At 64.7% G+C, this 56,843-nt stretch carries 49 protein-coding genes and 2 tRNA genes (2 of these 51 only partly in view); 35 read left to right on the top strand and 16 right to left on the bottom strand.

Annotated features, from left to right (window positions below; all coding sequences use genetic code 11):
• The 3 genes from clpB to EFAMC2_RS01255 form a co-directional block, all read left to right on the top strand.
• Positions 1-2,000, top strand: the 3' portion of a protein-coding gene (gene clpB / locus EFAMC2_RS01265) for an ATP-dependent chaperone ClpB (protein WP_154026197.1). It extends 676 nt beyond the left edge of the window; only the last 2,000 of its 2,676 coding nucleotides appear in the window; the start codon falls outside the window, past its left edge; the stop codon is at positions 1,998-2,000.
• Between the two features lie 286 nt (positions 2,001-2,286).
• Entirely contained in the window at positions 2,287-4,056 is a 1,770-nt protein-coding gene (locus EFAMC2_RS01260; RefSeq protein ID WP_154026195.1) for a PASTA domain-containing protein, read from the top strand.
• An 11-nt stretch (positions 4,057-4,067) separates the two neighbouring features.
• On the top strand, positions 4,068-4,427 hold the full coding sequence (locus tag EFAMC2_RS01255) for a hypothetical protein (RefSeq protein ID WP_154026193.1): 360 nt from the start codon (positions 4,068-4,070) through the stop codon (positions 4,425-4,427).
• 229 nt (positions 4,428-4,656) lie between these two features.
• Here the strand turns inward: EFAMC2_RS01255 and EFAMC2_RS01250 are convergent, their stop codons facing one another.
• The gene (locus tag EFAMC2_RS01250) at positions 4,657-5,211 is read right to left on the bottom strand and encodes a hypothetical protein (protein WP_154026191.1); all 555 of its coding nucleotides are present in this window, start codon (positions 5,209-5,211) and stop codon (positions 4,657-4,659) included.
• A gap of 630 nt (positions 5,212-5,841) precedes the next feature.
• Here EFAMC2_RS01250 and EFAMC2_RS01245 point away from each other — a divergent pair.
• Both EFAMC2_RS01245 and EFAMC2_RS01240 read left to right on the top strand, forming a co-directional pair.
• On the top strand, positions 5,842-6,264 hold the full coding sequence (locus tag EFAMC2_RS01245; protein WP_154026189.1) for an Hsp20/alpha crystallin family protein: 423 nt from the start codon (positions 5,842-5,844) through the stop codon (positions 6,262-6,264).
• A gap of 95 nt (positions 6,265-6,359) precedes the next feature.
• Positions 6,360-6,890: a hypothetical protein gene (locus EFAMC2_RS01240; protein ID WP_187325071.1), complete on the top strand. Its 531-nt coding sequence runs from the start codon at positions 6,360-6,362 to the stop codon at positions 6,888-6,890.
• A gap of 204 nt (positions 6,891-7,094) precedes the next feature.
• Here the strand turns inward: EFAMC2_RS01240 and EFAMC2_RS01235 are convergent, their stop codons facing one another.
• Positions 7,095-7,634: a hypothetical protein gene (locus EFAMC2_RS01235; RefSeq protein ID WP_154026185.1), complete on the bottom strand. Its 540-nt coding sequence runs from the start codon at positions 7,632-7,634 to the stop codon at positions 7,095-7,097.
• Between the two features lie 78 nt (positions 7,635-7,712).
• Positions 7,713-7,803 (bottom strand) — tRNA-Ser (locus tag EFAMC2_RS01230).
• Positions 7,804-7,987: 184 nt separating this feature from the next.
• Here EFAMC2_RS01230 and EFAMC2_RS01225 point away from each other — a divergent pair.
• Positions 7,988-8,064, top strand: a tRNA-Arg gene (locus tag EFAMC2_RS01225).
• A gap of 249 nt (positions 8,065-8,313) precedes the next feature.
• Here EFAMC2_RS01225 and gluQRS read toward each other — a convergent pair.
• On the bottom strand, positions 8,314-9,300 hold the full coding sequence (gluQRS, locus tag EFAMC2_RS01220) for a tRNA glutamyl-Q(34) synthetase GluQRS (protein ID WP_154026183.1): 987 nt from the start codon (positions 9,298-9,300) through the stop codon (positions 8,314-8,316).
• An 85-nt stretch (positions 9,301-9,385) separates the two neighbouring features.
• Complete coding sequence (locus EFAMC2_RS01215; protein ID WP_154026181.1) at positions 9,386-9,904, bottom strand: ferritin; 519 nt, start codon at positions 9,902-9,904, stop codon at positions 9,386-9,388.
• A gap of 270 nt (positions 9,905-10,174) precedes the next feature.
• Here EFAMC2_RS01215 and EFAMC2_RS01210 point away from each other — a divergent pair, with 270 nt between their 5' ends.
• Both EFAMC2_RS01210 and purH read left to right on the top strand, forming a co-directional pair.
• Complete coding sequence (locus EFAMC2_RS01210) at positions 10,175-12,121, top strand: DUF2207 domain-containing protein (protein ID WP_187325070.1); 1,947 nt, start codon at positions 10,175-10,177, stop codon at positions 12,119-12,121.
• A 353-nt stretch (positions 12,122-12,474) separates the two neighbouring features.
• Positions 12,475-14,100, top strand: coding sequence for a bifunctional phosphoribosylaminoimidazolecarboxamide formyltransferase/IMP cyclohydrolase (gene purH / locus EFAMC2_RS01205; protein ID WP_154026179.1), 1,626 nt, complete (start codon positions 12,475-12,477; stop codon positions 14,098-14,100).
• Positions 14,101-14,224: 124 nt separating this feature from the next.
• Here purH and EFAMC2_RS01200 read toward each other — a convergent pair whose 3' ends face one another.
• The gene (locus EFAMC2_RS01200) at positions 14,225-15,550 is read right to left on the bottom strand and encodes a DUF4143 domain-containing protein (protein ID WP_154026177.1); all 1,326 of its coding nucleotides are present in this window, start codon (positions 15,548-15,550) and stop codon (positions 14,225-14,227) included.
• A gap of 452 nt (positions 15,551-16,002) precedes the next feature.
• Between EFAMC2_RS01200 and EFAMC2_RS01195 the strand changes: the two genes are divergently transcribed.
• The 10 genes from EFAMC2_RS01195 to EFAMC2_RS01150 all read left to right on the top strand — a co-directional run bounded on the left by EFAMC2_RS01195 (position 16,003) and on the right by EFAMC2_RS01150 (position 25,494).
• Positions 16,003-16,404 carry a PTS sugar transporter subunit IIA gene (locus EFAMC2_RS01195; RefSeq protein ID WP_154026175.1) on the top strand — a complete coding sequence of 134 codons (402 nt, stop codon included), beginning with the start codon at positions 16,003-16,005 and terminating at the stop codon, positions 16,402-16,404.
• A gap of 136 nt (positions 16,405-16,540) precedes the next feature.
• Entirely contained in the window at positions 16,541-17,032 is a 492-nt protein-coding gene (locus EFAMC2_RS01190; protein ID WP_154026173.1) for a PTS sugar transporter subunit IIB, read from the top strand.
• 141 nt (positions 17,033-17,173) lie between these two features.
• Positions 17,174-18,772: a PTS system mannose/fructose/sorbose family transporter subunit IID gene (locus EFAMC2_RS01185; protein ID WP_222838493.1), complete on the top strand. Its 1,599-nt coding sequence runs from the start codon at positions 17,174-17,176 to the stop codon at positions 18,770-18,772.
• 128 nt (positions 18,773-18,900) lie between these two features.
• On the top strand, positions 18,901-19,473 hold the full coding sequence (locus EFAMC2_RS01180; RefSeq protein ID WP_154026171.1) for an L-2-amino-thiazoline-4-carboxylic acid hydrolase: 573 nt from the start codon (positions 18,901-18,903) through the stop codon (positions 19,471-19,473).
• Between the two features lie 2 nt (positions 19,474-19,475).
• Positions 19,476-20,912: a Sapep family Mn(2+)-dependent dipeptidase gene (locus EFAMC2_RS01175; RefSeq protein ID WP_154026169.1), complete on the top strand. Its 1,437-nt coding sequence runs from the start codon at positions 19,476-19,478 to the stop codon at positions 20,910-20,912.
• A 117-nt stretch (positions 20,913-21,029) separates the two neighbouring features.
• Positions 21,030-22,310 (top strand): serine dehydratase subunit alpha family protein, encoded by a 1,281-nt coding sequence (locus tag EFAMC2_RS01170; RefSeq protein ID WP_154026167.1) that lies wholly within the window; start codon positions 21,030-21,032, stop codon positions 22,308-22,310.
• Between the two features lie 4 nt (positions 22,311-22,314).
• Positions 22,315-23,058 carry an HAD family hydrolase gene (locus tag EFAMC2_RS01165; protein WP_187325069.1) on the top strand — a complete coding sequence of 248 codons (744 nt, stop codon included), beginning with the start codon at positions 22,315-22,317 and terminating at the stop codon, positions 23,056-23,058.
• Positions 23,059-23,363: 305 nt separating this feature from the next.
• Positions 23,364-24,035, top strand: a complete 672-nt coding sequence (locus EFAMC2_RS01160; protein ID WP_154026163.1) for a response regulator transcription factor — start codon at positions 23,364-23,366, stop codon at positions 24,033-24,035.
• A 3-nt stretch (positions 24,036-24,038) separates the two neighbouring features.
• Positions 24,039-25,106 carry a sensor histidine kinase gene (locus tag EFAMC2_RS01155; RefSeq protein ID WP_154026161.1) on the top strand — a complete coding sequence of 356 codons (1,068 nt, stop codon included), beginning with the start codon at positions 24,039-24,041 and terminating at the stop codon, positions 25,104-25,106.
• Between the two features lie 175 nt (positions 25,107-25,281).
• The gene (locus EFAMC2_RS01150; protein ID WP_154026159.1) at positions 25,282-25,494 is read left to right on the top strand and encodes a hypothetical protein; all 213 of its coding nucleotides are present in this window, start codon (positions 25,282-25,284) and stop codon (positions 25,492-25,494) included.
• 164 nt (positions 25,495-25,658) lie between these two features.
• On the opposite strand, the gene EFAMC2_RS01145 is transcribed toward EFAMC2_RS01150, so the two are convergent.
• From EFAMC2_RS01145 to EFAMC2_RS01125, 5 genes are all read right to left on the bottom strand, one after another.
• Positions 25,659-26,438 (bottom strand): amino acid ABC transporter ATP-binding protein, encoded by a 780-nt coding sequence (locus EFAMC2_RS01145; protein ID WP_293819377.1) that lies wholly within the window; start codon positions 26,436-26,438, stop codon positions 25,659-25,661.
• A 2-nt stretch (positions 26,439-26,440) separates the two neighbouring features.
• On the bottom strand, positions 26,441-27,607 hold the full coding sequence (locus EFAMC2_RS01140) for an amino acid ABC transporter permease (RefSeq protein ID WP_187325068.1): 1,167 nt from the start codon (positions 27,605-27,607) through the stop codon (positions 26,441-26,443).
• A gap of 87 nt (positions 27,608-27,694) precedes the next feature.
• Positions 27,695-28,609, bottom strand: coding sequence for a transporter substrate-binding domain-containing protein (locus EFAMC2_RS01135; protein WP_261979964.1), 915 nt, complete (start codon positions 28,607-28,609; stop codon positions 27,695-27,697).
• Positions 28,610-28,798: 189 nt separating this feature from the next.
• Positions 28,799-30,952 carry an FtsX-like permease family protein gene (locus EFAMC2_RS01130; RefSeq protein ID WP_154026157.1) on the bottom strand — a complete coding sequence of 718 codons (2,154 nt, stop codon included), beginning with the start codon at positions 30,950-30,952 and terminating at the stop codon, positions 28,799-28,801.
• A complete protein-coding gene (locus EFAMC2_RS01125) occupies positions 30,939-31,814 on the bottom strand; it encodes an ABC transporter ATP-binding protein (protein WP_154026155.1) in 876 nt (291 codons plus the stop codon). Before EFAMC2_RS01125 ends, EFAMC2_RS01130 begins: the two co-directional genes overlap by 14 nt.
• A 175-nt stretch (positions 31,815-31,989) precedes the next feature.
• Here EFAMC2_RS01125 and EFAMC2_RS01120 point away from each other — a divergent pair, with 175 nt between their 5' ends.
• From EFAMC2_RS01120 to EFAMC2_RS01090, 7 genes are all read left to right on the top strand, one after another.
• Positions 31,990-32,682: a hypothetical protein gene (locus EFAMC2_RS01120; RefSeq protein ID WP_154026153.1), complete on the top strand. Its 693-nt coding sequence runs from the start codon at positions 31,990-31,992 to the stop codon at positions 32,680-32,682.
• 229 nt (positions 32,683-32,911) lie between these two features.
• Entirely contained in the window at positions 32,912-36,448 is a 3,537-nt protein-coding gene (gene nifJ, locus EFAMC2_RS01115) for a pyruvate:ferredoxin (flavodoxin) oxidoreductase (RefSeq protein WP_154026151.1), read from the top strand.
• 406 nt (positions 36,449-36,854) lie between these two features.
• Complete coding sequence (locus tag EFAMC2_RS01110) at positions 36,855-37,478, top strand: QueT transporter family protein (RefSeq protein WP_154026149.1); 624 nt, start codon at positions 36,855-36,857, stop codon at positions 37,476-37,478.
• Between the two features lie 14 nt (positions 37,479-37,492).
• Positions 37,493-39,097, top strand: a complete 1,605-nt coding sequence (locus tag EFAMC2_RS01105; protein ID WP_154026147.1) for a glycosyltransferase family 2 protein — start codon at positions 37,493-37,495, stop codon at positions 39,095-39,097.
• Between the two features lie 32 nt (positions 39,098-39,129).
• Entirely contained in the window at positions 39,130-40,296 is a 1,167-nt protein-coding gene (locus tag EFAMC2_RS01100; protein WP_154026274.1) for a histidine kinase, read from the top strand.
• 16 nt (positions 40,297-40,312) lie between these two features.
• Positions 40,313-41,032, top strand: coding sequence for a LytR/AlgR family response regulator transcription factor (locus EFAMC2_RS01095; protein WP_187325067.1), 720 nt, complete (start codon positions 40,313-40,315; stop codon positions 41,030-41,032).
• A gap of 187 nt (positions 41,033-41,219) precedes the next feature.
• On the top strand, positions 41,220-41,735 hold the full coding sequence (locus EFAMC2_RS01090) for a metallophosphoesterase family protein (RefSeq protein WP_154026145.1): 516 nt from the start codon (positions 41,220-41,222) through the stop codon (positions 41,733-41,735).
• 202 nt (positions 41,736-41,937) lie between these two features.
• Here the strand turns inward: EFAMC2_RS01090 and trxA are convergent, their stop codons facing one another.
• Entirely contained in the window at positions 41,938-42,258 is a 321-nt protein-coding gene (gene trxA, locus EFAMC2_RS01085; protein WP_154026143.1) for a thioredoxin, read from the bottom strand.
• Between the two features lie 161 nt (positions 42,259-42,419).
• Here trxA and EFAMC2_RS01080 point away from each other — a divergent pair, with 161 nt between their 5' ends.
• The 5 genes from EFAMC2_RS01080 (at position 42,420) to EFAMC2_RS01060 (ending at position 47,799) form a co-directional block, all read left to right on the top strand.
• Positions 42,420-42,950 (top strand): hypothetical protein, encoded by a 531-nt coding sequence (locus EFAMC2_RS01080; protein ID WP_154026141.1) that lies wholly within the window; start codon positions 42,420-42,422, stop codon positions 42,948-42,950.
• A 179-nt stretch (positions 42,951-43,129) separates the two neighbouring features.
• On the top strand, positions 43,130-44,824 hold the full coding sequence (gene pgi, locus EFAMC2_RS01075; RefSeq protein WP_154026139.1) for a glucose-6-phosphate isomerase: 1,695 nt from the start codon (positions 43,130-43,132) through the stop codon (positions 44,822-44,824).
• Positions 44,825-45,020: 196 nt separating this feature from the next.
• The gene (locus tag EFAMC2_RS01070; protein ID WP_154026137.1) at positions 45,021-45,692 is read left to right on the top strand and encodes an HAD family hydrolase; all 672 of its coding nucleotides are present in this window, start codon (positions 45,021-45,023) and stop codon (positions 45,690-45,692) included.
• Positions 45,693-45,746: 54 nt separating this feature from the next.
• Positions 45,747-46,748, top strand: a complete 1,002-nt coding sequence (locus EFAMC2_RS01065; protein WP_154026135.1) for a ribokinase — start codon at positions 45,747-45,749, stop codon at positions 46,746-46,748.
• A complete protein-coding gene (locus tag EFAMC2_RS01060; protein ID WP_154026133.1) occupies positions 46,705-47,799 on the top strand; it encodes a nucleoside hydrolase in 1,095 nt (364 codons plus the stop codon). Before EFAMC2_RS01065 ends, EFAMC2_RS01060 begins: the two co-directional genes overlap by 44 nt.
• Before the next feature lie 175 nt (positions 47,800-47,974).
• Here the strand turns inward: EFAMC2_RS01060 and EFAMC2_RS01055 are convergent, their stop codons facing one another.
• The 3 genes from EFAMC2_RS01055 to EFAMC2_RS01045 form a co-directional block, all read right to left on the bottom strand.
• Positions 47,975-48,589 carry a YcxB family protein gene (locus EFAMC2_RS01055; RefSeq protein ID WP_154026131.1) on the bottom strand — a complete coding sequence of 205 codons (615 nt, stop codon included), beginning with the start codon at positions 48,587-48,589 and terminating at the stop codon, positions 47,975-47,977.
• Position 48,590: 1 nt separating this feature from the next.
• Complete coding sequence (locus tag EFAMC2_RS01050) at positions 48,591-49,163, bottom strand: YcxB family protein (RefSeq protein WP_154026129.1); 573 nt, start codon at positions 49,161-49,163, stop codon at positions 48,591-48,593.
• Between the two features lie 235 nt (positions 49,164-49,398).
• On the bottom strand, positions 49,399-51,327 hold the full coding sequence (locus EFAMC2_RS01045; protein WP_154026127.1) for a DEAD/DEAH box helicase: 1,929 nt from the start codon (positions 51,325-51,327) through the stop codon (positions 49,399-49,401).
• A 260-nt stretch (positions 51,328-51,587) separates the two neighbouring features.
• Between EFAMC2_RS01045 and EFAMC2_RS01040 the strand changes: the two genes are divergently transcribed.
• Positions 51,588-52,052 (top strand): hypothetical protein, encoded by a 465-nt coding sequence (locus EFAMC2_RS01040; RefSeq protein ID WP_187325066.1) that lies wholly within the window; start codon positions 51,588-51,590, stop codon positions 52,050-52,052.
• Between the two features lie 100 nt (positions 52,053-52,152).
• On the opposite strand, the gene EFAMC2_RS01035 is transcribed toward EFAMC2_RS01040, so the two are convergent.
• Positions 52,153-53,454: a YitT family protein gene (locus EFAMC2_RS01035; protein ID WP_261979963.1), complete on the bottom strand. Its 1,302-nt coding sequence runs from the start codon at positions 53,452-53,454 to the stop codon at positions 52,153-52,155.
• Positions 53,455-53,556: 102 nt separating this feature from the next.
• On the opposite strand from EFAMC2_RS01035, the gene EFAMC2_RS01030 reads away from it, so the two are divergent.
• The 4 genes from EFAMC2_RS01030 to EFAMC2_RS01015 all read left to right on the top strand — a co-directional run.
• A complete protein-coding gene (locus EFAMC2_RS01030; protein ID WP_154026121.1) occupies positions 53,557-54,726 on the top strand; it encodes a pyridoxal phosphate-dependent aminotransferase in 1,170 nt (389 codons plus the stop codon).
• 492 nt (positions 54,727-55,218) lie between these two features.
• Positions 55,219-55,803 carry a hypothetical protein gene (locus tag EFAMC2_RS01025; RefSeq protein ID WP_154026119.1) on the top strand — a complete coding sequence of 195 codons (585 nt, stop codon included), beginning with the start codon at positions 55,219-55,221 and terminating at the stop codon, positions 55,801-55,803.
• A gap of 146 nt (positions 55,804-55,949) precedes the next feature.
• A complete protein-coding gene (locus EFAMC2_RS01020) occupies positions 55,950-56,519 on the top strand; it encodes a hypothetical protein (protein WP_154026117.1) in 570 nt (189 codons plus the stop codon).
• 198 nt (positions 56,520-56,717) lie between these two features.
• Positions 56,718-56,843, top strand: the 5' portion of a protein-coding gene (locus tag EFAMC2_RS01015; protein WP_261979962.1) for an ABC transporter ATP-binding protein. 1,725 nt of this gene lie beyond the right edge of the window; the window shows 126 of its 1,851 coding nt (coding positions 1-126); it begins with the start codon at positions 56,718-56,720; the stop codon falls past the right edge of the window.

Below are 56,843 nucleotides of genomic sequence, written 5' to 3'. Positions count from 1 at the left end.
GCGACGTGCCTTCAACGTTGAAGGACAAGGAGCTCGTCGAGCTTGACATGAGCTCGCTCGTGGCCGGCGCCAAGTACCGTGGCGAGTTTGAGGACCGTCTCAAGAGCGTGCTCAAAGAGGTCGAGAAGTCCAACGGCCGCATCATCTTGTTCATCGACGAGCTTCACACCATCGTGGGCGCTGGTGCCACCGAGGGCTCCATGGACGCCGGCAACATCCTGAAGCCGGCCCTCGCCCGCGGCGAGCTGCATGCCATTGGTGCCACCACGCTCGACGAGTACCGCAAGTACATCGAGAAGGATGCCGCGCTGGCCCGTCGTTTCCAGACGGTGCTGGTCTCCGAGCCCTCCGTTGAGGACACGATTTCCATCCTTCGTGGCCTCAAGGAGAAGTATGAGGAGCATCATGGCGTGCGCATCGCTGATGCCGCACTGGTCTCGGCCGCAGACCTCTCCAACCGCTACATCGCCGACCGCTTCCTGCCCGACAAGGCCATCGACCTGGTGGACGAAGCGGCAAGTCGCCTGCGCATGGAGCTCGACAGCATGCCGAGCGACATCGACGCGGTGAACCGTCAGCTCACGCAGATGCAGATCGAGGAACAGGCGCTTAAGAAGGAGGACGACCAGGCCTCCAGTGAGCGCCTCGAGACCCTGCGCAAGAAGATTGCCACCACGCAGGAGAAGCTCGACGGTATGAAGGCCAAGTGGCAGAACGAGAAGCATGCCATCGACCAGGTTCAGGATCTCAAGAAGCAGGTCGCTGACGCCAAGGGCGAGGAGGAGCGCGCCACGCGTGCCGGCGACCTTGCCCGTGCCTCCGAGCTGCGCTACTCCACGATTCCGACCCTGCAGAGGCAGTACGAGCAGGCTGAAGCCGCCCTCAACGCCAAGCAGGAGGATTCTGGCCTGCTCAAGGAGGAAGTCACCAGCGAGGACATTGCCGAGGTCGTGAGCAACTGGACCGGCGTGCCCGTCTCCAAGATGATGCAGGGTGAGATTGAGAAGCTCCAGCACCTAGAGGAGGAGCTGCACAAGCGCGTCGTGGGCCAGAACGAGGCCGTGAACGCCGTGGCCGCCGCCGTGCGCCGCAGCCGCGCCGGCCTCTCGGACCCCAATCGCCCCATCGGCAGCTTCTTCTTCCTTGGCCCCACCGGCGTGGGTAAGACCGAGCTCGCCAAGGCGCTTGCGGACTACCTGTTCGATGACGAGCGTGCCCTGGTGCGTATCGACATGTCCGAGTACATGGAGAAGTTCTCGGTCCAGCGCCTCATCGGTGCGCCTCCTGGATACGTGGGCTACGACGAAGGCGGCCAGCTCACCGAGGCCGTGCGTCGTCGTCCGTACAGCGTCATTCTCATGGACGAGATGGAGAAGGCTCACCCAGATGTCTTCAACATCCTGCTCCAGGTGCTCGATGATGGCCGCCTGACGGACGGCCAGGGCCGCGTGGTCAGCTTCAAGAACACGATCATCATCATGACCTCCAACGTGGGCTCCCAGGTGATTGCGAACGCGGAGCAGAAGGGCGAGAGCAAGGAGGAGATGCACGGGCAGGTCAACGATGCCCTGCGCGCCACCTTCAAGCCGGAGTTCCTCAACCGTATCGACGACATCGTGGTGTTTCACCCGCTGGGACTCGACGACATCGAGAAGATCGTGGACATCCAGCTCAAGGGCGTGCGCGAGCGTTTGGCAAAGGAGCGCATCACGCTCGAGCTCACGCCGGCGGCCATCCAGGCGCTGGCACTCGACGGCCTCGACCCGGTCTATGGCGCGCGTCCGCTCAAGCGCCTGATCCAGCGCCAGGTTGTGGACAACGTGGCGAACCTGATCATCGCGGGCAAGCTGCACGAGAACGATGTGGTGCGCGTGGACGTGCGCGGCGATAACGAGTTCTTTGCCGAGCGAGACGCCGAGACGAGCGCCAAGAACGCAGCCAAGGCGCAGGGGGTTGGCGAGGATGATGGCGAGCCGGTCGAGCCGGACGCCGTGGAGTAGCCGGTCTGGCAGCGGGGCCTCGAGCGCGCCAGGCTGAGCCTGCGGCCCGGGCGTGACGTTCGGGCTGCGGGCGGCGCGTGGGGTCGTGGCGAGACCTCGCGGGCGCCGAGCCAAGCCGGCCGCGGCCTGGTTCGAAGCCCAGGCCCCGCGTGCGGCTCAATCCGCCGTTGCGGTACCCTATCGCATAACGGGACGGGCCCGGGGCTCTGTGCCTCGGGCCCGTTTATTTGTCTGCAAGTGAGGGCGGCTGCCGGGCGCGGGGCGCCGTGAGGCCTGGGGGACGGTCATGGACGAGCGCGAGATTCAGAAGACGGTGCTTGCCCCCGGCGGCGGTAAGCCGGCGGAGGAGCGGGGCTCTGGCGAGGCTGGCTCACGCGAGGCCGCCAAGGGCCCGAGCGGCACGCTTCCTATGCCCAAGCCCGGCATGCGTCCGGATGAGGCCACGCACAAGCTCGACGCCGCCCCCGGAACTGTGGCGATGATGGGGAGCGATGCGAGCGCTGGGCCTGCCTCCGAAGCCGGGGCTGCCGTTGGTACCGCGGAGGATTCCGATTCTGCGCCCGCGGCCGTGCCCGCGGCTGCCTCCGAGACCGAGGACAAGCTCGACGCCGCTCCCGGTGCCGAGGCGGGCGTCAGGCCCGTGTCGGAGGCGACCTCCGAGGCCGCCGGTCTCTCGAGCATGCCGCCCGAGTACGAGGTTCCCGGTCTTAGGGGCACCACCTCGCGCGATGCCTTTGCAGCTCCGGACGCCCCCGGAAGGGCGGCTCGCCGTCGAATCCTCACGCCCCATCGCATCGTTTGCGCGGCGCTTGCTCTGGCCCTGCTCGCCGTCATCCTCGTGGGAACGTATACCGCAGAGCTTTGGGGCGGCAAGACCGTCCCCAACGTCGACGGGCTCACCGCTGCCGAGGCGCAGCGGCGCCTGGAGGGCGCGGGCTTTTCCGTCGAGCGTACCGACGAGCCGGCGGATGAGGGTGTCGGTACCGTGCTTGCCACCGAGCCCGACCATGGCGTGCGCGTCGATGTGGGGTCGATGGTCAAGATGAGCGTGGGCGTTCCGCGCATCGTGCCAGACGTTGTGGGCAAGAGCGCGGACGACGCCAAGAAGGCCCTGGCAGATGCCGGTGTCTCGAACATCAGAATCGAGCACAAGAACTCCGACGAGGCAGAGGGCGCGGTTCTTTCGGTCTCGCCGTCCAGGGGAACCGTCGTGTCCGAGGACGATGAGGTGACCTTGCGGGTTGCCCAGGCCTACAGCGTTCCGGATGTGGTGGGACTCTCCCAGGACGAGGCCACCAAGAAGATTGCGGAGGCAGGCCTCGAGTCCAAGATTGAGTGGCAGGAGTCTGAGGGAGACGCGCTGAGTGTGCTCTCCACCTCGCCTGCTTCGGGCGAGAGGGTGGGCTCTGGGGCGACGGTGACCGTGACGGTCGTGGCGCCTGGCGCTCGCAATGAAACCTACCTGGCCGACTACCTTGGCGATAACCCGCGGGACGTCTCCTCCTACCTCTCCTGGAAGGGTTGGACGTTCCGCTACGGCAAGACGGTGAAGGGGCAGGGCGACTTCTCCGGCACCGATTGCGCCGAGACGGGCTGGACCAAGCCTGGCGTGGGCACGCTCATCGTGACGCCCACGCCCGAGTCGTCGAAGCACGGGAGCTTCCTGGGAGAGCTGCTCACAAGCGACGTGCTCGCGGATGGCGCCTCGGTGGGCGGCATCCGATTTGAGCCGGAGGAGTCTGGCGACAACGCGAACCCCACGGTGGACTCCGCCACCGTGAACTCTTGGGCCTCGCGTTGCGGGTTGAGCGGCATCCAAGCGGCGCTCTCGGCAGACCAGATTGCCCGGGAGACGGTAACTTCGTCTGGCAATGTGCCCGATATGCTCGTGGGATATGGCGAGATGGACGATGCCGTCTGGTCTGTTTCCGTCGAGAAGGGCAAGGGCGTGACGGTGGTTGTGGCGCCAAAGAGCCTGTATTCCGGCGTTGACCTTTTGGGCTACGATAACTCGTTGGGGCTGTATCTGGCGTGGCACGCGGCGTTTGGCAAGTAGGGGGGGCAAGCATGGAGAGCAAGGCGATAAGGTCGGGCGCTGGCGGTCGTGAGGGCTCGCAAGCGGCTGCCGAGGCCGGCGGTGGATATCGGGACGCGCGGGTGGGCGCAAAGGCCGTGGAAGAGCGTCTGGATGCGCAGGTGGTGGAGAAGGCAATGGAAACGCGCCGGGATGCGCAGGAAGCTGCCAAGACCGCGGAGGAACGGCTGGCAGAGCTCATCGGCCACAAGCAAGCCGAGCTTGCGGCAAAGATAGCTAAGCCCAAGGACCCATTCGTGAGGGCCGAGAGCGAGGACGACGACGGGTACGATCCATACTCCGACCGCCGCCCGCAGGCGGAGCCCCTCTTCGAGCGAGACCCCTGGAGCTAGCACAGGCGCAGCGAGCCAGCCCGCCATCCGTGAGTCGGCCCGCCGCCCAGTTTTGAGTCAGCCTGCCGTCTACTTTGACTCATTTTTCAAACAGAATCGGCATGAGCCGGCCTGCCATTCCGAGTCAGTCCGCCACCCGATTGGCTTCCCAAGTGGGTCAAATCGGGCGGCGGGCTGATTGGTTTGTCTGCGTCGCGAGGGTTGGCGCCGTAAATTCGTCTATTGGGGCCTAGTGCTGCAGGAACACCACGATGAAGATGATGATGGCAACCGCGGCGACGGCAACGCCTACGGCAATCATCTGCTTGCGGTGGATACGGTCATGCGAGCTGAAGATCTCGCGGCTGCCCTTGGGTACGGAGAGGTACTGGCCGTAGCGAAGCGTCTTCTTGGCGCGCTTCATGTCTGAGCGAGAGCGGCGATACGTATGGCTGTGACCGCCGACGGGGCCGCGCTTGGAGAAGGTGTACGAGGACTCGTAGGAGAAGTCCTGCTGAATTGCATCGTCTGCCTGCACGTCATTGACGGGCGGCTGGGTGTGATGCGGCCTGCGCTGGCGCACGAAGGGCTGGTCGCCCTCGGGCCTTGCCTGCGGGCGAGGGGCGTCGCCTTGGTCCTCGAACGTGCGGGGCTGCTCCTCAAAGGCGGCGTGGGCCTCGAAAGAGTCCTGCTCCTCTGGCTGCTGGGACGGGGCAGTCTCGTAGTCTGGCTGTGCGCCGAGCGCCTCTCCCCGTAGTGGGGCGGGGTTCTCCGGAATTGCTCTCGTTTCCCTGTCGTCAGCCATGAGGGCTCCTTGCCAGCACTGGAAAATACCCTGTCACTATACCCTGCTTGCGGCTTGCATGCCTGTAAACAAGCTGCATATGAGGGTTGTGTGCGGAGTGAGGGCTCGAGGTACCCAAGAAAGCCAAAAAATGGGGAGTTGGGCAACTTGGTGCGGGTTGAACTTGGTTTTGGCGCGCGCGGGGTGTTCCCGCTCCCCTCGTCCATCAGGTTGGGCTGAACTTGGTTCTGGCATGCGCGCGGGGTGCTGCGACACCTCTCTCGGGGCGAGCCGCGCGTCGCGACGTCACGGCGCCCCTCGTGCAATGGGCTGCGCGTCGCTTCGCCTCGAGTGCCCCATTGCGTCCAAATGAGCACTGCGACGCCGTGAGAACTCGGGCGCGTTCGACTGCGCGCCGCACATCTGCGCGCGTCTCTTGCCTCCGGGCGTGCGATGCGGCAACTCCCGATTCCGTTGCGGCCCGCCTTACGGCCTTCTCATAATCTAAATAGAATGACTTAGATTATCTTCTTAAATTCGCTAAAGAATCTTGCGTACCCGTGTATAAAGAAGACCCGCTGGGGAACAAACAACAACGACAAAGGGGCGCAGGGTTCACGGGGCGCCCGCAAGCCAAAGGAGCTGGTAACTATGGCAAGCATGATTCCGTATGACCGTTACAATCGTCTCGCTCGCTCGTTCTTCCCGTTCGATGACGTGTTTGGCGATGTCCTCGCGCCGGTGACCAATCAGGCAGACTTTAAGATGGACGTTGAGGATGCCGGCGACAAGTACGTTGTCACCGCGCACGTCCCCGGCGTGAAGCGCGACCAGATTGACGTCGAGTTGAACGAAGGCCGTCTGTCCGTCAGCGTGGACAAGAAGGACTCTGACGAGGAGAAGGCCAAGAACTACCTGCAGCGTGAGACCGGCGAGTACAGCTGCACGCGTGGCGTCTTCCTGAAGGACGCTGCCACGACAGGCCTGAGCGCCAAGCTCGCCGATGGTATTCTGACCGTCAACGTGCCCAAGCAGGACGAGAAGGCCAACGTCACGAAGGTCTCCATCGACTAGCTGAGTTTGCTCGGCTGATGAGCTTGCGCGAGGCGGTTGCCTCGCAATTTCCTAGACGGTAGGACGGGTCGTCGCGAAAGCGGCGGCCCGCTTTTTTGTACCGCAAGATATTCGCGCGGTGCGATTACCTCGATGTTTTGAAGCGCAATACCAAACACAAGTTCGGTATAATGTCCGCAAGCCCAGGTATCCTCTTGGCAGAAGAAGGACGAGAGAGGGGAGAGGTCATGGAGCTTGTGGACGTACTGGGTAATGGAGGCGCTCTGCTGGTAAGGCGCGGGGACTCGCGCGAAGTACTCGAGATTGCCGCGGTTCATCGTGCCGGCGGGCTGCTCGTCTACGCCAAGACAGAGGGCGAGCTGACTTGCGAGGCCTTCGGCTCGCCATGGCATGTGGGATGTGCGGTGCTGAATGGCGAGGCGGCGGAGAGCCTGGCCTATGGACTCGGGGACCCTCTTGAGCAGGGCGTGGAATCTCCCATTGCCGCACTCGCGAGGTTCTTTTTGGACGAGGACCTGCAGCTGGCCGACCTGCTTGACTTCCTCGATGCTCAGGGGATTCCCTACGAGTACCGCTCGTTTGATACCTATGCCGAGCTTTTCAGGAGCGGGGAGCTGGCGGCGTAGCTTTTACCTATTGCCGGAGGTAAGCCTGCGCTGCCCGCCTTACGTTCCGGGGCGGGATTCGCGCACGAAGCGCGCGTGGTCGCGGCCACAGCTGCCCGCCTTGCGTTCCGGGGCGGGATGCTCCCGTCCGATCCACCCCTCAGGTGAGAGGCGGACTGCCGTCCGCTTGCGGAGAGGAGGGCTGCCGCCCGTTTGCCTCGCTCCTTAGGCAAGCGGTAGGCCGCCGAGCCAGCCCCAGCGCGGCTCGGCGGCAATGCCGTAGGTGCTAAGCCATAGGTCGAGGGGAGCGCGCCTAACGCTGCCTTGTGCGCAGTCGAGGACCTCGCCGTCTCCGATGTAGAGGCCAACGTGGCCATAGCCGGCTCCGCCGAGGCCATAAGGGTGCACCGAGGTTGCCACAATCATCCCAACCAGGAGCTGGGAGGTGTCAGTGAAGGGGCAGAACCGCTCGTAGAGCGTCGATGCCGAATCGCCCACGAGGTCGATGCCAAGGAAGGCGAACACGTTCTCGACCCAAAGTGCGCACTTGTCAGGCCCGGTTGCGGGTGTGGCGAAGGCGCAGGTCACCAGATGGTTTTGGGTGTTGTTGGCGTCTTGGAGTGCCTGTGGCTTGTGGCTGGGTGGCACCTCGCGCCATGCCGGGAGTCCGTAGATGGTCGTTTCGCCGTCTGGGAGGAGGAGCTTACGCCGCGCGAGCAATGACAGGAACCGGGCGTGCAGATCCTGGCGGTCATCGGGCTGCATGGGGCTCCAATCGATGCTGTCGGGAGCGGCAAAACAAAAAGGACCCCCGAGTTACTACTCAGAGGTCCCTGCGCGTTCTGGCGGAGAGCTGGGGATTCGAACCCCAGATACCCTTAGGGGGTATACTCGCTTAGCAGGCGAGCACCTTCGGCCTCTCGGTCAGCTCTCCGGAAAAGGTGCTGAAGTATCATACCGCACCTCTCGGCAAGTTCAAAGGGAAAACAAGAAAGATTGTGCAATGCGCTTGAGGGCTCTCGTGTACGCGTAAATCCTTCCCTAAAGAAGCCGTTTCAAAATTTCTCAAATTTCTTGTTGACAGCCCCTTGGGGCGATGGCATTATATTTCTTGCGCTGCGGCATTAGCTCAGCTGGATAGAGCGTTTGACTACGAATCAAAAGGTCATAGGTTCGAATCCTATATGCCGCACCACTGATAAGACGAGCCCGGGAGCTGAGAGGCCCCGGGCTCTTTTCTGTTTTGGCTCCGATGGCAGTCGGTTGCAATCAGGGCATGCCTGGGTACCAACGGGCGATGCATCGCAATTGGTGGGCGCCTTGGCTTGCGCCTCAACAATGGGGCATTCAACTGGGGCCTTTGACGTGGGTGGGTTTTTGGCTGTGCGCGCTTTAGCCGGCCACGCCCTCGAAAAGAGGTGGCTAAGGTGCCACCCGTGAAGCCTTAGGGAAGAAAGTCGTCATCCACGACGATGTTGTCACGGTGGGCGGCGACGACGCTCCATGAGAAGCGACCTACCAACGTTTCGGCAGATACCGGCTCGCCGGCCTCGCAGAGCCCCAACCGGTTTGCGATGGCGCCGAGGATGGGCTCTGGCCCCCTGTAGCGCTCGCGAAGCGCGCCCAGGTCAAGGTCGTGCTCTCGCTTGGAGAGCCTGCGGCCGTCGGGGGCAACCAGGAGGGGCACGTGTCCGTACTCCGGCTCCGCGCAGCCAAGTAGCCGCTGCAGGTACATCTGGCGAGGACAGGACCCCAAAAGGTCACAGCCCCGAACGACCTGGGTGACGCCCATCTCGCCGTCATCGACCACCACGGCAAGCTGATAGGCAACGACGCCGTCGCTGCGGCGCACGAGGAAGTCCCCACACTCCGTTGCGAGCGTCTCCCGGACATGTCCGTAGACAAGGTCATCGAATGCGACGGTACCCGCCGGGTCATCGACGTCTGGCACGCGGAGGCGCGTCGCCGGGGCCCGCGTCGCAGACCGCCGCGCCACCTCCTCCGTCGAGAGGTTGCGGCACGTGCCCGCATACACGTAGGTGCCGTCGCTCGCGTGTGGGGCGCTGGCGGCATGCAGCTCGCTGCGCGTGCAGAAGCAGGGGTAGGTGAGGCCCAGCTTGCCCAGTCGCGAGATGGCGTCAACGTAGAGCTCGGTGCGGTCGCTCTGGTAATAGGGGCCCTCGTCCCAGTCGAGCCCAAGCCAGTGGAGGTCACCCATGATGAGGCGGGCGTGCTCGCGGCTCTGCGCGCGAGGGTCAAGGTCCTCGATGCGCAGTACCATGCGGCCGCCGGCGGAACGCGCCCCCAGCCATGCCACGAGGCACGAGGCAACATTGCCCAGATGCATCCGCCCGCTCGGCGTAGGCGCAAACCGCCCCACCACAGGGCGGGGCTCGCGCTTCTCTTGTGCGGGGGCAAAGTCAGTAATCATGTCCGCCAGTATGGCACGAAAAAGCCCCCAGCCCAAAACGGGCCGGGGGCAGAACCGAGCTACGAAAGGTAGCGCCGGGAGCTGGTTACATCGGCAGCGTGGTCTGAGCGACATACGTACGCGTCCGATACTCGCGGTCGAGGTCGTACAGGCCCTTGGGGTCGGCGCCGAACAGCTTCATGTTCTGAATCATGTCGCGGGCGTTCGTCTCCTCCTCGCCCTGCTCGCCAACGAACCAGTCGAGCATCTTCTGGGCGCGGATGTCGTGAGCCTCCTGGGCAACCTCGTAGCAGCGGTGGATGGAAGCGGTGATGTACTCCTCGTGGGCGAGGCCGGCCTCAAGCGGCTCGAGGTCGTTGCTGAAGGTCTTGTCCGGCTTGGCGATGGCCTCCATCGTGGGCTTGTAGTCGTTGTCGAGCAGGTAGCGACGCAGCGCCTTGGCGTGGTCAACCTCCTCCTGGACCTGGATCTGGTACCAGTTGGCGAAGCCCTTCAGGCCGCGCTCCTCGTAATAGTCGGCAAACGTGAGGTAGAGATAGGCGGAGTAGAGCTCCTTGTTGATCTGCTCGTTGAGAACCTCGGCAACCTTCTGATTCATGGCCATGGTGGCAACTCCTTCCCTGGGGCGCTGACGCGCGTCCCGGTCTGAATGCGTCGAATGGGCGCGTCTCGTTCGACCGCCAACCAGCATACCCAGTTGAGTCGTCGGCAAGCACGAGACTTGCTAGCGGCGCACTTAGATTTTGTACGTGGAGCTCGACGGCTTGCGGGCTCGCGCTTGTGACGGTCGCCGATAAGAGGTCGGGGCGCGCCGAGGGCGTCCGGCATGTCGCGTACCATGTGGAGCAACTGAGAAGCTGCTCGAGGGGGTCCCATGAACGACCGTTTCTCGCCCTACCGCGCCACACGCCTGGCGCCGCACGTCCTGATGCTTCTGCTTGGCATGGTCATCTGCCTTGCGGCTATCCCGCGCCATGCGTTTGCGCGCGAGTATTCCGTCGACGGGGTCAACATTGGCCTCACGGTGAACGCCGACGCGTCGATCAGCGTGGTTGAGGAGCGCACCTTCGACTTCAGCGGCTCCTACAACGGCGTGTACTGGGATATCGCCTATGGCGCCCCGGATGCAACCACCAACACGGAAGGCCCGCAGCTCGCAGTTACGTCCGTCGAGGACCTTACGGCCGGCGGCGCCTTAAGCGAGTCTGGTGCGGAGCGTACGGGAACGTACCAGCTTAGCGACCTGGGCGGAGACGTCACGCGTCTTAAGATCTACGCGGCCCATGAGGACGAGAGCGCCACCATTCGAATCGCCTATACCGTCACGAATGTGGTAAACGCCTGGCGCGACGCGGGCGAGCTGTACTGGAAGTTTGTTTCGGACGGCTGGGACGTGCCCTCGGACAACGTGACCTGTCGCGTGCACCTGCCGGTGCCAGCAGGCCAGTCCGTGACGGCGGGCGATAACGTGAAGGCCTGGGGCCACGGACCGCTTGACGCGAGCCTTGCCTTTGATGGCAATGACGTTGTCTACACCGTGCCTGGCGTTGGCACGAGCGAGTTTGCAGAAGCCCGCATCGTGTTCCCGGTGGCGTGGCTTACGGGCGCAACCGTCTCTGGCACCGACCATCTCTCCACCATCGAGGGCGAGGAACAGGCGTGGGCAGACGCCGCAAATGCCGAGCGCGAGCAGGCGCGTGCGTGGATGGGCGCCGCGACGGGCGTGACCTTTGCGCTTCCGGTGGTGGCGGTGGTGTTCACGCTTCTGAGGTTTCGCCGTTACAGGGCGGCGCATGTCCCGCAGTTCCAGGACGAGTACTTCCGTGACGTTCCCTCGCCGGCTCACCCGGCCGTGCTCGGCTGCCTCTACAACGGCGGGTCGGTTTCCAACGAGCTGCTCACCGCAACGCTCATGCGCCTAACGGACGGCAAGGCCATCACGCTCGATGTGGTTAAGGATTCGAGCGGGCGCGAGAAGGACTATGTCATTCGTCGTGGAGGCGACAGGCCCACGCATGGCGTCGACCGTGCCGCGATGCGGCTGTTGTTTGACGTGGTTGCGCCAAACGCGCGCGGTGGCTTCGTGAAGCCTGGCTTTTCGGCGGGCGATGCGATTGCGTTTTCCGACATCAAGAGGGCCGCAAAGGAGGCGCCGCAGAAGTATGCCGACGGCATCGAGGCCTGGTCGAGTGAGGTCAAGGCGGCGTGCGAGGGCAAGGGCTACTTTGCGGACGCGACAAAGGTGGGGCGCGCCCTCAGCGCCGTGGTGTTCGTGCTGCTGAACCTGGTTGCCGCAGCTGCCGCCATTGTGCTGTTTGCCCTGGGCGGAATTGTCCTGGGCTGCCTTGGCCTTGTGCTGGTGGCTGCGTCTTGCGTGGTCTGCGGCGTCACCGTGGCCAAGATGAAACCCCTTTCGACCAAGGGCGTGGAGCTTACGGCCAAGCTCAGGGCGCTCAGGCGCTGGCTCACGGACTTCACCCTGCTCAAGGAGGCCGTGCCGCGTGACGTTATCCTGTGGAACAGGCTGCTGGTCATGGCGGTGGTCCTGGGTGTGGCCGAGCGCGTCATCGCGCAGCTGCGGGTGGTTGCGCCCGAGATTCTGGAGAGCCCGGGCTTCTATGACAGCTACTGGTGGTGTCATCGTCACGGGAATCTCGGCCGCCCCACGGATGCGTTTGGCCGCGCATGCGAGTCTGCTCATAGCGTGAGCGCCTCCGCGCTTGCGAGCTCCTCGAACAGCTCCGGCAGCGGCTTTGGCGGCGGCTTCTCCGGTGGTGGCGGAGGGGGCGGCGGTGGCGGAGGTGGCGGCGGAGCCTTCTAGTCAGGGCGGGCCACCTCGCGAATGGGGTGACCCGCCCTAGTCGTTTGGGGGCAATTGACGTGCGGCGAGTTATGGTTGGCGCCTGCTAGGCGCGGCCCGAGTAGACGTAGTGGCGCTCGGGCGCGCCTCTTCGCGGTACGGCGGCTGTATCCGCTGTGGTCACGCTCGCATGCGACATGCTGAGTCCGCCCCTTTGCGGCACAATAGGAGATTAGGAGTTCAAACCGGAATCTTGCCGCGCTGGTATCGTACGGCCCTGCGGCTTGCATTGCCTCACGGCCGGCGATATGGCGCAGTCTCGTGCCGATTCCGGAGGCTGCTCCCAAAGGTAGAGGCTTCAACGAGGAGGTTCCATGGCAGACTGTCCCATCAAGCGCGCGCTCGTTTCGGTCACGGACAAGACCGGCGTCGTCGAGTTCGTGAAGGCGCTGGAAGACGAGTTTGGCGTCGAGGTCATCTCGACCGGCGGCACGGCCCGCGTGCTGGCCGAGGCCGGCGTGAAGGTGGTGCCCATCGAGCAGTACACGGGCTTCCCCGAGATGATGGACGGCCGCGTCAAGACGCTGCACCCCAAGGTGCACGGCGGCCTGCTCGCCCGCCGTGACGACCCCAAGCATATGGCCGAGGCGGCCGAGCACGGCATCGGCATGATCGACCTCGTAGTCGTCAACCTCTATGAGTTCGAGAAGACCGTTGCCAAGCCCGACGTCACGTACGCGGACGCCATCGAGAACATCGACATCGGTGGCCCCTCCATGCTGCGCTCCGCCGCCAAGAACGCCGCGAGCGTGACCGTGGTGGTTGACCCGGAGGACTACGACGGCATCCTCGACGAGATGCGTTCCCACAATGGCGCCACCACGCTCGCCACCCGTCGTGAGCTGCAGCTCAAGGTCTACGAGACCACCGCGCTCTACGACACTGCCATCGCCACCTGGCTTGCGGACCAGCTCGATGCCGAGGAGGGCGACGCCGAGGCCGAGAGCGGCCTTCCCGACGAGCTTGGCGTGTGGCTCGAGAAGGCCGACGACCTGCGCTACGGCGAGAATCCGCAGCAGGCGGCCGCCGTCTACTGCTTCGCCGACGAGTTTGCCGAGCTTGGCAGCTCCGAGCATCCGCTCGTGGGCGCCGAGCAGATTCAGGGCAAGCCGCTTTCGTACAACAACTACCTGGACGCGGATGCCGCCTGGAACCTCGTGCGCGAGTTCGACGAGCCGGCGTGCGTGATTCTCAAGCACCAGAACCCCTGCGGCTCCGCCGTGGCCGAGGACATCACCTCCGCCTACGACCGCGCCTTCGCCTGCGATCCCAAGAGTGCCTTCGGCGGCATCATCGCCTGCAACCGCGAGGTGCCCTACGAGCTCGTCGAGCACTTTGCCGACGAGAACAAGCAGTTCGTGGAGGTCATCATCGCGCCGGGCTTCTCCGAGGACGCCAAGGCCCGCATGGCCAAGCGCCCCAACCTGCGCGTGCTTGCCACGGGTGGCGTGGGCAAGACACCCGAGCTTGAGATGCGCTCCATCGACGGCGGCGTGCTCGTGCAGCACGTGGACCGCGTCGAGGAGGATCCCGCAACCTTTGCTGTGCCCACCAAGCGCAAGCCCACGGACGACGAGATAGCCGAGCTGCTCTTTGCCTGGAAGGTCTGCAAGGGCGTGAAGTCCAACGCCATTCTGATCAGCCGCGGCAAGGCCGGCATTGGCATGGGTCCCGGTCAGCCCAACCGCGTGGACTCGGCACTCCTCGCCTGCGAGCGCGCCGAGGACTACTGCGAGCGCGAGGGCGTGGAGAGGGGCAACTTCGCCTGCGCGAGCGACGCCTTCTTCCCGTTCCGCGACAACGTGGACGTGCTGGCCGAGCACGGCGTGACCTGCATCATCCAGCCCGGCGGCTCCAAGCGCGACGACGAGTCCATCGAGGCCTGCGACGAGCACGGCATTGCGATGGTGTTCACGGGCGCGAGGCACTTCAGGCACTAAGTCTTGCTACTTCTGAGCGGCGGCCTTGCTAGGGATGGCAAGGCCGCCGCTTTTTGAGCACTGGAGTTTCGGGCTACTGGGCAGGCCGAGGGAGGACTGTTTCTTCGGCCCGGATTTGGCACGGCTAGGCGCCAAGGGCGGAGATGGGCGCGACGACGGTGCTGGTGCGCCCATCGCGCCAGGCCGTGCCTCCGGGCGTGACGACGAGGCGGAACACCGGATCTCCCATTCCCGATTCTCCGGATACGACCTTCCTTGTGAGACGTCCCAGTTGCTTGATTGCGGCTGGGACGTCTCCCTCTTTTGTGGCAATGACGATAGCCGCCCAGTCGTTCCCAAACGTCAACACGATATCGGCCGAGGTCCCGTCTGCGTCCGCGTAGTAGCTTGCACTCGCCCTAAGTCTCGCAGGCAAGGCCTCCGCATAAGCTAGGAGGTCGTGCAGGACCAACGCTTTGAATCCGGCCTCGAGCCATTTGGGGTTATCTCTGAGATCGGGCACGCCAAGACCCGTTGCCGTAATTCCGAGGGAGGGGTCTGCGAGAACGAGTCTTGGCTTGGTCTTTACGCGAGACGACGATCGAATGGGCGCCTTCCAGCCCGGCAGCTCCTCCACGAGGTAGAGCTGGTGGAAGGTGCGCGCGTATGCGGTGAGTGTGTTTCGCGAGGGAAAGGCGAGCCCAGCCGAGGCGGCATGGGCGGCGAGCGCTGCGTAGGAGGTATCGCCGCCGGTTGCGAGTTCGATGCTGCCAAGTATGGCTCGCGCTACGGACTCCTTACGTCCCTGCCTGCGAACGTCACCCGCGAGCAGCGAGCTCGCCTGATTTGCGGAGATAACAAGAGCGTCTGCATGCGAGCGGCTCGCTGCCGCGCTCCAGCCACCTTCGCATATGGGGAGGGCAAGCTCGTGGAGCTCTTGGCCATCATCATGCGCTCCTGTGACCCCGGACCCGTCCCGTTGGGGGAGCGCGGATTCGGTGCCATTGCTTGTGACGAGGTCTTCGAGCGACACGGTGGCCGTAGAGATACCGCGTTCTGCCAATGTGAGCGTCCTCATGTGTATCTGCGCCACCCTCGGGCGTGTCGAGCGCTGGTCTTCGCGGACACGAGGTGGCTCCGATGAGCTCAACAACATGAACGACCCGGGTTCATTGGAGGCACGGAGCGCCTGGTTTCGCAGCTCGGGGAATGAGCTCCACTCGTCCACGGCGTGCGGACGCGGCCCTGTGAGTGCGATGCGCGCATCCATTTGGATTAGTGGCATCGCGACGGTTTCGTCATCCGCACTTACGATGCTCTTGGCATGGGAAAGGCCGCACCACGTCTTCCCGCAGCCCCGTATGCCGTGGAGATCTATAACTGTGGAGATAGTGAGGAGCTTCTCAATCTTTTTGTCCAAGATGCGCGAGCGGTACGTATCTGGCCTGAGCGGGTGGTTTCGGTCTTTCATATAACCTCCTCGAATGCGCGCAAAACCAGTATATGTGCAATTTCGAGGGAAAGGAAGAGGCTTCGAAATTGCATAAAAAATAAAGCTATGCCATTTCGAAAAATAATCCTGAAACAAAGACGTTGTTATTCAGAAGCAAAAGCGCGAGTCCGAAACTCTTAATTCTATACCCAAGATTCTGCATTACAAGGAACTATTCGGATCAGCGGAGAAATGCGCCGTTCAGCCGGGAGCGTTGACGAATGGGTCAAGCCGGCTAACAATGCGCCCAATCCTGCAGTGCACGGCAGGTTTATCGGGCCACGCTCCTCCGGAATGTGGTTCCGGCACGTCTAATCACCAGAAACAAGATGCATGCGAAGGGTCGGGGTTCGGCCTGCGAGGAGCGTCCTTTTGGCGTCCCGGGACCAGCTTTGCCGCGCTACGGGATATCTGTTTGGGAAGGGGACCGCATGATTGGGATCATTGTCATGACGCACGGTTCGTTCAGCACCGGAGCCGTGGATGCATGCGAGCTCGTTACCGGACCTGTGACTCAGGCCGCGACGCTCTCGTTGCGCCGCGAGGACAATGTCGATGACTTCGGGGTGGAGTTTCAGCAGGCGCTTGACAAGGTCGACACGGGCGAGGGCGTTCTTGTGCTGTGCGACATCCTTGGCGGCAGCCCCTGCAATGTCGCTGCCATGGCCCTGCGGGAGCGTGAAGGCCTTCAGGTGCTTACCGGCCTCAATCTGCCGATGCTGCTCGAGGCATTGATGACTCGCGAGCAGGTTGCCTCAGTGGAGGAGCTCGCCAAGAACTGCCTCGCTGCCGCTAACGAGGGTGTCAAGCACGTCAACGAGCTGCTCGGCTAATAACGGTTTGTATCGCTGGGTGGGCACTGCGGGCGCGAGACGACCGCCCGGCTCAGTGAGAAAAGCGCAACGACAACAAAACGTGGAGTGTCGGGGAGGAGCTGCCTCCTGTCCTCCGGAAAGACAAGGAGAGAGTATGCCTAGCATCACATTCGCGCGCGTCGATCATCGCTTGATTCATGGTCAGGTCATCACCAAGTGGTCCAAGCTGGCCAACTGCCAGGAGATTCTCATCGTCGACGACATGCTTGGCCAGGACCCGTTCATGGTGAGCATCTATAAGATGGCCGCCCCCTCGGGTATCGAGGTCGACATCAGGTCCACGGCAGACGCCGGCGCTGCCTTCAAGGCGGATGAGCTTGGCTCCAAGAACATCTTTGCGCTGTTCAATAGCATCCAGATGGCGCGCAAGGCCTTCGATGCTGGCTTCGAGCTCAAGAAGCTCCAGCTTGGTGGCGTACCCGCGGAGAGCGGCCGCAAGATCGTGTTCCAGGCCGTAGCACTTGGGCCCGAGGACGTCGAGGACCTCAAGCATCTCCATGATGCCGGTGTCGAGATCGAGCTCCAGGTTGTGCCCGAGGAAGCGGGCATGAGCTACGAGGACGCCATGAGGAAGTACGAGGCGTAGACCCCGACGGTACGATCCGCGCGTTTTGCCATATGTGGCACCACGCCGGCCCATCGCTGGCTTTGCAGGAAAGGGAAGGAAGGTCGCCAAGCGCTCCATGAGCTGCGGCCTCACAACGTTTGACAGGTAAGGAGTGAATCCATGGGACTCAACCTCTTCTTCGCCATAGTCTGCGGACTGTGGTTCTGGTGGGCGGCGAGCCTCGCCGGCTACTCGTTCATCCAGACGATGAAGTCCCCGCTCGTCGTGGGTACGGTTCTCGGTGCTCTCACCGGGCACCTTGACACCGGCGTCATTACGGGCGGCTCCATCGAGATGGTGTATCTCGGCATGGTGGCCGCGGGCGGCAACATCCCGTCCGACCGCGTGTTCGCCGCTCTGATCGCCGTGCCCATCGCCATCCAGACGGGCGTGTCGCCCGAGACTGCCGTTTCCATTGCCGTGCCTCTGGGTGTCCTCGGCGTGCTTGTGAACAACGTGCGCCGCACGGTCAACGCCATCTTCGTGCACGAGGCCGACAAGCTCGCCGACAAGGGCGACGTCAAGGGCGTGTGGCGCAACGCCACCATCTATCCGCTGGCGCTCGGCTTCGTCCTGCGTTTCCCGCTGATGTTCGCCATCAACTACTTCGGCGCCGACTTCGTTACCGCCATGCTCGACCTCTGCCCGCAGTGGCTCCTCACGGGCTTCAATGTGATGGGCGGTCTGCTGCCGGCCCTCGGCTTCGCCACCGTCGTGTTCATGATCGGCAAGATGAAGTACCTCCCGCTGTTCATCATTGGCTTCTTTGCCGTGCAGTACCTTAAGATTCCCACGATGGCCGCCGCCATCTTCGGTATCTGCATCGCCCTGCTCGTGACCTTTATGAACGAGGACGACACCTTCGGCGCCATTCGCGAGCTCACCGACAAGGCTGCGGCTGCGGAGAACAAGCGTCTGCTCAGCGCCCATGACGTCAATGGCGTCTTCCTGCGCTGGGAGTTCACGGCCGAGCTGTCCAACTCCTTCGAGCGCATGCAGGCCCTTGCCGTGGGCGCCTCCTTTGGCCCCGCGCTTGCCAAGCTCTATCCCGAGCAGAAGGATCTCGAGGCCGCCCTCAAACGCCACCTCATGTTCTTCAACACCTCCGGTAACTGGGGCTGCCTCATCCACGGCACCGTGCTTGCCATGGAGGAGCAGAAGGCCATGGGCGCTGACATTCCCGAGGAGATCATCACCGGCGTCAAGAACGGCCTCATGGGCCCGATCGCCGGCGTGGGCGACACGGTTGACTTCGGCACCATTCAGGTGATTCTCTTCGCCCTCGGCGCGTCCTTCGCCACGCGGGGCAACGTGTTCGGCGTCGTGTTCCCGATCCTGTTCGGCATCATCACCGCCTGCGAGGCCCGCGCGCTCTTCGGTCTCGGCTATCGTCTGGGCCGCGAGTCCATCCAGAAGATCCTCTCTGGCGGCATCATCAACAAGCTCATCGACTGCGCTGCCATCGTGGGTATGTTCGTCATGGGTGCCCTCTCGGCCAATACGGTCAAGGTCTCCACGCCGCTCAGCTGGACCTTTGGTGAGAAGACCATCGTCCTTCAGGACACGCTGAACTCCATCGCGCCGGGCCTGCTTGCCCTTGCCGCCGTGTTCTTCGTGCTCTGGGGCATCAAGACGAAGAAGTGGACCATCACCAAGCTCCTCGTGATCCTCATCGTCGTCTCGCTCGTTGGTGCCTTCTTCGGAGTCCTCTCCGTCTAGCGCGTGTTATTGGGGTGGAGCCTGGCGGGGATCAGGCTCCACCCCCCCCTACCAGAACCCGGGAACGTCGTATTGCGCGCGCTCTCGGATGCCTTCCCAAGTTTGTTCTCGACTATCTAGGAGAGTCTATGTCCGATAAGCAGACCTTCACTCGCGAGGAGTTCCTCAACGACGTCCGCGGTGCCAACGGTACCCGTGCCCAGTGGTTCCACCTGATGCTGAACGAGGCCAAGAAGCACGGCATCGATCCGGACGAGTTCTGCGAGCGCACCATCTATGCCTTCGGTCTTGAGCGTGGGCGCAAGTACGGCGTGTGTAAGGGCAATCCGGGCAAGATGGCACGCATGCTCTACAGCAGCAACGGCCAGGACGTGTTTGAGATGGAGCTTGCGGAGGAGACGGACGAGCGCGGCGTGCTGAAGTTCCACTTCTGTCCGCTGGCCCACACGTGGAAGTCCATGGGGCTTCCTGCCGAGGAGGTTTCCGAGCTTTGCCGCCTCGCCTGCTATAGCGATCACGCGCGTGCCGACTGCGCTGGTGTTGACCTCGAGTTTCCGTATCAGATCGGCCAAGGCGACGATCACTGTGAGCTCGTGTTCACCCGCAAGGCAGAGAGTGAGAGCGAAACCTCTGGCATCGAGGCCGCCCGCGTCAACGCCGGCCGCTCCAAGCGTCTTGCCTCCGAGGGTGAGGCTGAGTAGTCATGGCAGAGACCCCTTGCCGGGACGCCCGGGCGCGCGAGGCGCGCGACCTTCGTGTGCTTGACCTGCTGTGTCGACTCGTTCGCATCAAGACCGAGCATGGAGAGCCTGCGCCCGGTACGCCCTACGGCGAGGGGTGTGCCCTCGCCCTCACCTTTGTGCTCGAGGAGTGTGCAGCGCGAGGCTTCAAGATCCGTCGCGTCGATGACAAGATCGCTTGGGCAGAGGTGGGCGACCACGGCCCGCTTGCGGCCTTCCCCGTGCATCTCGATGTGATCCCGGCAACTGGTGTGTGGACGCACGACCCCTACGCCGCAAAGATCGACGGCGGCGTGCTGTATGGCCGTGGCTGCATGGACGACAAGATCGGCGCCGCGACCATGGTCGAGCTTATAGGCGAGCTTGCGGCCGAATGGCGCGAGGCCGGACGAGAGCTGCCCTGCCGCCTGCGCATCATCTTCGGCACCGACGAGGAAACCGGTATGTCGGACATGCGCGGCTATGTCGACGCAGGAGAAGAGCAGCCCGCTCTGGGCTTTGTCCCCGACGCGATGTTTCCTGGCATCCGGGGCGAGAAGGCGCGCCTGCATCTTCGGTTGAGTCGCTCCTTGTCTGCGGAATGCGGTGTTGTCATTGATGCGGGCACCATGGTGAACGTGGTCCCTGATCGTGCGGAGGCTACCGTCGATGCCTCGCATGTGCGCCCCGAGGTGCTTGAGGCGCTGCTGGCTGATCTGCCCGAGGGCCTTGAGACAATGGTTCTTGATGAGGGCGTGAGGGTTGTGGCGAATGGCTGCGCGGCCCACGGTAGTACGCCCGATCGTGGCGTCAATGCTGCCTGTCGCCTCGTGGGACACCTTGTCGCCTCGGGTGTCGACGTGCTGTGCGAAGACGAGGGTGCAGCGTGCGTGCCGCTCAGCCTTGGGCGTCTGAACGACCTGCTGTGCGGCGATCTTGCGGGCGAGGCCCTCGGCATAGACGTGCCGGACGAGACGTTCGGACATACCTCCATGAACCTGGGGCGGCTCTCGCTAGGAGGGGGATTTGTTGTCGCCGAGCTTGACGTGCGGTTTGGTTCGGGCATCTCCGCCGACGAAGTCGTGACGCGCGTTGCGACTGCGCTCGGCGAGCCCTGGGAGGTCGAGGTGGTTCGCGCAAAGCCACTGCACCTCGTTCCCGAGGACGACCCGTGCCTGTGTGCGCTGCTTGCGGCGTATCGCAGGGTTACCGGGGATGACGCCGAGCCTGAGGTCATGGCTGGTGGCACCTATGCGAGCTACCTGGGCGCGCTTTGCGCCTTCGGCCCCAAACTGCCCGGAACCCACAGTGGTGCTCACGGCATCGATGAGCACGTCTCACTTGAGAACACTTCCATGGCAACCGAGGTCTATCGAGTTGCGCTTCGTAACCTCGTCGAACTTGCCGAGGGTATGCGATAGCGCCGTCCGGCCTTCGTCCCGACCCGCTCCTGAGCGTGCTCGTTTGCCCCGGCTCTCGCGCAGCGGGGGCTGGGGGCGCGTCACAGGCCCAAACCATCGCACTCGAAAGGAAAGAGGATGGTCGACTTCATCGCACTCCTGCGCAAGGAGGTCATGCCGGCCGAGGGCTGCACCGAGCCCGTCGCCGTCGCTTACGCCACGTCCATCGCATCCGAGCAGCTTGGTGGCGAGGCCACCGAGATCCGCCTCAAGCTGAGCGCCAACATTATCAAGAACGCGCTCGGAGTGGGCATTCCCGGCACAGGCATGGTCGGTATCGAGATTGCCGCGGCGCTTGGTGCGGTCGTCCGCCAGTCTGCAAAGAAGCTCGAGGTACTCCAGGGCTTTACGCCCTCGCAGCTCGACGATGCCAAGGACCTCGTGGCGGCCCATGCCGTGCACGTCGAACAGAAGACCACGCCCGAGGCGCTCTACATCGAGGCCATCCTTTCCGATGGCGCTGATACTGCGCGTGCCATCATCGTGCGCGATCATACCAACGTCGTGCGCGTTGAGAAGAACGGTGAGGTGCTGCTCGACGAGCCCCTCTCCGTGGAGGAGGGTTCCTCGGGTGAGGGCACTGGCCTGACGGTGGACAACATCTGGGAATTTGCGACCACGGCCAAGTTTGAAGACATCAAGTTCGTGCTTGGCAGCGCGCCGCTCAACACCAAAGTTTCCGAAGAGGGACTTCGTGGCGACTATGGCCTGGAGGTCGGCAAGCGAATCGGTGCCGGCGCTAGCGGGCGTGCGGCGCTGCTCAACCAGGCCGCCATTCGTCTCATGAGCGTTACCGCGGCGGCAAGCGATGCGCGCATGGGCGGCTGTCCGCTTTCGGTCATGACGTGCGCTGGCAGCGGAAACCAGGGCATTGCGAGCTCTATGCCTATTGTTGAATTGGCGCGTATGCTCGGCTCGTCCGACGAGGACCTGGCTCGTGCGCTTGTCATCTCCGATCTCATTGTCATTCACATGAAGGAGTACATGGGGCGTCTGTCACCGCTGTGCGGCTCGGGTATTGCTGGCGGCACGGGCTCGTGCTGCGGTATTACCTACCTGCAGGGTGGCGGCCTGCGCGAGCTCAAGTGTGCCATCAACAATATGGTGGCCATGCTGCAGGGCATGATCTGTGATGGAGCCAAGTCAACCTGCGCGCTCAAGATCGCTGCAGGCACGAATGCGGCGGTTACGTGCTCCACGCTCGCCTTGGCCGACATTGCGCCTACGAGCATGGACGGCATCATCTACGATGACGCCGAGGAGACCATCCGCAGCATGGGCGACCTTATGCGCGGTTTCACGCAGACCGACGAGGCCATCCTCTCCATCATGCTCGCCAAGCAGCTCGAGACGAGGTAGTGGCGTGGAGGTGACAGACGCCGAGAGGGTGGCTTCGGGTGGTGGTGGTGCGGACTCGGCTGAAGCCGTTGCAAGCGAGGGACGAGGCGCGGCGAAGACGCGCGCTCTACCCGAGGTGGTCCGGTGCGTCGTGTTCGACAAGGATGGCGTGCTTGTCAACACTGAGCCAGAGCACGAGCGTCGCCTGCGCGTCTACCTAGGTGAATGCGGGATCGATTGCTCGGAGATGCCGTGTCTTTACGGCTCGAACAACGAGGCGACGTGGAGTTGGGTCGAACCGTGTGACCCGGAGAGGCGGGAGCGTCTCTATCAAGGGTTCCGGAGGCGCTGGCATGACGAGCCGATCCCCTATGCCCAGCTGCTCGACTCTGAGGCTCTGGCCGTGCTGAGGACACTGCGTGCGGCGGGCTTGCGCGTGGGTCTTGCGAGTTCGTCGCCCGCTTGGGCGATCGAGGGCTTTCTGCGCGCGACTCGGCTTCTTGGTCAATTCGATGCGGTGCTGAGCGGGGAGCAGTGTCCCGCCACCAAGCCGGCGCCTGACGTATACCTTGAGGTAATGAGGGAGCTTGGTGTGAAGCCGGCTGAGGCTGTGGTGGTCGAGGACTCGCCTACGGGCATTCTCGCAGCCCACCGATCCGGTGCCTTTACGTGTGCCGTCCCCTTGCCTAAGGGCGTTGAGCTTGATCAGACACTTGCCGATGCCCGTCTTTCCTCCCTTGGCGCGCTCGCGAAGTTGCTTGGCCTTTAGGGTGGAGGTCGTGGCGTTTTGGATAGTGGCCAAAATGTTCGTCGTTTAGGACTCCCGATGTCGTTTTGAGGCCCGTGACGAGCCCGGGAGACCTCCCGAGATATCCCAGGCTGAGCCGTGCGGCGAAAAGTGGTGTGCGTCCCCCTTCGAGGCCGTCGATTCCGGTCCGATCAACGCGACCTTCCCGAGGTTGTCTAAGAACGCTCCCTCGACGACCGTGAGAAATTTAGGATGCGCCCTCCTCGCTGCCCATGCTGCTAAGGTGTGTTCATACCGCTGACGGTAGCCACGGCCGAAGGGGGGCTATGCCGCGCATCTATGTGATCGAGGACGACGAGGGCATCCGTCGCGAGCTGACGGCGCTGCTCTCGCGCAACGGCTACGAGGTGGCGGCGTGTGAGGACTTCCCGCGCGTGGCCGAGCTCGCCCTTGCGGCCGCTCCCGACCTTGTGCTTCTTGACCTCACGCTGCCCGGCACGGATGGCCAGCTCGTGTGTCGCGAGATCCGCGCGGTCTCGCAGGTGCCCATCATCGTCCTCACGAGCCGTACCACCGAGGCCGACGAGGTAGTGGCCATGACGCTGGGGGCGGATGACTTCGTGGCCAAGCCCTATAGCTCGCAGGTGCTGCTCGCGCACATGGCGGCGCTGCTCAGGCGTGCGGGTGCTGCTGCCGGCGACGGCGCCTCCATGCTCGCGCACAATGGCGTGACCGTGGATCTGGCGCGTTCCCTTGCCACGGCGGGTGAGCAGTCCGTCGAGCTCACCAAGAACGAGTTGCGCATCCTAGCGCTGCTTGTCAGGCGGGCCGGCACGATCGTGAGTCGCGAGGACCTCATGCGCGAGCTGTGGGCGTCCGACGCCTTCGTGGATGACAACACCCTGACCGTGAACGTCAACCGTCTGCGCGCCGCACTCGCAAAGATTGGCGTGCACGGCTACTTGACCACCCACCGTGGCCAGGGCTATTCGGTGTAGGCCATGCCGAGGTTTACCTTCTGGGCACACCTGCGCTCGCGGGCGGCGGCCCTGGGCGTGCTCGTCCCGCTTGAGCTGCTGCTGTACCTGGTGCTGAGCGTGACGGCAACGAGCGCGGACCTGACGATCCTCGTATGCGTGCTGGTGGCGGGGGCTGCGGTCCTTGCCCTCGTCCTCGACTTCCTGCGCGTCAGGCGCTTTTGGGAAGGCCTGTCAGACCTCGCGGAGTCGCTCGACAACCCGCGCCTTCTCCCAAGTCTCATCAAGGAGCCCGGCTTTTCGGAGGGAGACGTTGCCTACGCAGCGCTCGATTCCGTGGCGCGTTCGGCCAACGAGGAGGTGGCCGAGTACCGGCGGCACGTGGACGACTACCGCGCCTATGTGGAGACGTGGGTGCACGAGGCCAAGAGCCCACTTGCCGCTGCGCGCCTCACGCTCGAGAACCTCGAGGTGGAGGCCGCTGCCGACTCCACCCGCCTGCGCGCGCTTGGCGACGAGCTGTCCCGGGTGGAGGGGTATGTCGAGCAGGCGCTCTTCTACGCCAGGTCCGAAACCGTGGAGTGCGATTACCTTGTGCGCGGCCATGTGCTGCAAGATGTGGTGAACTCGGCGGTGCGGGCAAATGCGAGCCTGCTCATCGGGGCCCATGTGATGCCCCAGTTTGGCGAGGGGCTTGGCCTCGAGGTTTTCACCGATGACAAGTGGCTGGGGTTCATGCTCGGGCAGGTGCTCCAGAACAGCGCCCGCTATGCGCGCTTGGATGCCGAGGGAGGCTCCCGCGTGACATTCAGGGCCCGTCTGGTCGACGAGGGGTTGGCGGAGGAGCGTGTGGAGCTTACGGTGGCCGACAATGGTTGCGGCGTGAGCGCGGCCGATTTGCCGCGCGTCTTCGAGCGGGGTTTCACGGGCGAGAACGGTCGTAACCACAAGCGCTCGACGGGGCTGGGCCTGTGGCTGGTGGCGCGGCTTGCGGCTAAGATGGGCATTTCGGTCCGCGCCGATTCTCGCGAGGGCGAGGGCTTCTCCGTGGCCCTCAGCTTCCCCGCAAACAAGATGCACTACTTCGACTAGCCGCGTGGCAGGTGACTCGCGTGTCCGAGGTGCCGGCAGGACTCAATCGCTCGAGCTTCCGGGGAGAGCATCCCTACATAGGGCGGTCGCCGATTTCCGGGACGCTCGTTCGCTGTGGCGCGTGCGGGCATGGTGGGCGGGGTTCCCGGTGTGAAGCGCTGTCGCGGGTGTGGTCATGACGCTTGCGTGGATGGTTATGCATGTGGTGGTGACGGTGGGAAACCTCATCCCCAACGGGGACATCTCCGAGGTGAGTGTGGCATTCAACATGGTGCCGCTCTGTGCGCTGTTCGTACGCGTGCCGGGGCTACGGCGTGGAGCGAGCGCCAAGACGGGCGGGCCCGAGGCGTCGGTGGGGCCGGCCCAGGCCGGCAACAAACTTCGGTAAGAAAAGGGCCCCGTTCCAAGGCGGAACAGGGCCCACGTGTTAGCGATTCTGATGAGTCAACTTGCCATCTCGTTTGACTCATCGGGCCGGCGGCTTGTCAGGAAAATGAGTCAAAGGAGCCGGCAGCCGTGACTCACGGCGCGCCTGCCCGTCGCCAGGCTTGGTTACTCCGCCTTGTCGTCCAGGTAGCGGCTGAGGAACTCGCGGGTGCGGTCGTGCTTGGGGTTGCCAAAGATGTCGGCGGGCGAGCCCTGCTCGAGCACCACGCCCTGGTCCATGAAGACCACGCGGTCACTCACGCCCTTGGCAAACGCCATCTCGTGCGTCACCACAACCATCGTCATGCCGTCGGCCGCGAGCTTGCGCATGACCTCGAGCACCTCGCCCACGATCTCGGGGTCGAGGGCGCTCGTGGGCTCGTCGAACAGCATGATCTCGGGGTTCATGCAGAGGGCGCGGGCAATGGCCACGCGCTGCTTCTGGCCGCCGGAGAGCTGCGTCACGCCAGACTTGGCAAAGCTGGCCAGCCCCACGCTCTCCAGGTGCTTCATGGCAACCTTCTCGGCCTCCGCCTTGCTCATCTTCTTGAGCGTCACGGGCGCCAGGGTGCAGTTGTCCAGCACGTTCATGTTGGCGAAGAGGTTGAAGCCCTGGAATACCATGCCAATGTTCTCGCGCAGACGGTTCACGTCCACGTGCTCGGCCGCCAGGTCCTCGCCGTGGAACCACACATGGCCCGCGTCCGGCGTCTCCAGCAGGTTGATGCAACGCAGCAGGGTGGACTTGCCGGAGCCCGAGGCGCCGATGATGGTGACGACCTGCCCGGGCATGACATCGAAGTCGATGTTGCGAAGGACCTCGTGATCGCCGAAGGACTTGCGCAGGCCCTCGATGCGAACCAGGGGCTCAGCGGCGGTCGAGGGCTCGTTCGTGTTGCGTGCCATCTCTACTCCTCCTCGGCGGAAACGTGACCGGTCGACGTGCTTCCCACCGGATCGTTCTGCACGTCAAAGCGCTTGGCAAACTTGCCCAGTAGCCACGAGGCGATGAGCACCAGGATGAGGTAGGCCACCGCGGCTATGAGGCTCGTGAGGAACTGCTTGTAGTAGATGCCGGCAACCGTGGTGGTGGCGAACATCAGGTCAAAGGTGCCGATGATCGAGAGGACGGACGAGTCCTTGATGTTGATGACGAGCTCGTTGGAGAGGCCGGGAATCGAGTACTTGATGCCCTGCGGAAACACGACCTTGGCCATGGCCTGCCACTGCGAGAGGCCCAGCGAGCGGGCGGCCTCGGCCTGGCCCTTGTCCACGGACTCGATGCCGCCGCGCAGCACCTCCATCATGTAGGCGGTGGAGTTGAGTGTGATGGTCACGAGGCCGGCGAGGAAGGTGCTCCAGATGCCGTTGATCTGCGTGGTGGACATGTTGGTGGTCTTGAGCAGGCCAAACACGCCAAAGTAGATGATCATGGCCTGCACCATCATCGGCGTGCCGCGCACCACGATCGAGTAGACCTTGGCAAACCCGCAGCCAACCTTCTTCCAGAAGCGGACGAAATCGTTGTCGGGGCGGTCGACCTTCTGGATGCGGCAGAACACCAGCAGAAGCGCCAGGAAGAAGGCCACGAGCGTGCCGATGACGGCCAGCTCGACGGTGGTGATGAGGCCGGAGAGGAATGTGGCGCGGCTGTTGTAGAGGATGTAGAAGATGGCCTCGAGACCGTCGTCGGTGGGGCGGGAGTCGACGGTGACCGCGGTCATCCAGGCGCTCGCGATGCCCATGACCACTCGGTCGAGCACAAAGGTGGTGGCGATGGCCCACTCCACGTACGAGGCGATGCGCAGGGCCTTCTTGCCCTTGGGCTTTGTGAACGGGGAGGTCTCGGCGTAGTTCTTCCAGTGCGTGAGCTTGAAGATGAGGGCCAGCGCCGAAACTGCGACCCAGAGCACGAGCAGGTAGTACATGACAAGCTCGAGGCCAAAGACGCCGCGCAGGAAGCTCAGCTCAGGGCGCGGCTGGCTGGAGAGCAACATGCCAATGAAGGCGACGGCCGTCGTGCCCAGCAGCACGTAGCGATGGTCGCGTCGGACGAATGACACTAGTCGTGCCATGAAAACTCCTTTGGTTCTAAAACGGCGCAAAGCCGGGGCGCCCGTCTTGCGAGGGCGTCCCGGCTCATGACTCGTGCGTAACGCGCGCTACGCCGGCTGACGGTCCATGCACTCGTTCCACATCTGCTGACGCTCGTCGGCGGAGATGGTGGCGATGGCATCGTTGATCTTCTTGAGGATGTCGTCCTGGCCCTTGGCGATGGCGGCGTTGTCCGGCATGACCGAGCCCTCGAACTTGTCGGACATCTGGAGCTCCACGAAGTCCGGGTAGCTCTCGAGCAGCTTGGGCACGGAGAGCATGGAGTAGGTGATGACGTCGCTCGTGCCGGAGTTGAGGCTCTCCACCACGGTGGGGACGGTCTTGCCCGGGGTCATGTGGTTGACGTCGGGAATCTGGGCGATGACGTCGTCGTACATCGTGTCTGCCTGGCCCATGACGGAGGCGCCCTTGAGGTCGGCGAACGTGGTGGCGGAGGCGAACTTGGAGTCCTTCTTGGTGATCATCACGATGTCATCGTCGATGTAGGAGTCCGAGAAGTCCGCGGACTGCTTGCGCTCGTCGGTGGTGGACATGCCGGCGCAGACGATGTCGATCTGACCGTTGTTGAGCGCGTCGATGAGGGCGCCGAAGTCGCTCTTGACGGCGACGGGCTCCATGCCGAGGGCCTTGGCGATGACCTTGGCGGCCTGGACGTCATAGCCGTCCGCATAGGCGCCGGAGACGTTCTCGATGGGAATCGTGTGCTCGGACTCCTCGCTGACCTGCCAGTTGTAGGGGGCGTAGGCGGCCTCCATGCCAACGCGCAGGGTCTTGCCGTCGCCAAGGATGGCGCCGGCGGCAGAGGCCGTGCCCGCCTTGGTGGTGGCGCTGCTGGAGCCAGAGTCCTGGGCGGCCGGGCCACAGGCGGTGAGGAACGTCATTCCACCCACGCTGAGAGCGGTGAGTCCGGAGAGCTTGAGGAACGAGCGGCGAGAGACGCCGTGGTGCTGGGGGGTGGTCATGACAGGTCCTTCCCTCGGTGTGATACCCCTTCCGCGAGCGCAACCGGACGGAACCCATTTCCGTCCCCCTTGCCTTGCGGCGAGAAAGCTGCGCGCACTGGGGAGATAGCATAGCGCGTTGGCCTGGGAAGTACGCCAGCGGTAATCACGGGATAACCAAATATGTAGGGCTGTCGCAGGGCCTGTGTCCTATGCCGCCTCGCGCACCATGCCGGCGCCCATGGCATAGGTGAGCAGGAAGTAGCCGCCGTAGGCCGCCACGAAGATGGCACAGGTGAGGCCCACCGTGCCTCCGATGGTGAGCGCGCCGAGCGTCTCTACCACGTCGATGATCACGTGCAGTGCCACAGCCGAGTGGGCGAGGGCCACCACCAGGGGAAACGCGAAGAACACGGCCTGCTGGGCGAGAAGCGACCGGTGAAGCGAGGCGGCGTCGGTTCCGAGCTCCGCGAGGAGGCGATAGCTCGGAACGGCGTCGGCCACGCCGGAGAGCTGCTGGATCGTGAGGATGGCGCCGCAGGCCACTACGAGCACGAAGCCTATGTAGATGGACAGGTAACTGATGAGACCGTTCGAGGAGTCGGTGCTCTCGTAGATGCCGATGCGCGTGCTGCTCATACCGAAGGAGCCCACGTCCTGCCCGGCGGCGTCCGTCACGGTGCCGTAGTTGGCCGCGTTGCCGAACTTCTTGTCGATGGCGGAGGCGTCGGAGCCTGCGGGGTAGTCGAGCAGCAGGTAGCTGTACTGGACGGGGAGGTTGAGGCCCGCGAGCACCTCGTCGGGAACCACGAGGGTGCCCGCGTTGCTGCCTGTGGCCATGTTGACGAAGGTGCTCGCATCCTCGTCCACGGTTGCGCGTGACGGGCGCAGGGTATGGCTGCCGAGCGTGACTTCGTGCCCGGCCGCGAGCGCCGCGTTGTAGATGTCGATGACCGAGGTGCCCAGGTTGCTCGTGACCAGGTAGCCGTCTGCGCCGAGGCTCATGCCCTCCTTGCCGCGAAACGCGAGGTAGTGGTTGTAAGTGCTCTCGCTCATGATTCCCATGGCACTGTCGCGGTCGTCACCGGTGTTGGCTGCCTGGGGCAGCGTCTTGCCCGTCGCGCGGGCAAACTCCGCGATTGACACGAGCGGCTGCTCGCCCACCGCCGGCGCGGCGTCATAGACGTCCACCTGCACCGACGTGCCCGCGATGGCCGCGAGGTTCACGGTCGAGTCGTTGGCGTGCTGGGCTTGGGTGGCGGCGTCCAGCACGTCCACCGGACGGGTGGTGCTCGCGAGCCCGGAGGTCAGCTCGGGCTTCTGGAGCTCGTGGATGGCCGTGGGGGAGTGGTAGACCACCTGAGTGGTGTAGTCTGCCGGCGTGCCACGCTCCACGCCCTCGTTCATGACGTTGGCGATGGACATGCCGGTGGTGACGCTCGTGAACGCCAGGAACAAGATCATCGAGATGACGGCCATCGACATCGAAACGGTGTTCACCTTGGCCGCAAGCTGTCGCAGCGTGAACATGTTGAGCCCGCGCCACCACAGGCCGCGCGCCGCCTGCAACGCCTTGAGCAGAAAGCCAGAGAGGCCAAAGAACAGCAGGATGGTGCCCACGACCACGAGGCCGGTGGTGATGTAGAAGCGGCTCATCTCCTTCTGCGAGTCCATCATGACGGGCAGACCGTCGCGCAAGAGCCGCTCGTACGCCACGCCCACGAGCACGCAGCCCACCACGAACAACGCCGCCGAGACCCAGGGGTTGCGCACGGCTGCGGCCTCGTTGGAGCGGCGGGCGCCCATGAGGTCGATGACCTTGGCCTTCGCCACCACGCGCAGGTTGAACACGAGGGTCACGAAGAAGATGGCGGCGAGGCACTCGACGGTGAACAGGGCGGCGTCGGCGCTCACGAAGAAGTGGAAGTTGGCGATCTGCGTGCGGAAGAGCGAGGCGGTGAAGAACGTCATGAGCTGCGAGAGACCGATGCCGCAGGCGAGGCCGATGGCGAGCGCCCCGAGCGAGACGATGGCCGTTTCCAGCGTCATGATGAGCGCCACCTGGCCGCGCCCCATGCCGAGCACCTGGTAGAGGCCAAACTGCTGCTTGCGCCGCTTCATGATGAAGTTGTTGGCGTAGACCATGAGAAAGCCCATGACCGCCGCGAGGAAGATCGTGAGGCCCGAGACGATACCGGCGATGGTGTCGCCCAACTCCTTGCCGATGCCTGCCGAGGTGGCCTGTTCGGAGATGGTGTTGAACGCGTAGAACACGGTGACGCCCAGCGCCAGCGTGATGAGGTAGACGAGGTAGTCACGGCTGGCGCGCCGGACGTTGCCCCAGGCGAGCTTACAGAGCGTCACTGCCCTCACCGCCCATCATCGCCACGACCTCCATGATGCGGTCGAAGAACTCGCGCCTCGAGCCGTCCCCGCGGCGCAGCTCCGTGAAGATCTTGCCGTCGCGGATGAAGAGCACGCGGTGCATGTAGCTCGCCGCGAAGCCGTCGTGCGTGACCATGAGGATGGTCGCCTCGCGGTCTCGGTTGAGCTGCTCGAGCTGCTCGAGCAGCAGGCGCGCGTTCTTGGAGTCGAGGGCGCCGGTGGGCTCGTCGGCCATGACGACGGTGGGCTTGGTGACGAGCGCCCGGGCGGCGGCGACGCGCTGCTGCTGGCCGCCAGACATCTGGTAGGGGTACTTGTCGAGAATCTCGCGGATGCCCAGGCGGGCGGCCGTCTCCTCGACGCGTCCGAGCACCTCGCCGGCCGGGACGCGGGCGATGGTGAGCGGCAGGGCCACGTTTTCCCGTGCGGTCAGGGTGTCCAGCAGGTTGGAGTTCTGGAAGATGAAGCCGAGCTTCTCGCGCCGGAACTTCGTGAGCGAGCGGCCGCGCAGCCCTGTCACCTCGCGCCCGCCCACGAGCACGTGGCCGCTTGTGGGCGTGTCGATGGTCGAGATGCAGTTGAGCAGCGTGGACTTGCCGGAGCCCGAAGCGCCCATGATTGAGACGAGCTCGCCGGCGCAGACGTCGAACGAGACGTCTGCGAGCGCCCGGGTGGTCGCGCCTCCCGCCACCCCCTTGTCGCGGCCCGCGAGCCCACAGCCGCCATAGACCTTCTCGAGGTGGCGAACGGAGAGCACGGTGCTGGTGCCTTCGCCGGCCGCGGGCGCTCCCGGGCATGCCGGCGCGGCGCATGGGGTGACGGGTGTGTAGTGCTTGGCCATTGAAATCCCTTCGTCTGGGTGATTGTCGCAACAATCCTGCCGTCCCGCCCGCGGAGCAGCCATCGAATTGGCTTACAGTAGGGTTACGTTTTTGCAAGGTTGGCAAAGCGCGAGGTCAAGACCGGGGCTGGTTGCCCTGGGGGCCTATCCTTGCGCCGCCGGAGGGGGAGAGCGCATGGCAGACGGCAAGATTCCGGAGGAATTCGAGATTGGCGAGCCCGTGCTCGTCTGTCGCTGGCGTCTCTCGGAGGGTGAGCTTCCGGCGGCCAATCGCCACATTCGCGCCCTCTCCTGGCGCATGCTCCCGGAGGGGCGGCCCACCAAGCAGCTCGTTGGCTGGGCGAAGCAGCATATAGAGTGGACGCTGCGCGAGGGCTCGGCCGCTCACCCAGACGGCGTGCTCATGATCATGGTGGACGAGCTTGGCCGCGCCGCCATGGCGGTGGGCGACTACGAGCCTCTCGAGGACACCTCGCTTGCCGCCCTCGCCGCCCGCGCGCTGGCCGCGCGCGAGGAGGCTGCCGAGACCGACGTTGCGCCCGAGACGCTGTGGGTGGCCCGCGCGGGCTCGCTCGTAGCAGGGCTGGCCTCCGGCGAGCACGAGTCTGGCGCGTCGTCTCTCGTGGCAGACCTCGCTAAGACGCTCGGCATCTCCGTCTCTCGCGAGGCGGGCCTTGCGCAGGAGGTCGCGTCCGGCGAGGCGAGCTTCGACGAGGCGTTCCTCGTCTCAGACGAGCATGGCGTGGTGTGTGCGACAGACGCCCGAGGCCCCATGGGCAAGCGCTTCTCGGATGGCTGGGGGCGCCTGCTGGACGCGTCCAATCGTCCCGGCGGAAGTGCCCATGCCCGCCGTCAGCGTGCGAATTAATGCCACTTTGAGGGCCGTAGTTTTACGTTTTCCCCGCTAGCGAGCGCGACATAACGCGGTACGACAATTGAACACGCGCATTGCCAAATTGACGACTAAATCGTGTGCATTTGCGAGATAATCTCAGAGTGCTGTTAAGCGACGTCACCCTCAGCGGCCGGGGTAAAGCCGATGGGGGTGATTGCGCGTGGCTCGGCAGAAGGTCGCGTCCCCGGCAAAAGGAGAGGAAATGGCGCGTAAGTTCAAGACAATGGACGGCAACGAGGCCGCCGCATACGTCTCGTATGCGTACACGGAGGTGGCGGGCATCTACCCGATTACCCCGTCGAGCCCTATGGCCGACCACGTTGATCAGTGGGCCGCCCAGGGCATGAAGAATGTCTTCGGCGCCCCCGTCAACGTCATCGAGATGGAGTCCGAGGCTGGCGCTGCCGGCACCGTTCACGGCTCCCTTGGTGCTGGTGCCCTCACCACCACCTACACGGCCTCCCAGGGCCTGCTCCTCATGATCCCGAACATGTACAAGATTGCCGGCGAGGGCCTTCCTGCGGTCTTCCACGTGTCCGCGCGCTGCGTGGCCACTCAGGCGCTGAACATCTTCGGCGACCACTCCGACATCATGGCCTGCCGCCAGACCGGCTTCGCCATGCTCGGTGAGGGCAACGTCCAGGAGGTCATGGACCTCTCGCCGGTTGCGCACCTCGCTGCCATCGAGGGCAAGGTCCCGTTCATCAACTTCTTCGACGGCTTCCGCACCTCTCACGAGATCCAGAAGGTCGCCATGTGGGACTTCAAGGACCTCAAGGACATGCTGGACATGAAGGCCGTCCAGGAGTTCCGCGACCACGCCCTCAACCCGGAGCACCCGCACGCCCGCGGCTCCCACGAGAACGGCGACATCTTCTTCCAGCACCGCGAGGCCTGCAACACGGCCTATGACAAGCTGCCTGAGGTCGTCGAGCACTACATGGGCGAGATCAACAAGAAGCTCGGCACCGACTACGGCCTGTTCAACTACTACGGCGCTCCCGACGCGGATCGCGTCGTTGTCTGCATGGGCTCCTTCTGCGACACGCTCGAGGAGGTCATCGACTACCTGAACGCCCACGGCGAGAAGGTCGGCCTGGTCAAGGTTCGCCTGTTCCGTCCGTTCTCCATCAAGCACTTCGTCGACGTGCTCCCCGAGACCGTCAAGAAGATTGCCGTCATGGACCGCACCAAGGAGCCGGGCTCCATCGGCGAGCCGCTCTACCAGGACGTCGTGACCGCCCTGTACGAGGCCGGCCGCTCTGACCTCGTCGTCACCGGTGGCCGTTACGGCCTCGGCAGCAAGGACACCACGCCTGCCGCCGCCTTCTCCATCTACGAGGAGCTCAAGTCCGACGCCCCCAAGCGCGAGTTCACCGTGGGCATCGTCGACGACGTCACCAACCTCTCCCTTCCCATGGCCGAGGAGACGCCGAACACCGCCGACCCCTCCACGATCGAGTGCAAGTTCTGGGGCCTCGGTGGCGACGGTACCGTCGGCGCCAACAAGAACTCCATCAAGATCATCGGCGACCACACGGACAAGTATGTCCAGGCCTACTTCCAGTACGACTCCAAGAAGACCGGCGGTGTCACCGTCTCGCACCTTCGCTTTGGTGACTCCCCGATTCGTTCGCCGTACTACGTCAACAAGGCCAACTTCGTCGCCTGCCACAACCCCAGCTACATCGTGAAGGGCTTCCCGATGTCTCGCGACATCAAGCCGGGCGGCACCTTCCTGGTGAACTGCCAGTGGTCTGACGAGGAGTTCTCGCAGCACATGCCGGCCGTGGCCAAGCGCTACATCGCCAAGAACCACATCAAGGTCTACCTGATCGACGCCATCGACCTGGCCGCCAAGGTGGGTATGGGCAAGCGCACCAACACGGTGCTGCAGTCCGCGTTCTTTGCCCTCGCGCAGATCCTGCCCGCGGCTGACGCCCTCCAGTACATGAAGGACGCCGCCACGAAGTCCTACATGAAGAAGGGCCAGGACATCGTCGACGCCAACCACAAGGCCATCGACGCCGGTGCCACCGCGTTCCGCGAGTTTGTCGTACCCGAGGACTGGGCTACCGCCGAGGACGAGCACAAGGAGCTCACGATCGAGGGTCGCGAGGCCATCGTCAAGCAGGTCAAGGAGCTCATGGACCCGATCAACCGCATGGAGGGCGACTCCCTGCCGGTTTCCAAGTTCATGGGCAACCCGGACGGCCAGTGGGAGCTCGGTGCCTCTCAGTACGAGAAGCGCGGCGTTGCCGTCTCCGTGCCGCACTGGGATGAGTCCAAGTGCATCCAGTGCAACCAGTGCGCCTTCGTGTGCCCGCACGCCACGATTCGCCCGATCCTCATGACCGAGGAGGAGGCCGCCAAGGCCCCCGAGGCCATGCGCATGATCGACGCCAAGGGCAAGGGCATGGCTGGCTACAAGTTCACCATGGCCGTCTCCCCGCTCGACTGCATGGGCTGCACCAACTGCGTCACCATCTGCCCGAAGGACGCCCTCACCATGGTTCCGCAGGAGTCCGAGCTCGACCAGGCTCCGGTTTGGGACTTTGGCGTGAACGAGGTCTCCGAGAAGAAGGAGTTCGCCGGCAACAATGTCAAGGCGAGCCAGTTCCACAAGCCGCTGCTGGAGTTCTCCGGCTCCTGCGCCGGCTGCGCCGAGACGAGCTACGCACGTCTCGTCACCCAGCTCTTCGGTGACCGCATGTTCATCTCCAACGCCACCGGCTGCTCTTCCATTTGGGGTAACCCGGCCGCCACGTCTCCGTTCACGGTGAACGCCTGCGGTCACGGCCCGGCGTGGAACAACTCCCTGTTCGAGGACAACGCTGAGCACGGCCTGGGCCTCAAGCTCGGCTATGACGCCGTTCAGGAGAAGCTCGTCGCCGACGCCCAGCTGCTCGTCGCCGCTGACTCCAGCTCCGCTGAGCTGAAGGAGGCCGCGCAGGCCTGGATCGACTCTCGCAAGGATGCCGCTGCCAGCAAGACCACGGCCGAGGCCTTTGTTGCCGAGCTCGAGAAGAGCGACGACACCGTTGCCAAGCAGATCCTCGCCGATAAGGCGTACCTCACCAAGAAGTCCTTCTGGATCTTCGGCGGTGACGGTTGGGCCTACGACATCGGATTCGGCGGCCTTGACCACGTGCTCGCCTCTGGCAAGGACGTCAACGTCTTCGTCTTCGACACCGAGGTCTACTCCAACACGGGTGGCCAGGCTTCCAAGGCTTCTAACCTGGGCCAGGTTGCTCAGTTCGACGCCGCCGGTAAGACGACGCCGAAGAAGGGTCTTGCTGAGCTCGCGATGAGCTACGGCTACATCTACGTTGCTCACGTTGCCATGGGCGCCAACCTTGCCCAGACGCTCAAGGCCATTGCTGAGGCCGAGGCCTACGACGGCCCGTCCCTCATCATCGGCTACTGCCCGTGCGAGATGCACTCCATCAAGAAGGGCGGCATGATCCACTGCCAGTCCGAGATGAAGGCTGCTGTCGAGTGCGGCTACTGGAACATGTATCGCTTCAACCCGGCTGCGCCCGCCGGCAAGAAGTTCACGCTTGACTCCAAGGCCCCGGCCGGCGGTTACCGTGACTTCCTGATGAACGAGGCCCGTTACAACCGCCTCGTCCGCCAGAACGCCGAGCGTGCCGAGAAGCTCTTCGCCGAGAACGAGGAGGCGGCCATGAACCGCTACGCCTACCTCGAGAAGCTGAAGACCGTGTACAACGAGGCCTAGGCTCTCGTTGAAAGCTGATACGACCTGACGGGCCCGGCCCCGGTCGTAGCACGGAAACGTCCTCGCCCCTCCGAGTGTGGCTCGGAGGGGCTGCGGAATGGTTCCTTTGCTACGCCGGGGCCGGGCCCTTTTGTGTGCTGCTTGCGTGAGAGGGCTCGCTGGACAAGCGATCAAACGACCATATAAGGGCTGCGGAATGCTTGCTTAGCTTAGGCCCGGAGCTCCCTCTGAAGACAGAGGCAGCGCGAGAGGCCTGGTGGACAAGCGGCTGTACGCCCCATTTGCGGCTTGAGTGGGTGGTATTGAAAAACAGCCGAATGCGGTGGTAGTGACCGGCGAGCGGTGTAAAACGGGCGGTCTGCGGTAGAATATGAAACGTTGATATGTATATGGGGGAGTTGATTGCATGGGCAAGGGTCAGTCCGGTCTTGGTGCAGAGCGCGTTGCGCGCATTGGTGTAATTGCGGCTGTCTATGCGGCCGCCACGCTCGTGGCAATCCTGTTTCTCGGAGGTCTCGCGTGGGGTCCCATTCAGTTCCGCATCTCCGAGGCGCTGACGGTTCTCGCCCTCTTCACCCCTGAGGCCATTCCGGGCCTCACCATCGGCTGCGTCGTTGCCAACGCCGCCAACATCGTGCTCGGCGGCACCGGCACGCTCGGCCTGCTCGACGTCGTGTTTGGCTCCTTTGCCACGTTCCTCGGCGCCCTCTTCACCTGGAAGATGCGCAGGCGCCCGGTGGTTGCCATCCTCGGCCCCGTGTTCGCCAATGCTCTCATTGTGCCTGCGTACCTGCCCGTCATGCTCGCTGGCCTCGGATTCTATACGATTCCCTTTACGAGCATCTCCCTTGAGGGCTCGTACTTCCTCATGTACCTCTTTGGTCTCGTGACCACCGGCCTTGGTGAGGCCGTGGTGCTTTACGTGCTCGGCCTGCCGCTCTCTCGCGCCCTCTCTCGCTCTTCGCTTCCAGCGATGCTTGAGAACGAGGGTCAGCGGAGCAGACTGAACAGTTCCAAAAACGCCAAGTAAAGAATCGTACTGCCGTGAATCCAGTCATCGTCATAAAGACGTATTGGGCGTCTGACCCAAGTCAGCCGGGCGTCTACGATCATGCCACCGCCATTGACGAGCCGCTTCCCGAGCTTGCCCGGTGCCTCGACTCTCTCGATGACGTTCGCGGCGTCATCCGTACGGTTATCCTTCTTGTTGCGCCTCCCGCTGCGGAAGGTGCCGCTCGCGCACGAGTCAATTCGATTGTCCGAGACCACAAGGACCTCAATCCGCTCGTGATCGGCTCTGCAGAGGGCCGCATCGTCGCGGGCAAGATTGACGCCCTGTGTCCTGGTATGCCGGGGGAGTCCGTGTCGCTTCGCGGCTACGGAGCCATCGGGAACATGGGTTTTGCCGTGGCGGCTCTGCTGGGGCACGACGTCGTGGTCTTCATGGACGATGACGAGGTTGCCCTTACGCCAGATTTCCTTATCGACGCGGTCTACGGTCTCGGTCAGGTGACGCGTCAGGACTTGCCGCTTTTTGCCAAGACGGGCCACTTCATCGACGAGGGCGGCTCGCATCTGGCAGACCTGGGCAAGGCCCGCCTGTGGGAGCGGTGGTGGTCGAAGCGCGTCGAGTTCAACGAGTGGATGAAGGGCGCCCTCTCTGGCACGCGCATCTGCCGCTCCAATTATGCGTGTGGTGGCTGCATGGCCATTCGCGCGGAGGCCTTCTCGCGCGTTGCCTTCGATCCCTGGATCACGCGTGGCGAGGACCTGGATTATCTCTTTAATCTGCGGCTCGCTGGGCTGGACATGTGGTTTGACAACGAGTGGTTCGTCAAGCACCTGCCGCCTGACACTCCCGACGAGCCAAACCGCTACCTTCAGGACATCTATCGCTGGCTCTACGAGCGGGCCAAGCTGAGCTATGCCTCCTATCGCGAGGAGCTGCGCCAGGTCACGGCCAAGTCGCTCATGCCGTATCCGGGCAAGTGGATCTCTCCTGAGGTGGAGGGGCGCATCACGCGCACCACGATTGCCCGTATCATTCTTGGGCCAGACCGCGCCGCCAACCTCGACATCTTCCTGCATGGCCGCCAGGAGGCGCGTGCTTACGCCGAGCGCAATGCAGCCAACTATCTGCGCCTCATGAGCTTTTGGTCCACGGCCATCAACGGCATTTGGGACAACGCCGAGCTGGCCGAGGCCGTCATCGAGTGCTCGAAGAGCAAGGCGAGCTCCACGCCGCATGCTCCGGAGGCTCCGCGCAAGAGCGACGGCGCCCAGGGCTTTGTGAGCGACGTGCACCGCATCGAGGCCGACTACCAGGGCCCCATCTCGGACTATGAGGTCTACATGCAGCAGGGGATGGCCGATGGGCCCGCCCCCGCCTTCACGCCGGCGGTTCCGCCCATCGGCACGACGCCCGCGGCTCGCCCCGTGACGTCCCAGCCGGGCTCCACCGGGGCCGTCTCGACGCGCGTCGCGACGGACCGCGTCGCGGAGGTGCCGGCTGCGGCCGCGCCACTCACGCCGAGTCCGGCGTCTGTGGGCAATCCCATTCCGCGCTCTCAGGAGGCTCCGCAGGCTGCGCAGGCGGCCGAAGGCGCCGCTCTCGCACATGACGACACCGCCGAGGAGGTGGGCGAGTGACGCCGCATCGCCTGAATGGCAGGCTCTCGCGCATGGGAGACATTCGCAGCTCTCAGGCCACCGAGCACCTGCTGACCCTGGCTTCCCAGACCCTGGACAGCATGCGTGAGGGACTCAACCAGCTGAGCTGCCGTGAGGTCTGCCGCCTGCTGCTGCCGGAGACCACCGCCATCGCCGTTGCCATGACGGACCGCGAGAGCGTGCTGGCCTTCGTGGGTGCCATGGAGGCCGACTATCCCCCCGGAAGCCCCATTCACACGGCGGCGACTCTCGAGGTGCTCGAGACGGGCAAGCTCGGGACCTTCCAGACCCGTGGGGATGACCAGACGGGTGCGGATGGCCACACGCCCGAGCTTCCGCCCAAGGTGCGTGGCGGCATCATCGTGCCGCTCAACGTGCAAGACCGTCCGGTGGGCACCATCAAGTTCTACTACCGCTCGCCGGCGGACATCGACCGCACCCAGCTTGCGATTGCTCGCGGCTTTGGTCAGCTGCTCTCCACACAGCTCTCAACCCACGAGCTCGACCGTCAGGCCGAGCTTACGGCAAAGGCCGAGGTCAAGGCCCTGCAGGCGCAGATTAACCCGCACTTTCTCTTTAACACGATCAACACCATCGCGGCACTGACGCGTACGGACCCGCTGCAGGCGCGTAACCTCCTGCGCGAGTTTGCCGTGTTCTACCGTCAGACGCTCGAGAGCTCAGACCAGCTCATCCCGCTCTCACGCGAACTCGAGCAGACGAAGCGCTACCTCACGTTCGAGCGCGCGCGCTTTGGGTCCGACCGCATCGTGGAGCGCGAGTCCGTCGGTGAGGGCTGCGGTGACATCCTCGTGCCCGCGTTCATCGTTCAGCCTATCGTGGAGAATGCCGTTCGCCATGCCATGCGCGACGAGGGAGCGCTCCACATCGATATTCGGGCCGAGGTGGACGGCGATGACGTGCTCATCGCCGTGACCGACGACGGCCTTGGCATGAGTGCCGCTGCCTGCGATTTGTTGCAGCGCAACGCCAACGGTGGAAATTGCGCCGGTAAGGTGCCCGCGAGCAGCGAGAAGGGGACGGGCATCGCGCTTCGCAACGTTGCGGAGCGCCTGGAGAGGTTCTATGGTTTCGGCTCGGGCATTGACATCGTTTCGAAGCCCGACGAGGGGACGTGCGTGACGCTCAGGCTGGCGCGTGCCGCCGTCCACGACTGACAAGGGTGGGGAAGTTATGCTGCGTGCGATGATTGTTGACGACGAGGCGCCCGCGCGTTCCGAGCTGCGCTATCTGCTCGAGGAGGCGGGTCGCGTCGATGAGATCACCGAGGCCTCCAGCGCCCGCGATGCCGTGGAGAAGCTCATGGAGGGTCGCCCGGACGTGCTGTTCCTGGACATCTCCATGCCCAAGACGAATGGCATGCAGCTTGCGGAAGCGCTCCACAAACTCAAGAATCCGCCTGCGGTGGTCTTCGTGACGGCATACAGCGAGTATGCCCTCGAGGCGTTTGACGTGGACGCCGTGGATTACCTGATGAAGCCCGTCGAGACCGACCGCCTGGAGCGCGCGCTCGACAAGGTGGTTGCCCACTCCACGGAGCCTGCCGCGACCACGGCTCCTGCAGAGCGCATTCCGGTCGAGAGGGGCGGGCGCAAGGTGCTTGTGCCCATCGACCAGATTCGTTTCATCGAGGCCAAGGACGACTACTCCTGCATCTACACGGGCGATGATCGTTATCTCTCCGTCATCTCGCTCGCGCAGCTGGAGGCCAAGCTCTCCCCGCACGGCTTCTTCCGCGTGCACCGCGGCTACATCGTGAACCTGCAGTACGTTGAGGACGTGGAGGTTGTCTCCAGTGGCGTGCTGCAGCTGGGCATTGCTGGCATGGAGGGCAAGAAGATCTCTGTCTCCCGTCGCCGCGTCGTCCAGCTCAAGCGCGCCCTCGGCCTTTAACGCGCCTTTGGGACAGATCCTTTTGCAAGTTTTCTGAAACGTACGGACAGGTCCCTCGCTTCGTCTTGATGCGAAGCGAGGGACCTGTCCCGCTATTTGCCTGACCAGGCGCTTACAATCACAGCGAAGTGCGAAGTGCGAAGTGCGAAGTGCGAAGGATTAGGGTGGCAGCGTAGCGGAGGTAGCCATGGCCACGAAGAGAATTGACGTGTTGAGTGACACCCACGGGCGCCTGTCGCGCGAGGTGCTCGACCAGCTCGACGGGTGCGACCTCATCGTCCATGCGGGGGACATCACCTCGGAGGAGGACTTCATCACCCTGGGTGCCATCGCGCCGCTGCGCCTCTGCCTCGGCAACAACGACTGGCCGGGCGAATATGGGCCCGAGGTCACGCGCATGGTGCGCTTTGAGTATGAGGGCCTGCGCTTCTCCGTGACCCACTATCAGGAGCGGCTCACGGGCGACCGCTTTGACGTGGGGGTCTTTGGCCATACGCACGTGCCGGTGTGCGAGGGCCGCGCCAACGGCTCCTTGCTCATGAACCCCGGCAGCCCCACGTTTCCGCGCAGCAAGGAGGGCCCGACGATGGGCCGCATCTTTGTGACCAACGGCAAAATCGCGTCCGCCGAGATCGTTCACCTGTCCGACGAGCGTGAGGACCAGGGCATCCGCAGCTGGGGCCGCAGCTTCTTTGGGTGGTAGGCTCGTTGGGCGGCGGTCTGGCAGGTGGCGGGCCGAGCGACGGGCATGACAGCGCCCCCAGGCAGCTTGCTTGCCGCCTAGGGGCGCTTCTTGTGGTATCGCTAACCGTGCTTCGTCAGAGCGAGCTCGGCAAAGGTTGACGATGCCGGGTGCGTGCGACACTCGCAACGGCGCCAAATGGCCTACGCGCTCTACCGAAGTCCTACAGGTACTCCTCGAGCTCCTTGACGATGCGGCCCTTGGGCGCGCTGCCAACCATGGTGTGCACCGGCTTGCCGTCCTTGAAGAGAATGAGGGTGGGGATGGACATGACCTGGAACTTGATGGCGAGGTCCTGCTCCTCCTCGACATTGCACTTGTAGACGGCGAGCTTGTCGGCCATATCGTTCGAAATCTCCTCGACAACGGGGGAGAGCGCGCGGCACGGGCCGCACCAGCTGGCCCAGAAATCGATGAGGACGGGCTTGTCGGAGCCGTTGACGACCTCGTCGAACGAATCGCTCGTGATTGCCTTCGTAGCCATGGGAACCTCCCGTGTAAGCCGGCGACCGCGGGCGCCGGGCGTTTGTCATCCATCGAGTTATACCCACGAGCGCTCGAATTGTCCGCGGTAAAATCAACACCGTTGTGCAAATGCCGTTCGGGGCCCGGAGGCTCCGTCGCGAATGGGGCCGGGAGGCTGCGATGGGTGTGCGCGAGGAGTTCCTCGAGAAGGCGAAGGTTGAGCTTGGCGACCTTGCAGAGGCGGGCGTGGTGATGGCGGGCAACGCCTTTTCCCAGGCGCTGCTGCTGAAGGGCGAGCTCGAGCGGGGCGACGCCAAGCTGCTGGAGGGCCCAGACGGCGCGGCCTTGCGCGCGGCGCTCAAGGCGCTGGGCTACGCGCCCGAGGACTGGGTAGGCCTCTCCACGTGTGACGCGGAGGGCTATCCGCTCGTGCCGGGCACGCTGCGCCTCGCGATCACCACGCTGGACCCCTCCACGGTCATCGCCATCGACGAGTCCGCGGCCGCGGCGTTGCGTGAGGCCTATGCCGACGAGCTCGTGGATCTCGAGGCGCTCGAGGCGGCCACCCTCATGCCTGGCGTGTTGGCCCGCATTCTGGGCATGCGCGTCATGAACCTGGGCGGCTTTGAGGAGAGCCTCGCGGACCCCAAGGCCAAGCAGGTCATGTGGGCGCGCCTCAAGACGCTGCCGCCAGAGGGCGAGCCGTACTAGGACGCCGGGCGGGGCGTCCTGCCATAGGTCGAGCCGTCGAGAAGCCTGCCCCCTCGCCACCGCAGTCATTGCACCATCTTGATGCCCGAGCCCCTGTCGTTGCGGTACGCTAAGGACGGTATGCGGCCGCTCCGGCGCGCAATACAACGCGTCGTCGGCACTGTTCCCAAGGAGGATCTATGTCGAACGTACCTGCACCTGTCGACGCCACCCAGACCCCTGAGTGGGCGGCGCTCCAGAAGCACCACGATGAGCTCGAGGCCGCTGGTATTAGCCTCAAGCAGTGGTTTGCCGACGACCCCGCACGTGTCGAGAAGCTTTCCTTCGACCTGAGTGACCTGCACTTCGACCTCTCCAAGAACCTCGTTGACGACGAGGCCGTCAAGCTGCTCGTGGCCCTCGCCCGCGCGGTCAAGCTCGAGGAGCGTCGCGACGCCATGTACTCCGGCGCCCACATCAACACCACCGAGGACCGCGCCGTGCTCCACACGGCCCTGCGCCGTCCGGCGGAGCAGACCGGCAAGTTCGTCGTGGATGGCCAGGACACCGTGGCCGATGTTCACGAGGTGCTCGACCGCATGTACGCCTTCGCCAACCGCGTGCGCTCCGGCGAGTGGCAGGGCGTTACCGGCAAGGCCATCAAGCACGTGGTCAGCGTGGGCATCGGTGGTTCCGACCTCGGCCCGGTCATGGTGTATGAGGGTCTGAAGCCCTATGCCGACGCCGGCATCGACTGCACCTACGTCTCCAACATCGACCCCAACGACATGGCCGAGAAGGTCAAGGGCCTCGATCCCGAGACCACGCTCGTGATCATCGTCTCCAAGACGTTCACCACGCTCGAGACGCTTACCAACGCGCGCGAGATCAAGACTTGGCTGCTCAACGGCCTGCGTGAGGCTGGCGCCATCGACGGTTCCGCCGAGCAGGACGCCGAGGCCATCAAGAAGCACTTCGTGGCCGTCTCCACCGCGCTCGACAAGGTCGAGGCCTTTGGCATCGACCCGCAGAACGCCTTTGGCTTCTGGAGCTGGGTCGGCGGCCGCTACTCCGTGGACTCCGCCGTGGGCCTCTCGCTGATCGTTGCCTTTGGCCCAGAGGTCTTCTCCCAGTTCCTTGCCGGCTTCCATGACGTGGACGAGTACTTCAAGAACACGCCGCTCGAGCAGAACGTCGTGGCGCTTATGGGCCTCATCAACGTCTGGTACGTGAACTTCTTTGGCATGGCCAGCCACGCCGTGCTGCCCTACAACCAGTACCTGCATCGCTTCCCCGCCTACCTCCAGCAGCTCACGATGGAGTCCAATGGCAAGCACGTGCGCTGGGACGGCACGCCCGTTACGTCCGACACGGGCGAGATCTTCTGGGGTGAGCCGGGCACCAATGGTCAGCATGCCTTCTACCAGCTGATTCACCAGGGCACACGCAAGGTGCCGGCAGACTTCATCGCCTTCGTGAACACCACCAACCCCACCAAGGACGGCGACCAGGACGTGCACGAGCTGTTCCTGGGCAACTTCCTCGCGCAGACCCGCGCCCTCGCCTTTGGCAAGACGGCCGACGAGGTTCGCGCCGAGGGCACGGCCGAGTGGATGGTGCCGGCGCGCGTCTTTGAGGGCAACCGTCCCACCACCTCGATCTTTGGCGAGGCCCTGACGCCGCACGCGCTCGGCGAGCTCATCGCGCTCTACGAGCACATCACGTTCGTTGAGGGCACGGTCTGGGGCATCGACTCCTACGATCAGTGGGGCGTTGAGCTTGGCAAGCAGATGGCCAAGCAGATCACGCCGGCCTTCCATGACGACGAGGCGCTGGCGCAGCAGGATGCCTCCACGCAGGCGCTCATCCGGTACTATCGCGCGCGCCGCAACTAGGATTGCGCGTCGCGGGCGCGTCGGGGCGGGTTGCCGCCTCGGCGCGCCTCATTTGTATCTGGGGAGCGTGGGCTTGGCCGTTGTCTTGAGGAGCGCATGGGCGCGAGCTTTCGGGCGCGGGAGTGTTAGGGCGAGCGAGTTTTCGGGCGGCGCAGGCGCCCGAACGGCTCGCGCAGGCGTCCGAACGGAGGGCTATATGAGCGCATCACCTCGCTACGCTGCGGTGATATTCGACATGGACGGCGTCATCGTGGACACCGAGGCGCTGTACCTGGACATGGAGCGGGAGTTCTCGCGGGAGTTTGGCCTGGGCGTGACCGACGAGGAGCTGAGGGCCCAGGTGGGCTGCTCGCACCAGACCTTCCAAGCCACGATCGCAAGCTGGTTCGCGCGCGCCGGCAAGCCACGCGTGGCACCCGAGCTCGCAGTGCGCTTCTTCGACGACTGGTACGCGGACAAGCCCAAGGACTTTGCGGCCCTGCTGAACCCCGGCGTAACCGAGACGCTAGGGGCCCTGCATGCGGCCGGCGTGCGCGTGGCGCTTGCTTCGTCTTCCACACTCGAGAACATCGAGCTGGTGCTGGGCGACTGCGGGCTCATTGGCGAGTTCGAGGCCATCGTCTCGGGCGAGCAGTTCCGCGAGAGCAAGCCCAATCCGGAAATATACCTGCACACGGTCGAGCGGCTTGGGCTGACGCCGCACGCGTGCTGTTGCGTCGAGGACTCGGTTCCCGGGATTGCGGCCGGCAAGGCAGCGGGGCTTACGGTGTTTGCGCGGCACGAGGATCGGTTTGGCTTCTCGCAGGACGCGGCGGACGTCATTGTGGACAAGGTTTCGGGCATTCTGCCGTACGTGTTGGGTGCGTAGGCGGGGGCTGCGAGGCCGTTCAGGGTGCTGGACTTGCGGATCGAGGAGGCTCACATGGCAAAGGTCATCGTCTTTGGCAGCATGAACATGGACTTGTCAATCGAGGCCGAGCGCATGCCTGCGGCAGGTGAAACCATTGCGGGGCGAGGGTTCCTCACCAATCCAGGCGGCAAGGGTGCCAATCAGGCCGTTGCGTGCGCGCGGCTTGGCGCAAAGACGCACATGCTTGCCGCGGTGGGCGCCGACACGTTTGGCGATGAGCTCGTGGCCGACCTCGAGGCGGCGGGTGTGGACTGCTCGCGCGTGGTTCGCACGGAACGCGAGACCACAGGCGTTGCCGTGATTCTGCGCTGTGCGGGAGACAACCGCATCGTGCTGCATGCGGGCGCAAACCACGCGCTCGGCGCGAGCGAGGCTGAGGCCGCGCTGCGCGAGGTCGCTGCCCCCGGCGACGTTCTGGTGTGCCAGGGCGAGTGTGATTTCGACGCTACGCTCGCTGCGATGCATGTTGCCCATGAGCTGGGACTGCATGTGGTGTATAACCCGGCTCCGGCGCGCGCCTTGCCCGGGGCGGCATGGGCCGACATCGACCTCGTTTGCCTGAACGAGACGGAGAGCGAGGCCATGTGCGGCGTGCTTCCGGCTGACGAGGCGTCTGCGCGAGCCGCCTGCGAGCGCCTTCGGGCGCTGGGGGCAAGGTCCGTTGCCCTTACGCTGGGTGGTGCCGGCTCTGTGGGCGTGGACGAGCGTGGGTCCTCTGCGGTGGTGCCTGCTGTTGCGCTTGGGAAGGTCCTCGATACCACGGCGGCTGGCGACACCTATATCGGGGCTCTGGCCGCTGGCGTCGTGCGCGGCCTGTCACTGGAGGAGTCGATGCGCTGGGGCACCGTTGCGGCGGGCATTACGGTGACGCGGCTCGGGGCGCAGCGGGCGATCCCTACGGCGGCGGAGGTTGCAGCCGCGATGGAGGGCGTTGCGCACAAGTGGCGTGCTGAGGCAAGGGAGGAACGAGATGGTGCGAAAGCTGATTCTCGACCTGGACGTTGGCATCGATGACACGCTCGCCCTGGCCTATGCGCTGGGAAGCCCAGAAGTTGAGCTTATTGGCGTGATGACGAGCTTTGGCAACGTGCGCGTGGAGACGAGCGCCCGCAACGCGCTGGCCGTGCTTGACCTGTTTGGCCGCTCGGACGTGCCTGTTTACCTGGGCGCGGATCGGGCGCTGGCGGCGCAGGGGGCGTATGAGCCCAGCCCCGCCGTGTTGCGCATCCACGGGGAGAACGGCGTGGGTGGCTGCCGCATTCCGGATGCGGCTCGCGAGCCGGTGGGGGCGGAAGGGGAGGTGCGGGGCTCGGCGGAGCCTGGCGCGGGGCGCGGTGCCGTGGGGCGCGCGGGCGACATGGCCCCCGAGGGGCGGCCTAAGGCCCCCGGCGATCCCCTTGGCAACGCCGCCGTTGAGTTCCTGATTGAGGCGACGGAGCGCTATGGCGACGAGCTCGTCTACGTGCCCACGGGGCCCCTGACGAACCTTGCGCTTGCCCTGAGGCAAGAGCCTGGCCTTGTCCGGCGCCTTCGCCACGTGACGCTCATGGGCGGCGCGCTGACGGTGCCCGGCAACGTGTCCCCATGCGCCGAGGCCAACATCGCCAACGATCCCGAGGCAGCGGACCTCGCTTTCCGCTCAGGGCTGCATGCGACGATGGTGGGGCTCGATGTGACGCACCAGACCCTGCTGACCAAGCAAGAGACGGCCTTGTGGCGCGAGGTGGGGCGCGCCTCCGCGAGCGAGCTCGTGCGGGCTCGCGCGAGCTTTCTTGCCGACATGACCGACTACTACATCGATCGCTACCTCGAGAACAATCCGTACCTCGGCGGGTGCAGCCTGCACGATCCGCTGTCCGTAGGTGTGGCGATTGACCCGACGCTTGTGGGGACCCATGGCGTGAACCTCAAGGCCGACCTTGTGGGCGCCGTGCGCGGACGCACCATCGGCGACGACGAGCGCCTGAACGAGCCGGAGAAGACCTGCGACGTGGCACTTACCGTCGATGCGCCGCGATTTGTCTCGGAGTTCATGGCGCGCATCAACCGCGCCCTTGGGGCTTAGCGAGAGGTCGGTTTTGGCGGATAGCCGCCTGACATGGGAGCAGGGCCGACGGCAGGTTGAGGCTGCCGTCGGCCCTGCGTCCTGTGGGCCGGCGCCCATGTCCTGCCAGCCGGGCGTGAGATCGGGTCCCTCTCCTAGCTCCTTTTCAGGAAAATAGAAATAGAGCCTGTCCCAATCACAAGTGCTTGCGGGGGCGGAGTTCGGAGGCTAGCTGCGTGTTGGCCTCGTCTACGCGGCGGCGAATCATCTCGCCAAAGTCGTCGGAGGTGCCGCGCTTGAAGCCTGCCTTGGATACGGCCACCACACCGGCCTCGTCACGCAGCACGAGGGCGTACATGCGGTCATCCTCTACCACGCGCTCAACCGAGGAGTACGGGAAGGTGTGGGCCGAACCGTCGTCGTCCACGGTACCCACGTCGTGCGCCGTAAAGAACAACGTGCGCGTGCGGGCGCCCTCGCCGCCCTTGTCGAGCTCCTTGCCAAATTGCTTGGCGGCCTTTTTAGGAAGCTGCTGACGCTGGTAGAGGAACAGACAGCCAAAGCCCGCCATCACGGCGGCCGTTACGGGATTGGCATGCAGAAACACGAGGACGAGCGCTGCGGACACAAGCGCGATGATGCCAAAGACGAGGTAGATGACATCCATCATGCGGCTGCCGGAGAGCTTGCAGACGCGGGCGAGCATGTCATCGTCCAGCGTGGTGACGTTGATATAGCGGGCCTCGGCGGGAACGTTGCCCATGCCCGCGCGGTGTGCCGGGCGCTTGGTGTGCTTCTTGGACTTGGCCATGCTACCCCACCACTTTTGCGCCGGTGAGCTTGGCCACGTGGTGCAGCAGCTCGTTGTAGCGGCCCGTGCTGAGGGCGCGGCGGGGCACGGGCAGGTAGGCACCACCCGCGACGGGGATGACCAGCAGGTCACGAGACTGCTTGGGCTTGCGCAGGCTCGAGACGGGGTAGGTGACGAGCTTGCCCTCGGGCGGAGTCACCACAACGCGGTCCTCGTAGAAGGCTACCTCATAGCGGCGCTTGCCCTCTGGCGCGAGGGCGGGATCGAGACCGGCGCGGCGCAGCTTGCGCACCTGGATGGTCTGCCACTTGCCGGAGACGGTCCAGAGGATGACCCAGACCACAACGAGGCACACGAGCGGCACCTGGTTGTTGTAGCCGATGGGGGAGGCGGCGAAGAAGACGATGACGGCGAGGATGAAGACGCAGGCCACGGTGGCCGGGTTCTTGTAGCGGTCGCCGGCGAGGGCGGTCGCCATCTCGTCCACAAGTGCGCCGGAGAGCTCGTAGGCGTAGCTGTAGAGCGGCTTCTCCTCGCCGCTGTTCTCGGGTTGGGTCTGCTCGTCGGCTGCCATGGGTGCTCCTTGGGCTGGATGCGCCGCACGATGGGCCCGGCGCTGAACGTTTGATACCAGAGAGCCATTCTAGCCGTACCGTGGCTGTCTCGAGAAACGGGATGGCCCCGCTCGCCGCGCGCGCGAGAGGGGCCGTCTATGGGAATTGCCTTCGAGGGGCGCTCACTTGTGAGTCGCGGTGCGGAGCCGAGGTGCCCGCTGCGCTCAATGTCGCCTGGGCGTGGGGTTCTCGCCGTTAGTACACGCCGTGGTCGCGACCCCTGCGGTCGCCCGGCCTGCGCCCTCGTTTTTTGGTGGGACGCACGACAGCCGGCGTCTGCTCCTCGACGGCCGAGCGGCGACGCCCGCCCTTGCCGCCGCGGCCGCGGCCACCGTCAACCCCGCCGCGGCCGGAGTCGCGCCTGCCGCCAAACTCCTCGCGACCACCGCGCTCACTGCGCTTCTTGCCGTTGCGTCCGCCGTCCTGCGGGGCCTTGCGCTGCTCGCGTCCCCGCGCGTCGCCGCGGCCCGGGGCGCCCGTGCCCTTGCGGCTGTTGCGGCCACCGCGGCCGCCACGGCCAGAATGACCCTCGCGACCAAAGAGCTCGCCCTCGGTCAGGAACTCGCCCTCGTCGGCGTCGAAGATCTCGCGCGAGCGGGGCTTGGAGGAGCCGCTCCGCTTGCCGGAGGCAGCCTTGCCGCCCTCTTCGCCCTCGCCGTGGCCCTTCGAGCGCTTGCGGGAGCCAGAGGTGGTGGCGTCGGTGCCAAGGCCCGCGCCACGGCGACGCTGAGGTTGGCTTGCGCCCGAGGGGGCCTGGGAGCTGCGACCGTCACGCTTGCGCTTCTTCTTGCCGGGGGCGGGGGCATCCGGCGAGCGGTCGGGGTCGAGCACGGGCGGCTGGGTGCCCAGGTCAAGCGGCTGCTTGGGCTCGTAGGTGGGAACGACCTGGCCCATGAGGCGCTCGCAGGCAAGCAGGTCGTCAAGGTCGTTGACGGTCACGAAGGTGAGCGCCCAGCCCATCTCGCCCGCGCGGCCCGTGCGGCCGATGCGGTGGATGTAGTCCTCGGGGTCCATCGGCACGTCAAAGTTGACCACGTAGCGCACGTCGGAGACGTCGATGCCGCGGGCCAGCACGTCGGTTGCCACGAGCACGTCGGTTTCGCCGGTGCTGAAGCTCTTGAGCGCGCGCTCGCGCTGGCGCTGGCTACGGTCGCCATGGATGGGGGCGCAGGAGATGCCGGCGCGGCGCAGGCGACGGCACACGGTGTCGGCGCGGTGCTTCGTGCGGCAGAACACGATGACGCGGCTCGGCTGCTCGGCGTGGAGCACCTCGGCCAAGAGGCCGTTCTTGACCTCGAGCGAAACGGGGAGCACGTACTGGTCGATGGTCTCGGCGACGGTGCCCTTGTGGGCAATCTCCACGATCGCGGGGTCATGCACGAGGTCGCGGATGCCGCCGATCTGCTTCTCGTCCAGCGTGGCGGAGAAGAGCAGCGTTTGGCGCGTAGCGGGCGTCTGGCCCACGATCTTGCGCATGGCGGGCAAGAAGCCCATGTCCAGCATGCGGTCCGCCTCGTCCAGCACAAGCACCTGGACCTCGGAGAGGTTGGCCTCGCCCTGGTCGATGAGGTCCACGAGGCGGCCCGGTGTGGCCACGAGGACGTCGCAGCCGCGGTGCAGCGCGGCCTTCTGGGGCTCGTAGCCCACGCCGCCCACAACGGTGAAGCTGTGGTGGCGCGTGCGCTTGGCGATGGTCTTGCAACAGGCGTCGATCTGCTGGGCGAGCTCGCGGGTGGGAGTCACCACGAGCATCGTGGGGCCGTGGTGGCGTGCGGCGTGCGGGAGCCTGCTCAGCGAAGGCAACAGGAACGCGGCCGTCTTACCGGTGCCGGTCTGGGCGGCGGCGAGCAGGCCGCGACCCTCCAGCACGTAGGGGATGGCCTGGGCCTGAACGGGAGAGGGATTCTCGTAGCCGAGGTCTGCCACGGCCTTGAGGACGCCCTCGGAGAGGCCAAGCTCGGAGAAGGCCGGCGTATCGTGCTCGGTATCCTCGCCCGCTGCCTCGGGCTCGCTGGCGACGGGTGCCTGCGTGGCGCCGTCGGTGGTTGCCTCGGGCTCGTTGGCCGCGAGGGAGGGTGCCTTCGCCTGGTTGGCGGAGGCGGCGTTGGTGGTGCTGTTGGTCATGAAAGTGGTTCCTATTCTGAGCTATCGTAGTGATGCGTCCGTTTGCGGACGGATGACGACCGGTGGTCGATTCGTTCCTACCACTCTAACGGAAGTGGGGTTTTGCTGCGGGTTTCGAGCGCTACGCTCAAGGTCTACATGCATCGAACACCTCTTGCGGCGCCCCCGCGCGCGTCGCTTGGGATGGGGAGGACACCTCGGGTGGCGCCTGTCGGCATCGCCCGCGACAACGGCCTTGTGGCCGGGAAGACGGGATGGGCGTGACGGACGCATCGCAAGACGAATGGTGGCGGCACGACAACGAGCCGGACGAGCGCATGCGCGCGCTGCGTCGCGGGAGCGCATCGACGAGGACAACACGGAGGGGCGTTGAGGTCGAGGCAGCCCGGCGCTACCGGCGCGAGGCCTCTCCGCACCAAGAGGTCTACGGCGAGCCCTCGCGCAAACCCGCCCGGGCGCAGGCTTCTATCAGGTGGGGAGACCGCGGGCACGACATGCCGCAGATTCCCGAGCGCAGGCGCCGCGCCGTGCAGGCGCGCCAGGTGCAGCTCACGCCGCAGCGACCGGTGCCTCAGATTCGCGACCGCACCGCCCGAAACGGCGGCTGGAACGTGCCCTCACTCTCCGCGCGCCGCGCTCCACGCGTGCCCGCACCCCTCGTGGCGGCCATAGCCGTGCTGCTCGTGGTGCTCGCCGCCCTGCTCGTTCACAGTTGCGTGGCGTAGGGCAGCGCACTCCCGGCTTGTTGCCTTGTCGAGGCTGAGGTGGCGGCGCGTGCCGAGCTCGGGCTCTCTTAGGGGGCGTCGCCTCGGCGCGTCTCCCGCGCTAGCCCATGAACCTGAAGCCGCGGCCGATGATCTCGGAGCTGCTGACGACGGTCACGAAGGCGTCCGGGTCGTTCTCGCGGACGTAGCTCAGGAGCTGGCGCGCCTCGCGACGGCCCAGCACGCAGGTGATCTGCGCCATGCGACGGCCGGAGTATGCGCCGTAGGCGTAGTTGAGCGTGGCCGTGCGGTTGAGCTCGGTGATGACGAAGCGCTCGATGTCGCGCGGGTGCTGGCAGACGATGGTGCAGATCTTCTTGAGGTGGAAACCCTCGATGATGGAGTCCACGAAGATCGTCTTGGCGAACAGGCCCAACACGCAATAGAGGCCCACGCGCATGTTGTACAGGAAGAACGTGGTGAGCACCACGCCGAAGTTCACCACAGACAGGGCCTTGCCGATGTCCAGGCTGGTCCTGCGGTTCACGATCATGGCGAGGATGTCGGTGCCGCCGGTGGAGCCGCCCACGTCAAAGGCGAGCGCGGATGCCACGGCCGGCAGCAGCACGGCAAAGCACAGGTCGAGCCACATGTCTCCTGTGACGGTGTGGTTTGGCAGCGCGAGCTCGAACAGCGAGGTGTACATCGAGAGCGCCACCGACGCGTAGGCGCTCCAGGCCACCACCCTCCGCGGCAGGAAGATAAAGCCGATGATGACGATGACGATGTTCAGGATCCACATCCAGCCGCCCATGGGCAGGAAGGGCGCCATGGACGCGAGGATGATGGCGAGGCCCGAGGTGCCGCCGAAGGCGAAGTGCTGCGGGCTCTGGAACAGCACGATCGAAAACGCGGTGACGAGCAGGCTCAGGTTGAGGGCAAAGAAGAAGCGCCAGCGCCTGGGGGCCTCCTCGCGCCTGCGGGAGAGGCGGCGGGCCTCCTCCGCCTCCTCGGACGTCTGGGTGCCTGCCAGGGGCTCGAGGCGCACCGGGGCCGGGTCGATGGGACGGAACGGGGCGTTTGGGTTGCGGCGCGCGGCGTCTGCGCGGCTGATGTCGAAGGGCTCGCCCAGCTTGCTGAAGGAGCCGGTGGCCTGGGCGTGATGGCTCGGGGCTGCTGGTGTGGCATCTGTATCTTCACGTGCGGGCGCGTCGGCCGAGGAGCGGAGCGCCGGCGCGGCATCGGTCGCTTCGCATGCGGGCGCGTTGGCCGAAGGGCGGTGCTCAGGAGTCCGCGGCCACGCGGCTGCCTCGTGCGCGGGCGGGTCGTTCGGCTGGCCCTGCTCGTTCGTGCGCTCCTGCGCCTGCCCGTGCTCCTGCTCCGACATCGGCCCTCCGATCTGGAAACGCATCAACGTGGACATGATACCGAGGCGCCAGCGACGGCGGGGCGTGCGCGTGCTACCGTAGCGGCATTCGGGCGCACGTGGCCCGGCGAACGTGCGAGGCACATCTCAGGGGGAACGATGCAGCAACTCAGCAACAAGACCAGCCATTTCACGGACTCCGTGATTCGTCGCATGACGCGCGTGTCCATGAAGTACGACGCCATCAACCTGTCCCAGGGCTTTCCGGACTTTGACCCTCCAGCGGAGATTCTCGACCGTCTGGCGCAGGTGGCGCACGAGGGCCCGCACCAGTACGCCATCACGTGGGGCGCGCCCAACTTCCGCGCCGCGCTCGCGGCCAAGCAGGCGCCGCGCATGGGCATTCCCATCGACCCCGAGACGCAGGTCGTGGTGACCTGCGGCTCCACCGAGGCAATGATGTGCAGCGTGATGACGGTGTGCAATCCCGGTGACCGCGTGGTGGTGTTCTCGCCGTTCTACGAGAACTACGGTGCCGACGCGATTCTCTGCGACGCCGAGCCCACTTACGTGGAGCTGCGCGCGCCTGAGTTCACCTTTGACGAGGCCGAGCTTGAGGCCGCCTGCGCCCGCCCGAACACCAAGGCCCTCATCCTGTGCAACCCGTCCAACCCCACCGGCCACGTGTTCACGCGCGCCGAGCTGGACGTCATCGCGCGCCTGGCCGACAAGTACGACCTGTGGGTCATCACCGACGAGGTCTACGAGCACATCGTCTACGCGCCATACGAGCACGTCTACTTCGCGAGCCTGCCGGGCATGGCCGAGCGCACGCTGAGCTGCAGCTCCTTGTCCAAGACCTACAGCATGACGGGCTGGCGCCTGGGCTACGTGATTGCCCCGGCCGAGGTGACCGACCGCCTGCGCAAGGTCCACGACTTCTTGACGGTGGGTGCCGCCGCGCCGCTCATGGAGGCCGCGGTGGTGGGTCTCGAGCTGCCGCAGAGCTACTACGACAACCTACGCGAGCTCTACACTCACAAGCGGAACCTCTTCTGCGAGGGCCTGCGCGAGCGCGGCTTCGAGTTCGTGGAGCCCGAGGGTGCGTACTACGTGATGTGCGACATCTCAAGCTGCGGCTATGACAATGACGAGGAGTTCGCCGTCGACTTCTGCAAGAAGGTGGGCGTGGGCGCGGTGCCGGGCTCGTGCTTCTTCCATGCGCCCGAGAACCGGTTCGTGCGCTTCCACTTTGCGAAGAGCGACGAGGTGCTCAATGCCGCCCTGTCCCGCCTAGACGGCTGGCACGAAAAGATGGCGCGGGCATAGAGAGTATTTCCCGTGGGCGTGGCGCCCCGTAGCGCACATCGACCCTCGTGCGCCTGCGCACGCAACCCTCTAAACCTACCTCGTAGATAGGGTTTATCATTTGTTTACAATCATCAGCCTTGCGCGGCGGAGAAAAGCGCGTATAGTGCGTTCACAACACGCGCACAGAGACGGTTAAACCGTTCGGGCACACGCCCACGAGTTCTTCGAGAGGAGCGCCAGAGATGAATCGCAACGCCTGCATGCTCAACAACTGGTGGTGGCGCGATTCGCAAGCGGTCGGTCGATCGTGAGTCTCTCGCGCCATGCTTCTACGCGATGAAAGGGCTCCCGGTTAGACCGGGGGCCCTTTTTGTATGGCCTGGCACTCACGGCACCGGCGTGAATCGCGCGGTACAAGTCGAACGAACCATCCACAGCACCCAGCCAGAACAAGTGGATCGAATAACCAAGAACGAACCTCACAGGCATCTTCGGGGAAGGAAGATTACCATGGCTCAGACCACCAACACCCAGCAGGCTCGCACCGTCAACACCATCGACCACGGCAAGCTCGACGTGAAGGCGCTCGTGCTCCTCGCCGTGCTCCTCGCGGCTGGCTTCATCCTCAACTTCACCGTGGGCAAGGTCATCTCCAGCGCCACCGGTGGCGCCATCAGCCCGGAGTTCATCATCTCAGCCTTCTGCCTCACCATCCTGGTCGTGCGCCCCAACATCGGCCAGGCGCTCGTCATTGGCCTCATCTCCGCCGCAGTGATTCAGATCACCACCACTTCGCCGTTCATTGACTTCGCGGCCGAGGGCGTCGCCGCCATGGTCATGGCCGCCATCATCAACGCCGGCATGAAGAGCGGCGCCAAGCCCGCCATCCCCGCCGTTGGCACGTTCGTGACCACCGTGCTCTCCGGCGTGATCTTCATGGTCATCAAGCTCGCGCTCTTTGGCTTCTCCGCCGAGATGGTCGCCGTACTGCCGGCTGCCATGCTGCCCGTCATCTTCGCTACCGCCGTCTTCAATGCCGTGCTCGTGACGGCGCTCTATATCCCCGTCAAGAAGGCCCTGAAGGTCACCGACTAGCTCCCTTGGCGAGCCGTGTCGGGATGGGACCCCGCCCATCGGGCGCCCTCCGCCAGCCATCGCATCCGTCAGCACGTGCATTCGCCAACTGCGCATCAGCCCAGGCTTGTTCTTCCATGCATGCATATATGTGAGGAGCACACATCATGACTACGCAGAATGCTCGGGCCCATCAGGCCCGTACGATTACCGCCGACACCTCCACGACAACCGGCCTCGTTGACGTTACCTCGCTCGTGCTGCTCGCGATTCTTCTCGCGGCCGGCTTCATCCTCAACATGACGGTGGGCAACGCCCTGGCCGTCACTGGCATCAAGCCGCAGTTCATCATCGCGGCCTATGCGCTGGCCGTGGCACTCACCAATGCGAGCTTTTCGGCTGCGGTCATCAACGGCCTCGTGTCCGCCGCGGTCATCCAGCTCACCACGTCCATTCCGGGTCTTAACTTTGGCACCGAGGTTGCCGGCGCGCTCGTGATGTGCGCGCTCTGCCGCCTCGATCTCAAGGTGGCCGGCAAGAGCGTGACCCCGTTCGTGGCCGCCTTCCTCACCACGCTGGTCTCTGGCGCCCTGTTCGCGGGCGTGGGCACGGTGATCATGGGTGCCACGCTGGCCACCGCGGTTGTGAAGATGCCCATCGTGCTTGGCACCGCCGCGTTCAACGCCGTAGCGGTGCAGGCGCTTTACTTCCCGCTCTGCAAGGTTCTCAAGAAGTAGCGGGCTAGCTGGTACTATGGGTGGGCTGCGCCTTCGGGCGGGGCCCATTTTGTTTGGCAGGGGAGCGTGGCAAAGCGCAGCTGCCCGCATGGCGACGGCACGTGGCCGCGCGAGTGGCAATGCGTGGCGAACCGCAATGGCTCCCCAGGCTTTAGGATGCACGGCGGGATGGTCCCGCCGCCCGGGAAAGGCAAGAGCGTGGCTGATTCCATCATTGAGTTGAAGGGCGTCTCGTTCTCATACGGCGACGCCAACGAGAACGAGCCGCGGGCGCTCGACGACGTCTCGCTTGTGGTGCGCGAGGGCGACTTCGTGGGTGTCATC

The organism is Olsenella uli, from assembly GCF_901212655.1.
In the GTDB taxonomy this organism is placed as follows: Bacteria; Actinomycetota; Coriobacteriia; order Coriobacteriales; family Atopobiaceae; genus Parolsenella; species Parolsenella uli_A.
This window is presented reverse-complemented; position numbering and strand designations above follow the sequence as displayed.

Excerpts from the sequence above, each read along its gene's own strand:
- EFAMC2_RS01260 (WP_154026195.1), top strand. The coding sequence starts at position 2,287 with ATGGACGAGCGCGAGATTCAGAAGACGGTGCTTGCCCCCGGCGGCGGT.
- EFAMC2_RS01255 (WP_154026193.1), top strand. The coding sequence starts at position 4,068 with ATGGAGAGCAAGGCGATAAGGTCGGGCGCTGGCGGTCGTGAGGGCTCG.
- EFAMC2_RS01250 (WP_154026191.1), bottom strand. The coding sequence starts at position 5,211 with ATGGCTGACGACAGGGAAACGAGAGCAATTCCGGAGAACCCCGCCCCA.
- EFAMC2_RS01245 (WP_154026189.1), top strand. The coding sequence starts at position 5,842 with ATGGCAAGCATGATTCCGTATGACCGTTACAATCGTCTCGCTCGCTCG.
- EFAMC2_RS01235 (WP_154026185.1), bottom strand. The coding sequence starts at position 7,634 with ATGCAGCCCGATGACCGCCAGGATCTGCACGCCCGGTTCCTGTCATTG.
- gluQRS (WP_154026183.1), bottom strand. The coding sequence starts at position 9,300 with ATGATTACTGACTTTGCCCCCGCACAAGAGAAGCGCGAGCCCCGCCCT.
- EFAMC2_RS01215 (WP_154026181.1), bottom strand. The coding sequence starts at position 9,904 with ATGGCCATGAATCAGAAGGTTGCCGAGGTTCTCAACGAGCAGATCAAC.
- EFAMC2_RS01210 (WP_187325070.1), top strand. The coding sequence starts at position 10,175 with ATGAACGACCGTTTCTCGCCCTACCGCGCCACACGCCTGGCGCCGCAC.
- purH (WP_154026179.1), top strand. The coding sequence starts at position 12,475 with ATGGCAGACTGTCCCATCAAGCGCGCGCTCGTTTCGGTCACGGACAAG.
- EFAMC2_RS01200 (WP_154026177.1), bottom strand. The coding sequence starts at position 15,550 with ATGAAAGACCGAAACCACCCGCTCAGGCCAGATACGTACCGCTCGCGC.
- EFAMC2_RS01195 (WP_154026175.1), top strand. The coding sequence starts at position 16,003 with ATGATTGGGATCATTGTCATGACGCACGGTTCGTTCAGCACCGGAGCC.
- EFAMC2_RS01190 (WP_154026173.1), top strand. The coding sequence starts at position 16,541 with ATGCCTAGCATCACATTCGCGCGCGTCGATCATCGCTTGATTCATGGT.
- EFAMC2_RS01185 (WP_222838493.1), top strand. The coding sequence starts at position 17,174 with ATGGGACTCAACCTCTTCTTCGCCATAGTCTGCGGACTGTGGTTCTGG.
- EFAMC2_RS01180 (WP_154026171.1), top strand. The coding sequence starts at position 18,901 with ATGTCCGATAAGCAGACCTTCACTCGCGAGGAGTTCCTCAACGACGTC.
- EFAMC2_RS01175 (WP_154026169.1), top strand. The coding sequence starts at position 19,476 with ATGGCAGAGACCCCTTGCCGGGACGCCCGGGCGCGCGAGGCGCGCGAC.
- EFAMC2_RS01170 (WP_154026167.1), top strand. The coding sequence starts at position 21,030 with ATGGTCGACTTCATCGCACTCCTGCGCAAGGAGGTCATGCCGGCCGAG.
- EFAMC2_RS01160 (WP_154026163.1), top strand. The coding sequence starts at position 23,364 with ATGCCGCGCATCTATGTGATCGAGGACGACGAGGGCATCCGTCGCGAG.
- EFAMC2_RS01155 (WP_154026161.1), top strand. The coding sequence starts at position 24,039 with ATGCCGAGGTTTACCTTCTGGGCACACCTGCGCTCGCGGGCGGCGGCC.
- EFAMC2_RS01150 (WP_154026159.1), top strand. The coding sequence starts at position 25,282 with ATGACGCTTGCGTGGATGGTTATGCATGTGGTGGTGACGGTGGGAAAC.
- EFAMC2_RS01145 (WP_293819377.1), bottom strand. The coding sequence starts at position 26,438 with ATGGCACGCAACACGAACGAGCCCTCGACCGCCGCTGAGCCCCTGGTT.
- EFAMC2_RS01140 (WP_187325068.1), bottom strand. The coding sequence starts at position 27,607 with ATGGCACGACTAGTGTCATTCGTCCGACGCGACCATCGCTACGTGCTG.
- EFAMC2_RS01135 (WP_261979964.1), bottom strand. The coding sequence starts at position 28,609 with ATGACCACCCCCCAGCACCACGGCGTCTCTCGCCGCTCGTTCCTCAAG.
- EFAMC2_RS01125 (WP_154026155.1), bottom strand. The coding sequence starts at position 31,814 with ATGGCCAAGCACTACACACCCGTCACCCCATGCGCCGCGCCGGCATGC.
- EFAMC2_RS01120 (WP_154026153.1), top strand. The coding sequence starts at position 31,990 with ATGGCAGACGGCAAGATTCCGGAGGAATTCGAGATTGGCGAGCCCGTG.
- nifJ (WP_154026151.1), top strand. The coding sequence starts at position 32,912 with ATGGCGCGTAAGTTCAAGACAATGGACGGCAACGAGGCCGCCGCATAC.
- EFAMC2_RS01110 (WP_154026149.1), top strand. The coding sequence starts at position 36,855 with ATGGGCAAGGGTCAGTCCGGTCTTGGTGCAGAGCGCGTTGCGCGCATT.
- EFAMC2_RS01100 (WP_154026274.1), top strand. The coding sequence starts at position 39,130 with ATGGGAGACATTCGCAGCTCTCAGGCCACCGAGCACCTGCTGACCCTG.
- EFAMC2_RS01095 (WP_187325067.1), top strand. The coding sequence starts at position 40,313 with ATGCTGCGTGCGATGATTGTTGACGACGAGGCGCCCGCGCGTTCCGAG.
- EFAMC2_RS01090 (WP_154026145.1), top strand. The coding sequence starts at position 41,220 with ATGGCCACGAAGAGAATTGACGTGTTGAGTGACACCCACGGGCGCCTG.
- trxA (WP_154026143.1), bottom strand. The coding sequence starts at position 42,258 with ATGGCTACGAAGGCAATCACGAGCGATTCGTTCGACGAGGTCGTCAAC.
- EFAMC2_RS01080 (WP_154026141.1), top strand. The coding sequence starts at position 42,420 with ATGGGTGTGCGCGAGGAGTTCCTCGAGAAGGCGAAGGTTGAGCTTGGC.
- pgi (WP_154026139.1), top strand. The coding sequence starts at position 43,130 with ATGTCGAACGTACCTGCACCTGTCGACGCCACCCAGACCCCTGAGTGG.
- EFAMC2_RS01070 (WP_154026137.1), top strand. The coding sequence starts at position 45,021 with ATGAGCGCATCACCTCGCTACGCTGCGGTGATATTCGACATGGACGGC.
- EFAMC2_RS01065 (WP_154026135.1), top strand. The coding sequence starts at position 45,747 with ATGGCAAAGGTCATCGTCTTTGGCAGCATGAACATGGACTTGTCAATC.
- EFAMC2_RS01060 (WP_154026133.1), top strand. The coding sequence starts at position 46,705 with ATGGTGCGAAAGCTGATTCTCGACCTGGACGTTGGCATCGATGACACG.
- EFAMC2_RS01055 (WP_154026131.1), bottom strand. The coding sequence starts at position 48,589 with ATGGCCAAGTCCAAGAAGCACACCAAGCGCCCGGCACACCGCGCGGGC.
- EFAMC2_RS01050 (WP_154026129.1), bottom strand. The coding sequence starts at position 49,163 with ATGGCAGCCGACGAGCAGACCCAACCCGAGAACAGCGGCGAGGAGAAG.
- EFAMC2_RS01045 (WP_154026127.1), bottom strand. The coding sequence starts at position 51,327 with ATGACCAACAGCACCACCAACGCCGCCTCCGCCAACCAGGCGAAGGCA.
- EFAMC2_RS01035 (WP_261979963.1), bottom strand. The coding sequence starts at position 53,454 with ATGTCCACGTTGATGCGTTTCCAGATCGGAGGGCCGATGTCGGAGCAG.
- EFAMC2_RS01030 (WP_154026121.1), top strand. The coding sequence starts at position 53,557 with ATGCAGCAACTCAGCAACAAGACCAGCCATTTCACGGACTCCGTGATT.
- EFAMC2_RS01025 (WP_154026119.1), top strand. The coding sequence starts at position 55,219 with ATGGCTCAGACCACCAACACCCAGCAGGCTCGCACCGTCAACACCATC.
- EFAMC2_RS01020 (WP_154026117.1), top strand. The coding sequence starts at position 55,950 with ATGACTACGCAGAATGCTCGGGCCCATCAGGCCCGTACGATTACCGCC.